The organism is Acinetobacter sp. 24-47-66, assembly GCF_056779755.1.
Map to the genome: position 1 here is coordinate 1 of NZ_JBWYIL010000008.1, position 57,671 is coordinate 57,671.

52 protein-coding genes, 1 tRNA gene and 1 pseudogene (1 of these 54 running past the window's edge) are annotated in these 57,671 nt (G+C 37.5%); 41 read left to right on the forward strand and 13 right to left on the reverse strand.

The features are described from left to right. The first annotated feature begins 218 nt into the window (after nucleotides 1-218). The 5 genes from AC1M84_RS08795 (at nucleotide 219) to AC1M84_RS08815 (ending at nucleotide 5,834) form a co-directional block, all read left to right on the forward strand. Nucleotides 219-1,109 (forward strand): LysR family transcriptional regulator, encoded by an 891-nt coding sequence (locus tag AC1M84_RS08795; protein ID WP_035266330.1) that lies wholly within the window; start codon nucleotides 219-221, stop codon nucleotides 1,107-1,109. Nucleotides 1,110-1,277: 168 nt separating this feature from the next. After that, the gene (locus AC1M84_RS08800) at nucleotides 1,278-2,624 is read left to right on the forward strand and encodes a spinster family MFS transporter (RefSeq protein ID WP_481594851.1); all 1,347 of its coding nucleotides are present in this window, start codon (nucleotides 1,278-1,280) and stop codon (nucleotides 2,622-2,624) included. A 78-nt stretch (nucleotides 2,625-2,702) separates the two neighbouring features. Beyond that, complete coding sequence (locus AC1M84_RS08805) at nucleotides 2,703-3,653, forward strand: helix-turn-helix transcriptional regulator (RefSeq protein WP_481594852.1); 951 nt, start codon at nucleotides 2,703-2,705, stop codon at nucleotides 3,651-3,653. A gap of 88 nt (nucleotides 3,654-3,741) precedes the next feature. Continuing rightward, nucleotides 3,742-4,857, forward strand: coding sequence for an NAD/NADP octopine/nopaline dehydrogenase family protein (locus tag AC1M84_RS08810; protein ID WP_481587687.1), 1,116 nt, complete (start codon nucleotides 3,742-3,744; stop codon nucleotides 4,855-4,857). Further along, a complete protein-coding gene (locus AC1M84_RS08815) occupies nucleotides 4,848-5,834 on the forward strand; it encodes a 3-hydroxybutyryl-CoA dehydrogenase (RefSeq protein WP_171260716.1) in 987 nt (328 codons plus the stop codon). The genes AC1M84_RS08810 and AC1M84_RS08815 overlap by 10 nt, the downstream gene beginning before the upstream one ends. A gap of 30 nt (nucleotides 5,835-5,864) precedes the next feature. Here the strand turns inward: AC1M84_RS08815 and AC1M84_RS08820 are convergent, their stop codons facing one another. After that, nucleotides 5,865-6,332, reverse strand: coding sequence for a MarR family winged helix-turn-helix transcriptional regulator (locus AC1M84_RS08820; protein ID WP_092767678.1), 468 nt, complete (start codon nucleotides 6,330-6,332; stop codon nucleotides 5,865-5,867). Nucleotides 6,333-6,470: 138 nt separating this feature from the next. Between AC1M84_RS08820 and AC1M84_RS08825 the strand changes: the two genes are divergently transcribed. The 17 genes from AC1M84_RS08825 (at nucleotide 6,471) to AC1M84_RS08905 (ending at nucleotide 23,341) form a co-directional block, all read left to right on the forward strand. After that, the gene (locus AC1M84_RS08825) at nucleotides 6,471-7,604 is read left to right on the forward strand and encodes an amidase (protein WP_481589336.1); all 1,134 of its coding nucleotides are present in this window, start codon (nucleotides 6,471-6,473) and stop codon (nucleotides 7,602-7,604) included. Beyond that, a complete protein-coding gene (locus tag AC1M84_RS08830; protein WP_481594853.1) occupies nucleotides 7,601-8,758 on the forward strand; it encodes an acyl-CoA dehydrogenase family protein in 1,158 nt (385 codons plus the stop codon). Before AC1M84_RS08825 ends, AC1M84_RS08830 begins: the two co-directional genes overlap by 4 nt. Nucleotides 8,759-8,782: 24 nt before the next feature. Further along, on the forward strand, nucleotides 8,783-9,142 hold the full coding sequence (locus AC1M84_RS08835; RefSeq protein WP_035266405.1) for a hypothetical protein: 360 nt from the start codon (nucleotides 8,783-8,785) through the stop codon (nucleotides 9,140-9,142). A gap of 10 nt (nucleotides 9,143-9,152) precedes the next feature. Continuing rightward, nucleotides 9,153-9,689: a nuclear transport factor 2 family protein gene (locus AC1M84_RS08840; RefSeq protein ID WP_481594854.1), complete on the forward strand. Its 537-nt coding sequence runs from the start codon at nucleotides 9,153-9,155 to the stop codon at nucleotides 9,687-9,689. A 27-nt stretch (nucleotides 9,690-9,716) separates the two neighbouring features. Beyond that, the gene (locus AC1M84_RS08845; protein WP_035266339.1) at nucleotides 9,717-10,994 is read left to right on the forward strand and encodes an aromatic ring-hydroxylating oxygenase subunit alpha; all 1,278 of its coding nucleotides are present in this window, start codon (nucleotides 9,717-9,719) and stop codon (nucleotides 10,992-10,994) included. 10 nt (nucleotides 10,995-11,004) lie between these two features. Continuing rightward, nucleotides 11,005-11,490 (forward strand): aromatic-ring-hydroxylating dioxygenase subunit beta, encoded by a 486-nt coding sequence (locus AC1M84_RS08850; RefSeq protein ID WP_092767687.1) that lies wholly within the window; start codon nucleotides 11,005-11,007, stop codon nucleotides 11,488-11,490. Between the two features lie 9 nt (nucleotides 11,491-11,499). Continuing rightward, complete coding sequence (locus tag AC1M84_RS08855; protein ID WP_481589334.1) at nucleotides 11,500-12,237, forward strand: SDR family NAD(P)-dependent oxidoreductase; 738 nt, start codon at nucleotides 11,500-11,502, stop codon at nucleotides 12,235-12,237. A 30-nt stretch (nucleotides 12,238-12,267) separates the two neighbouring features. Next, nucleotides 12,268-13,221 (forward strand): PDR/VanB family oxidoreductase, encoded by a 954-nt coding sequence (locus tag AC1M84_RS08860; protein WP_481594855.1) that lies wholly within the window; start codon nucleotides 12,268-12,270, stop codon nucleotides 13,219-13,221. 49 nt (nucleotides 13,222-13,270) lie between these two features. Further along, on the forward strand, nucleotides 13,271-14,233 hold the full coding sequence (locus AC1M84_RS08865; RefSeq protein WP_180028234.1) for a p-hydroxyphenylacetate 3-hydroxylase reductase component: 963 nt from the start codon (nucleotides 13,271-13,273) through the stop codon (nucleotides 14,231-14,233). 225 nt (nucleotides 14,234-14,458) lie between these two features. Beyond that, nucleotides 14,459-15,694: an OprD family outer membrane porin gene (locus AC1M84_RS08870; RefSeq protein WP_035266345.1), complete on the forward strand. Its 1,236-nt coding sequence runs from the start codon at nucleotides 14,459-14,461 to the stop codon at nucleotides 15,692-15,694. A gap of 38 nt (nucleotides 15,695-15,732) precedes the next feature. Next, a complete protein-coding gene (locus AC1M84_RS08875; RefSeq protein WP_481594856.1) occupies nucleotides 15,733-16,872 on the forward strand; it encodes an ABC transporter substrate-binding protein in 1,140 nt (379 codons plus the stop codon). A gap of 85 nt (nucleotides 16,873-16,957) precedes the next feature. After that, nucleotides 16,958-17,995 (forward strand): branched-chain amino acid ABC transporter permease, encoded by a 1,038-nt coding sequence (locus AC1M84_RS08880; RefSeq protein ID WP_035266350.1) that lies wholly within the window; start codon nucleotides 16,958-16,960, stop codon nucleotides 17,993-17,995. Beyond that, nucleotides 17,992-19,794: a branched-chain amino acid ABC transporter ATP-binding protein/permease gene (locus AC1M84_RS08885; RefSeq protein WP_481594857.1), complete on the forward strand. Its 1,803-nt coding sequence runs from the start codon at nucleotides 17,992-17,994 to the stop codon at nucleotides 19,792-19,794. Before AC1M84_RS08880 ends, AC1M84_RS08885 begins: the two co-directional genes overlap by 4 nt. Beyond that, complete coding sequence (locus AC1M84_RS08890) at nucleotides 19,791-20,564, forward strand: ABC transporter ATP-binding protein (RefSeq protein ID WP_481593657.1); 774 nt, start codon at nucleotides 19,791-19,793, stop codon at nucleotides 20,562-20,564. The genes AC1M84_RS08885 and AC1M84_RS08890 overlap by 4 nt, the downstream gene beginning before the upstream one ends. A 38-nt stretch (nucleotides 20,565-20,602) precedes the next feature. Then, nucleotides 20,603-21,604 (forward strand): ketopantoate reductase family protein, encoded by a 1,002-nt coding sequence (locus AC1M84_RS08895; RefSeq protein WP_481594858.1) that lies wholly within the window; start codon nucleotides 20,603-20,605, stop codon nucleotides 21,602-21,604. Beyond that, the gene (locus AC1M84_RS08900) at nucleotides 21,594-22,337 is read left to right on the forward strand and encodes a class II aldolase/adducin family protein (RefSeq protein ID WP_228143120.1); all 744 of its coding nucleotides are present in this window, start codon (nucleotides 21,594-21,596) and stop codon (nucleotides 22,335-22,337) included. The genes AC1M84_RS08895 and AC1M84_RS08900 overlap by 11 nt, the downstream gene beginning before the upstream one ends. Nucleotides 22,338-22,354: 17 nt before the next feature. Further along, the gene (locus AC1M84_RS08905; protein WP_481593659.1) at nucleotides 22,355-23,341 is read left to right on the forward strand and encodes a TauD/TfdA family dioxygenase; all 987 of its coding nucleotides are present in this window, start codon (nucleotides 22,355-22,357) and stop codon (nucleotides 23,339-23,341) included. 609 nt (nucleotides 23,342-23,950) lie between these two features. Here AC1M84_RS08905 and AC1M84_RS08910 read toward each other — a convergent pair. Then, nucleotides 23,951-25,324 (reverse strand): annotated as a pseudogene (locus AC1M84_RS08910) (spinster family MFS transporter). A 161-nt stretch (nucleotides 25,325-25,485) separates the two neighbouring features. On the opposite strand from AC1M84_RS08910, the gene AC1M84_RS08915 reads away from it, so the two are divergent. Continuing rightward, entirely contained in the window at nucleotides 25,486-25,935 is a 450-nt protein-coding gene (locus tag AC1M84_RS08915; protein ID WP_481593660.1) for a MarR family winged helix-turn-helix transcriptional regulator, read from the forward strand. Between the two features lie 98 nt (nucleotides 25,936-26,033). Further along, on the forward strand, nucleotides 26,034-27,110 hold the full coding sequence (locus AC1M84_RS08920) for a nitrilase-related carbon-nitrogen hydrolase (protein ID WP_180028226.1): 1,077 nt from the start codon (nucleotides 26,034-26,036) through the stop codon (nucleotides 27,108-27,110). Nucleotides 27,111-27,158: 48 nt separating this feature from the next. On the opposite strand, the gene AC1M84_RS08925 is transcribed toward AC1M84_RS08920, so the two are convergent. From AC1M84_RS08925 to cysS, 4 genes are all read right to left on the reverse strand, one after another. Next, nucleotides 27,159-27,818, reverse strand: coding sequence for a cupin domain-containing protein (locus tag AC1M84_RS08925; protein ID WP_481593661.1), 660 nt, complete (start codon nucleotides 27,816-27,818; stop codon nucleotides 27,159-27,161). Between the two features lie 230 nt (nucleotides 27,819-28,048). Then, complete coding sequence (locus tag AC1M84_RS08930) at nucleotides 28,049-28,540, reverse strand: hypothetical protein (protein ID WP_481593662.1); 492 nt, start codon at nucleotides 28,538-28,540, stop codon at nucleotides 28,049-28,051. A gap of 835 nt (nucleotides 28,541-29,375) precedes the next feature. Further along, a tRNA-Gly gene (locus AC1M84_RS08935) sits at nucleotides 29,376-29,451 on the reverse strand. Between the two features lie 64 nt (nucleotides 29,452-29,515). Continuing rightward, nucleotides 29,516-30,937 (reverse strand): cysteine--tRNA ligase, encoded by a 1,422-nt coding sequence (gene cysS / locus AC1M84_RS08940; protein WP_481593663.1) that lies wholly within the window; start codon nucleotides 30,935-30,937, stop codon nucleotides 29,516-29,518. 213 nt (nucleotides 30,938-31,150) lie between these two features. Between cysS and AC1M84_RS08945 the strand changes: the two genes are divergently transcribed. From AC1M84_RS08945 to AC1M84_RS08995, 11 genes are all read left to right on the forward strand, one after another. After that, nucleotides 31,151-32,125 (forward strand): KpsF/GutQ family sugar-phosphate isomerase, encoded by a 975-nt coding sequence (locus AC1M84_RS08945; RefSeq protein ID WP_179999591.1) that lies wholly within the window; start codon nucleotides 31,151-31,153, stop codon nucleotides 32,123-32,125. A gap of 3 nt (nucleotides 32,126-32,128) precedes the next feature. Beyond that, nucleotides 32,129-32,668: a KdsC family phosphatase gene (locus tag AC1M84_RS08950; protein ID WP_035266365.1), complete on the forward strand. Its 540-nt coding sequence runs from the start codon at nucleotides 32,129-32,131 to the stop codon at nucleotides 32,666-32,668. A 39-nt stretch (nucleotides 32,669-32,707) separates the two neighbouring features. Beyond that, nucleotides 32,708-33,253, forward strand: a complete 546-nt coding sequence (gene lptC / locus AC1M84_RS08955; protein ID WP_481593664.1) for an LPS export ABC transporter periplasmic protein LptC — start codon at nucleotides 32,708-32,710, stop codon at nucleotides 33,251-33,253. A gap of 25 nt (nucleotides 33,254-33,278) precedes the next feature. Then, nucleotides 33,279-33,809, forward strand: coding sequence for a lipopolysaccharide transport periplasmic protein LptA (gene lptA / locus AC1M84_RS08960; RefSeq protein WP_481593707.1), 531 nt, complete (start codon nucleotides 33,279-33,281; stop codon nucleotides 33,807-33,809). Then, complete coding sequence (gene lptB / locus AC1M84_RS08965) at nucleotides 33,809-34,555, forward strand: LPS export ABC transporter ATP-binding protein (protein WP_481587670.1); 747 nt, start codon at nucleotides 33,809-33,811, stop codon at nucleotides 34,553-34,555. The genes lptA and lptB overlap by 1 nt, the downstream gene beginning before the upstream one ends. A gap of 1,425 nt (nucleotides 34,556-35,980) precedes the next feature. Beyond that, a complete protein-coding gene (locus AC1M84_RS08970) occupies nucleotides 35,981-37,387 on the forward strand; it encodes a TolC family outer membrane protein (RefSeq protein WP_481594881.1) in 1,407 nt (468 codons plus the stop codon). Further along, complete coding sequence (locus tag AC1M84_RS08975) at nucleotides 37,384-39,519, forward strand: type I secretion system permease/ATPase (RefSeq protein ID WP_180028218.1); 2,136 nt, start codon at nucleotides 37,384-37,386, stop codon at nucleotides 39,517-39,519. The genes AC1M84_RS08970 and AC1M84_RS08975 overlap by 4 nt, the downstream gene beginning before the upstream one ends. Continuing rightward, entirely contained in the window at nucleotides 39,516-40,703 is a 1,188-nt protein-coding gene (locus tag AC1M84_RS08980) for an HlyD family type I secretion periplasmic adaptor subunit (RefSeq protein ID WP_035266373.1), read from the forward strand. Before AC1M84_RS08975 ends, AC1M84_RS08980 begins: the two co-directional genes overlap by 4 nt. 108 nt (nucleotides 40,704-40,811) lie before the next feature. Continuing rightward, a complete protein-coding gene (locus AC1M84_RS08985) occupies nucleotides 40,812-41,414 on the forward strand; it encodes an IMPACT family protein (RefSeq protein WP_481594859.1) in 603 nt (200 codons plus the stop codon). Further along, nucleotides 41,392-42,018 carry an acyltransferase gene (locus tag AC1M84_RS08990; RefSeq protein ID WP_481594860.1) on the forward strand — a complete coding sequence of 209 codons (627 nt, stop codon included), beginning with the start codon at nucleotides 41,392-41,394 and terminating at the stop codon, nucleotides 42,016-42,018. The genes AC1M84_RS08985 and AC1M84_RS08990 overlap by 23 nt, the downstream gene beginning before the upstream one ends. Before the next feature lie 110 nt (nucleotides 42,019-42,128). Then, entirely contained in the window at nucleotides 42,129-42,971 is an 843-nt protein-coding gene (locus tag AC1M84_RS08995; RefSeq protein WP_035266378.1) for a universal stress protein, read from the forward strand. 279 nt (nucleotides 42,972-43,250) lie between these two features. Here AC1M84_RS08995 and AC1M84_RS09000 read toward each other — a convergent pair whose 3' ends face one another. The 4 genes from AC1M84_RS09000 to mutS all read right to left on the reverse strand — a co-directional run bounded on the left by AC1M84_RS09000 (nucleotide 43,251) and on the right by mutS (nucleotide 48,114). Further along, complete coding sequence (locus tag AC1M84_RS09000) at nucleotides 43,251-43,916, reverse strand: O-methyltransferase (protein WP_481594861.1); 666 nt, start codon at nucleotides 43,914-43,916, stop codon at nucleotides 43,251-43,253. A gap of 136 nt (nucleotides 43,917-44,052) precedes the next feature. After that, complete coding sequence (locus AC1M84_RS09005; RefSeq protein WP_481593668.1) at nucleotides 44,053-44,772, reverse strand: peptidase M15; 720 nt, start codon at nucleotides 44,770-44,772, stop codon at nucleotides 44,053-44,055. Between the two features lie 131 nt (nucleotides 44,773-44,903). After that, the gene (fdxA, locus tag AC1M84_RS09010; protein WP_035266386.1) at nucleotides 44,904-45,227 is read right to left on the reverse strand and encodes a ferredoxin FdxA; all 324 of its coding nucleotides are present in this window, start codon (nucleotides 45,225-45,227) and stop codon (nucleotides 44,904-44,906) included. A 235-nt stretch (nucleotides 45,228-45,462) separates the two neighbouring features. After that, nucleotides 45,463-48,114, reverse strand: a complete 2,652-nt coding sequence (gene mutS, locus AC1M84_RS09015) for a DNA mismatch repair protein MutS (RefSeq protein WP_481594862.1) — start codon at nucleotides 48,112-48,114, stop codon at nucleotides 45,463-45,465. A 298-nt stretch (nucleotides 48,115-48,412) separates the two neighbouring features. Between mutS and AC1M84_RS09020 the strand changes: the two genes are divergently transcribed. The 5 genes from AC1M84_RS09020 to AC1M84_RS09040 are packed head-to-tail and all read left to right on the forward strand — an operon-like array spanning nucleotide 48,413 to nucleotide 53,273. Continuing rightward, the gene (locus tag AC1M84_RS09020; RefSeq protein WP_481593670.1) at nucleotides 48,413-49,663 is read left to right on the forward strand and encodes a dienelactone hydrolase family protein; all 1,251 of its coding nucleotides are present in this window, start codon (nucleotides 48,413-48,415) and stop codon (nucleotides 49,661-49,663) included. Nucleotides 49,664-49,684: 21 nt separating this feature from the next. Beyond that, entirely contained in the window at nucleotides 49,685-50,470 is a 786-nt protein-coding gene (locus AC1M84_RS09025; RefSeq protein ID WP_481590738.1) for an SDR family oxidoreductase, read from the forward strand. 21 nt (nucleotides 50,471-50,491) lie between these two features. Then, nucleotides 50,492-51,730, forward strand: a complete 1,239-nt coding sequence (locus AC1M84_RS09030; protein WP_092767736.1) for a styrene monooxygenase/indole monooxygenase family protein — start codon at nucleotides 50,492-50,494, stop codon at nucleotides 51,728-51,730. Nucleotides 51,731-51,749: 19 nt separating this feature from the next. After that, nucleotides 51,750-52,274, forward strand: a complete 525-nt coding sequence (locus AC1M84_RS09035; RefSeq protein WP_180028210.1) for a flavin reductase family protein — start codon at nucleotides 51,750-51,752, stop codon at nucleotides 52,272-52,274. A gap of 54 nt (nucleotides 52,275-52,328) precedes the next feature. Continuing rightward, entirely contained in the window at nucleotides 52,329-53,273 is a 945-nt protein-coding gene (locus tag AC1M84_RS09040; RefSeq protein WP_481593671.1) for a SphA family protein, read from the forward strand. A 48-nt stretch (nucleotides 53,274-53,321) separates the two neighbouring features. Here AC1M84_RS09040 and AC1M84_RS09045 read toward each other — a convergent pair whose 3' ends face one another. Beyond that, nucleotides 53,322-54,359 (reverse strand): AraC family transcriptional regulator, encoded by a 1,038-nt coding sequence (locus tag AC1M84_RS09045; RefSeq protein WP_481593672.1) that lies wholly within the window; start codon nucleotides 54,357-54,359, stop codon nucleotides 53,322-53,324. Between the two features lie 458 nt (nucleotides 54,360-54,817). On the opposite strand from AC1M84_RS09045, the gene AC1M84_RS09050 reads away from it, so the two are divergent. Beyond that, complete coding sequence (locus AC1M84_RS09050) at nucleotides 54,818-55,798, forward strand: AraC family transcriptional regulator (protein ID WP_481590736.1); 981 nt, start codon at nucleotides 54,818-54,820, stop codon at nucleotides 55,796-55,798. A 43-nt stretch (nucleotides 55,799-55,841) separates the two neighbouring features. On the opposite strand, the gene AC1M84_RS09055 is transcribed toward AC1M84_RS09050, so the two are convergent. Further along, a complete protein-coding gene (locus AC1M84_RS09055) occupies nucleotides 55,842-57,185 on the reverse strand; it encodes an MFS transporter (RefSeq protein ID WP_092767747.1) in 1,344 nt (447 codons plus the stop codon). 98 nt (nucleotides 57,186-57,283) lie between these two features. After that, nucleotides 57,284-57,671: the 3' end of an anthranilate 1,2-dioxygenase electron transfer component AntC gene (antC, locus tag AC1M84_RS09060; protein ID WP_481593674.1), read on the reverse strand. It continues 647 nt past the right edge of the window; only the last 388 of its 1,035 coding nucleotides appear in the window; its start codon lies off the right edge, out of view — the gene reads right to left on this strand; its stop codon occupies nucleotides 57,284-57,286.

Sequence of the window (57,671 nt, forward strand, 5' to 3'; positions counted from 1 at the left end):
ATTTTAATGAGGACTAAGGTTTGAGTTTGCATCGTTGCGACCGCCATCTTGTGTGGGCGGATCGTCGGGATTTCAACGAGCAAGGTTTCAATATTTTTGTACATGCAGCAATATATTCCATTAATATATGCTAAATACCTTATTTGAAATAAAGTATTGAAAATAGAGGTTAAGTAGTATATTAAAATACTAAAAAAGTATGGATTGAGGAAATTTCAATGGAATTAAGAACATTAAAGTATTTTGCTACTGTGGTCGAAGAAAAAAGTATTACAAAAGCTGCTGAAAAATTATGTATCGCACAACCACCACTTACACGACAAATCAAAAACTTAGAGTCAGAGTTAGGTGTCGTATTATTTGAAAGAGGCATGAGACCGATCAAAACAACTGAAGTTGGAGAATTTTTTTACCAATATGCTGTACAGATACTGACCTTAACAGCACATGCTAAATCGATGGTAAATCGATATAAAGTGACAGATACTACGGTACGAATTGGGTATGTTGGTTCGCTTTTTTATTGGAAATTACCTGAGATCATTGATTATTTAAGAAAGCATATTGCAAATATAAAAGTTGAATTAGTGGAATGCGGAACCAGGGACCAGGTAGAAGCTTTGAAATTGGGAAAAATTGATATTGGGTTTGGTCGATTAGGAATTAGTGATCCTTCAATAAAAAGAATAGTGATCGAAAGAGAGCAACTTTTTTTAGCAGTGCACAAAGATCATACATTAGTGACCCAAAATGTTAAGGAAGTACATTTATCACAATTGGTCAACGAACATATTTATATATATCCAAATACTCCTAAACCAAACTTCTCAACTTTTGTTCAAGGAATATTCTCTGAACTTGACTTAATTCCCCAAAATCTGATCGAGACGAGAGAAATCCATATGGCATTGGGGATGGTGTCATCTGGTGAGGGGGGGTGTATTATTCCAAAGAGTGCATGCTCTATAGGTATGAAAAATTTGAAATTTATACCAATTTTAGATAATGAGGCTGAAAGTCCAATTACAGTTGCCTATAGAAGTATCGATAATAATGAATATATCAAACAAATATTAGATTATTTAGACGAATTGAAGAGCATGAACTAATTTTTTTAGATTAGATTAATATAAAATATCTATTTATATGTAATATTTAATGGAAAAATAAATAGAATAATAGTGTTAAAAATGATATTTATTTTATAAATCAGCATAAATTGGCATGGATTTGTCATAGGGATAGCGCTGATCTATAAAATATTTAGGATGATTTCGATGGAAAAAATTTCCGAGTTAATGAGCAATGATGCAAAAAAAAAGGATATTTATGCTTGGTATGTTGTAATACTTTGCATGGTTGCATATATATTTTCTTTTATCGATCGTCAAATTTTGGCTTTGATGATTGAACCGATAAAAGCAGATTTGAATTTAACAGACACGCAATTCAGTCTACTCCATGGACTAGCTTTTTCTTTATTTTACGCATTCATGGGTCTGCCGCTGGCTTATATCGCAGATCGATTCTCAAGACCAAAATTAATTGCTGCTGGGATTGTATTTTGGAGCATTGCAACAGCTTTATGTGGTTTAAGTAAGAACTTTATCCAGTTGTTTTTGAGCAGAATGGGTGTAGGAATTGGTGAAGCTGCTTTGTCACCTGCAGCCTATTCAATGTTTAGTGATATGTTTGCAAAAGATAAATTGGGTCGAGCTGTCGCTATTTATTCGATTGGATCTTTTGTTGGTGGGGGAATCGCGTTTTTAGTAGGCGGTTTTGTCATTGGATTACTCAAGGACATGTCACTTATCGCTGTACCTTTGCTCGGGATGTTAAAGGCATGGCAAGTGGCGTTTATTTTAGTGGGTTTGCCAGGAGTCATTATTGGCATATTGGTACTTTTAACTGTTAAAGATCCTAAGCGTAAAGGGCAGATGGTCGATGCGCAGGGGAACGTGGTAAAAGTAAAGCTTAGTGATACTTTTAAATTCCTGAAAAAGCATAAAAAAACATTTACATGTCATTATTTAGGATTTACTTTTTATGCCATGGCATTGTTTTGCTTAATTAGCTGGACACCTGCATTTTACATACGACATTATAATATGACAGCCACTGAAGTGGGTTATATGTTGGGTGCCGTATTGCTGATTTCAAATACTTTGGGTGTATTTTCGGCTGGTTGGATGAATGATTATTTTATTCAAAAAGGCAGAAAAGATTCGCCTATGTTTGTGGGGGTGATTGGAATTGTAGGTCTTATTATTCCAATGATTTTGTTTTCACAAGTTAATGAATTATGGCTATCAGTTACATTGTTGGTTGTTGCAATGTTTTTTGCTTCTTTCCCAATGCCGATCTCAACAACAGCAATGCAAATGCTTTCGCCAAATCAATTACGTGCCCAAATCTCATCTATCTTTTTACTCATCAGTAATTTGATTGCTTTAGGTATTGGTACCACATTAGTGGCTTTAATTACGGATCGTATTTTTGAAAATCCTTTAATGGTCGGTTCATCGATATCTATTGTTGGTGCAATATCATGCGTATTGTGCTTTGTATTATTGAAAGTGGGTTGTAAAGCCTTCGAAAATAGCTTGCAAGTTGAGTCTAAATAAAACATGTCTGAATAAAATAATGAGGGTACACCTATCATGTATTTATCGAATCTGAAACTTTTAAAGAAATTCAACTTATTGTCTTCAAAAGATTATTTTCAGATTAAAGATGTGATAGGACAATACTTGTGCCCTCATCAATTTGAAGTATGTAATGATGAATCTTTAGAGGTAAAATTAAGTGGGTTTTCATTTGGTCAAGTTGCACTATTTGAATTAAGTTACAACGCTCCAGTTCAAATTAGTTTCGGTGCTGAGTGTCAAAGTTATCTGTTTAGATTTAATTTGGAAGGGGGATGTAAAGTCAAATATGATCATTCAATTTATCAACAACGTCCTGGATTACTTACAGTTTCTCATCCTCATTTTGAAAATAGAATTGAACTCCAAGCCAAATGTAGAAATATTATATTAAAAATTGATCATGAGTTGATCAATACTGTTTTATATCGCTTATTGGGATATATACCTCAAAAAAATCTTATTTTCGATAGTGGCATTTCCTATACATCTGAAGAAAGAATTTCAATTTTAGAAACACTGAACTACTTATGCTTTGCATATTCAAATATTGAAAACTGGTGGCAAATTTCTGATAGCTTTAGTTCATATTTGACTGAGTTATTATTGATCAAAATTCCACATAATTTCAGTGAAAGAATCGCAGATAAAAAAAATCAACTCATCCCAAGTTATATCAAAAATGCAGCTCACTTGATTGAGCAACATTATATGGAAGCAATCTCGATTGAGGAAGTTGCTAGGCTTGTAAAAGTCTCGGTAAGAACGCTTCAAAAGGGATTTAATACCTATTTGAACCAAACGCCTCTCAGTTTCATGACATCAATCAAATTGGACCGAGTTCATCAAGAACTTAAACACACTCAGGTTGATCAGCCTATAATTGATATCTTCAATGCGCATGGTGTAAGAAGCTTTGGACACTTTACTCGGCTTTATAAAAAATGTTATGGATGCACGCCTTCAGAAACCGTTAAACAAAACAAATTAATAGAAATAAATTCGTAATTCGAATAGCAGTACCGCTTTTTGACGCGAGCAAAAAGAAGAATCTTTCCTACTATCACAATACACAATAAATATGTAAGGGAAGAAAATGAAAATCACAGTTCTCGGCGGTGGACATGGATGTTATGCATCAGCAGTGGAAATGGCGGAAAAAAATCACGAAGTTAAATTATGGCGAAGAGATCGAGATTCACTAAAAGAATTAGCGAAATATGGTGAGCTTACTGTAAAAGACTTTCGTGGCACTAGAACAGTATCTGTTGGGGATGAACATCAAAAAATTCAACTTGAAACTGATTTATCCAAAGCTATTGAAAACGCTGAATTGATTATTATTCCTTTACCCGCAACAAGCCATGAAGATTTATCGATTGAAATAGCACCCTACTTAACATCTGGTCAAGTCGTATTTTTACCCCCAGGTACTTTTGGAACATACCTATTTGCTCAAGCAATGCTTAAAGTTGGGAATAAGTCTGACGTGGCTTTTGCAGAAACAGGTACGTTGCCATATTTAGTAAGAAAACATAGTCCGAATTCTATCGTGATTAGTGTATATGCGACGAGATTGCCTACTGGGGTCTATCCAGCAAAATTAAAAGATCATGCTATTAGAGTATTAAAGCAAGCTTATGACAGCATCGAGCCTATAGAGGATGCTTTGAGTGGAGCTTTAATGAATGCAGGACCCATTATTCATCCTCCATTAATTATGCTCAATGCTGCACCTTTAGAACATTTTGATGTATGGGATATTCATAATGAAGGTACTCAACCTTCAGTGAGGAGAGTAACGAGCTTATTAGATCAAGAGCGAATGAATATTCGTGAAGCATTGGGATACTCGAAACAGCATTTCCCACTCGCAGATCACTACAATAAAGAGGGTGAAGGAGATGAGTGGATGTATGGTAGGGGGGCACATGGTAAGTTGACTGACAGTGGCGATTGGCGTGAGAAAATAGATTTACATTCACATCGGTATATGCTCGAAGACACACGATTAGGCCTGTCATTTATTGTATCGGTTGGTAAGTATGTTGGAGTCAAAACGCCGATTGCTGAAGGGCTTCTGAATATCGCATCATCAATTACTGGTAGGGATTTGTATAGTGAGGGTCGCACTCTTGAAAATTTAGGGTTATTTGATTTAACACAGCAACAATTAAAACACCTGTTGAACTCCGGAGAGCAATCTGCATGATTAAAAATATTATTATTGTAGGTGCAGGCAGAATGGGTAATGCGATTGCGATCGCATTCGCATATGCAGGAATTGAGATTGCACTTGTAGACGTAAAAGATCGAAACCCAGCAGAAAAAAATGAATTTCTGCAAAAATGGAATGACAGCCTCGAACAAGAGTTGCATCTCTTAGAACATATCGGGATGTTAGTGAATGATCAATGTAAAGTATTAAAAGAAAGAATTCATTTCTATTTCAAAGATAATCAAACTATTGATTGGAAAAATTGTGAATTAATTATTGAAGGTGTACCTGAAATAATGACTCATAAACAACACTGTTTTCGGTGGTTGGAACCCTTAATTTCTAAAAACTGTATTGTGGCATCAACGACTTCGACCTTTTTGGTCACTGATATAGCAAAATTAATTTCTCATCCAGAACGTATTGTTAATGCGCATTGGCTTAATCCTGGATATTTAATGCCTTTAGTTGAGCTAAGCCGATCTGAGCATACTGCTGATATAGTAGTAGAAAAACTAAAAACATTACTTGAGGCAATTGGTAAAGTCCCTGTGATTTGTAATGCAGTTGCTGGATACATTGTTCCAAGAATTCAAGCATTGGCAATGAATGAAGCAGCGAGAATGGTTGAAGAAAACGTAGCAAGTGCTGAGGATATTGATAAAGCGATTCGTACAGGTTTTGGTTTGCGTTTTTCAGTGTTAGGTATGCTAGAGTTTATCGATTGGGGTGGAGGAGATATTTTGTATCATGCTTCTGAGTATTTGAGAGAAGAACTTGGTGAGCGTTACAAAGCCCCTGATATTATCAAAAAAAATATGAGGGAAAATAGAAATGGTATTAGAGAACTATCAGGTTTTTACAAATATGAAAGCATGGATATTTATCAATATAAACTAAATGTCATATCAAAATTCGCTGAAAATTTGCGATTTAATCAGCTTATTCCACAATATGAAATTATGAAATAAGCGTTAGTAGGTAAAAAGATTTTAGTCTTTTTACCTATTTGGCATTAAATTGAATATTTTCTTTAATTGTAAATTTAGTGACTCAAGTTCTTGTTCATCAAAAGAATTTAATATACCAGCTAAAGTAACACGATTGATCTGATTAATTTCATCCACAAGACCATATCCTTTTTCAGTGAGCTTCACCATAGAAATCCTTTCATCATGAGGGGATGAGAAAACTTCAACTATACCTTCTTCGACTAATCTATAGATTGCCTTAGTTGCAGTTGTTAATTTGATTGTTGCTAAATTTGCTATTTCAGTGATATTGGCTTCACCGAGAGCATTTGTACTCAAAATGATTTTTCTTTTTGTATTATCGAGACCTATTTTTTTTAAAGATTTATCAATCAATTGGGAATACTTACCATTAACTTGAGATATCCAAAAAAATGGGAAATTTTCCAAACTTTTGGGATCGTTATTTGGCAAATAATTTTCAAAATTTTTTAACATGAGCAGCAATTAAACTTAAAAAAATATAATTGATTATACAAGAAAAAAGACAAAGATTATTTTATTTCAAAATAACTTGACAAATACAGTAATTTTTCAGATATTGATGTTGAGTATAAAAATACATGGAAAAGTGAATTGAATATTATATCTAGAAGTCTCTCTTTAGGAGATGGAAAAATTAGAGTCGTGGTTAAAGACTCAATTGATATACAAAATGAAGTGACGACACTTGGAACTCAGGCGCGCAGTGGAGCATGCCCTGCAATTTCACATGCTGAAATTATAAAAAATATACTCAGCAGTGATTGCAAAATTATTGGAAAAACTCATCTTCATGAACTTGCATTCGGTATAACTGGAATAAACAAAAACTTCGGAACACCATTAAATGTTAAATATCCGCAACTTATTCCAGGAGGCTCTTCCAGTGGTTCGGCTGCAGCTATTGCGGCAGGTCTAGCAGACTTCAGTATTGGTACGGATACTGGTGGCTCAATTCGTATGCCAGCCGCTTGCTGTGGAGTGTATGGATTAAAACCTTCATTTGGTCGTGTAAGTCGTGATGGTGTTTGGCCAAAAGATACCACTTTAGACTGCGTCGGACCATTCGCATCAGATATCAACAATCTGATTCTTGCTATGCAGATCATTGATCCTACATTTAACGAAATCCAAATCGATCTACAGCAGATTCAATTAGGAATATTACGTGTCGAAGCGGAATCTGAAATTTGGCGTGTCTTAGATGCTGAGTTAACAAAAATTGATTTACCTCAAAAAAATCTATTCATAGACAATATTGATGAGGCATATCAAGCAGGTATGTCGATCATTAATTACGAAACTTGGGGTGCATATCATGATCTTACTCAAACTGGACTTCTAGCCAATGATGTTCAGCAGCGTTTATTAAAAGCATCTGAAACCACTCAACAAGATGTAGAAAATGCTGAATTAATAAGAACTCAATTCACAGAGCAGATCAATGATTTACTCAACAATGTTGATGTTTTGATACTGCCGACACTACCTCAATTTCCACCTAAATTAGACGAAGCTGAAAATACTGTTGCTTTCCTCAATTTAACTAAGCTCGTGCGACCATTCAATCTATCGGGCCATCCAGCGCTTACGATTCCATATGAAACATCAAATGGCTTACCTGTCGGTATGCAATTAATTGCTAAGCATGGTGAAGATGAAAAATTGTGTGCTATTGCACAACACATTGTCGATATTACGAAGCATTCACAAGGAGGTGGCAAATGAGCAATTTAGCCAAAGATCAAACAGAGAGCTTGATTGATCTTGAAGAATTATGTCAAGAGATTAGACAGCGAGCGTGTTCAGGTGAATTTGACGAACAAGCATACGTGAGTCAAGACATTATTCAAAAACTGAAATCAATTGGGGTATATCGTGCTTTAGTTCCTAAACGTTTCGGTGGTGATGAGGTTTCACCGCGTACGTTTTGTGAACTTATTGAAAGGCTCTCTAAAGCAGATGGATCAGTAGGTTGGGTTGCAAGTTTTGGTATGAGCCCAGCTTATCTTGGGAGTTTACCTGAAGAGACACTTTCTGAACTTTATAAAAAAGGTCCAGATATCGTTTTTGCTGGTGGAATTTTTCCACCGCAAGCTGCTCAAGTGACCGATGAGGGTTTAGTTGTAAAAGGTCGTTGGAAATTCTCAAGTGGTTGTAAAGGTGCAGATATCGTTGGTGTAGGCATTGCCCCGATCAAAGATAATGAATCTCATGGCTTACCACGTATGGCTGTTTTACCAGCGCATAAAGCTAAAATTGAAATGACGTGGGATACAGTAGGTTTAAAAGGCACAGGTAGTCACGATCTCATTGTCGATAATGTACTTGTACCTGAGCATTGGACTTTTGTTCGGGGTGAGCCATCTAAACTCAGCGAACCATTTTTCAAATATCCATCCCTCTCTTTGGCGACTCAAGTCCTTACCGTAGTCGGAATTGGCGTAGCCTCGGCGTCATTGGAAGAATTTAGAAAATTAGCTCCAGGTAAGTCGTCGATTACTGGAGGTGCAGAAATTGCTAATCGACCTATCACTCAGTACGAATTTGCGAAAGCTGAAGCTGAGTTCCTAGCTGCAAGAACATGGTTCTACAACACCATGGATATTGTATGGGAAGAAGTACTCAACGGACGAAAACCTGAACCACATTTAATTAGTGATATGCGTCTATCTTGTACACATGCGGCAAGAGTCTGTTCAAAGGTCACCCGCAAAATGCAAATGTTAGCTGGCATGACTGCCATTTATACCAACCATCCATTTAGTCGCTTTGTGAATGACACGAATGTCGTGACACAGCATGCATTTATGGGTGATGCAACTTTACAAAATGCTGGTGCGATGAGCTTTGGGCTTAATCCGACACCTGGATATTTATAAATGACCGAAAAGAAGGAAATCGAAATGGAAGCTAAAAAATCATTACGCGTATTGTTCTGTATGGGGATTAACCAAAACTTTTTTGATGCAGAGCCAGCAGAAGCAAAAGCAGTGTGGGCAGCATTTGGTGAAATGTGGAATGGTATCCATGATTTACCTGGCGTGCATGTATACGGCAACTTAGATGATGATCAAAGCATGGTAGGTGCAAGTACGGGTTGGCCTTGGACAACCTATTTATTGGCTGATGTACCTGATATTGAAACAGTTCATGCTGCATGTAACTTATTCCGTACGACTGTGGTCGGAGAAGGTCCATATAAACTTTGGAAGTATTGCAAAGTTGAAGCAAGAGTTGGTCGTGAATTAATTATTCAACGATAAGGATATCGATATGGTCGACTCTAATGAACTCAAAAGCATTCTTCAACGTCTTCAACAGTTGGAAGCGCAGAATCAAATTCGTAATTGCCTAAATCGCTATATGGAAATTTGTGATGAACTTAATCAAAACACAAATTTAGAAGCGCTGATGGATTTATTTGATCCTGAGTGTATTTGGGAGGGGGTAGGGAAAAAATACGCCCAGTCATTTGGTCGGCTTGAGTCTTGGCTGGCGGTATATGACATGTTTAAAGCATACACGCTGAAGGACTCGCATTTTGTTATGAATGCACATTTTGTGAATTCTGAACAAATTTATATTGATGGTGATGTGGCTATTGGGCATTGGTTGATGTTGCAAACATCTACTTTCAAAACGGGTGCAAGCCACTTGAATGCAGCCAAACTGACAATCCGTTTTAAGCAACAAAATAATGGCATTTGGAAAATCAAACACTTCCAAACAGAAAATATTTTCAGTCGACCAGTAACGCATTGGACCAGTGATGATGAGTTACCAGTACCGCAATCAAATTTAGTCGGTTGAGTTGCATAAGTTATAAGGGAATACATGATGAATAGTGCAATACCAGTTCAAAATATTGAAATTGATTACAATGAATTAGTTCAAAGTGACCGAGTGCATACCTCTTTATATAAAGATGCACAAATCTTTGAAGATGAAATGGAAAAAATTTTTTACAGCACTTGGGTTTGGGTTGCTCATGCAAGTGAAATTCCAGATGCTGGTAGTTATAAAACGATTAATATTGGTAAACAACCTGTAGTTGCTGTACGGGATCGTAAGAAAAAAGTCCACGTTTTACTCAACCGCTGTCGCCATCGTGCTGCTACAGTTTGTGAGCATAAAAAAGGCAAAACAAATAGCTTTGTATGTCCATATCATGGTTGGAGTTACGCTTTGGATGGTACATTGCGTGGCGTTCCTTCACCTGAAAGTTATGGCGAATGTTTAGATAAATCTGAATTTCCACTGATCAGCCTACGTGTAGAAGAATATAACGGTATGATCTTTGCAACCTTCAAAGACGATATCGAGCCATTAGAAGACTTTTTAGGTGCTGCGAAAAAGTGGATTGATCTATTCATGAAGCAAGGCGCAGGTTATCCAGTCAAAGTATTAGGTGAACATCGTTTTACATTCCCAGGTAACTGGAAGATTCAGTTGGAAAATACAACTGACGCGTATCATTTCCCATTAGTTCATAAATCATTCTTAAGTTCTGTAGACGAAAAAACAGAAGAGCTTTTCAACTTTGAAAATCAACCAGGCTATGTTGAAGATCTAGGAAATGGTCACAGCGTGATGGTGATGATTCCAGAACTGGTAGATCTTGATGAAGAGTTGATGGAGCGACCAATCCAAGAGCGTTTTGAAGAACTTGCCCAAGCGCTGCGTGAAGAAGGTCATGAGGAACTTGAAGTTCGTCGAATTTGCCGTGCTGTCGGTGGTTCGGGCTTTAACTTAAATATTTTCCCTAACATTGCATGTTCTATGGCCTTCTTCCGTGTAATGCAACCATTAGCGGTAGATAAAACTGAAATTCACCACTCAGTGATTACGATGGATGGTGGACCACAAATTGCCAACCAATATCGCCTACGTCTACATGAACATTTCCAAGGTCCTTTCGGTTTTGGTACGCCAGATGATGCGGAAGCTTGGGAGCGTGTACAGCATGGTGCAAATGCGGGCAATGATCTTTGGATCATGTTGAACCGTGGTTTACCAGGAGAAGTCAAAACTGAAGATGGTCTGAAGAGTGACGTGAGTGCTGAAACAGGCATGCGTGGCGCTTACCAACAATGGAAAAAGTTGATGACGGCTTAAGGGGAAGAGCATGAAAATTAATTTAAATCTTTTGAACGAAGTAACAGCATTCATTTGGGCTGAAGCTGACATGTTAGATCATTCAGAGTATCAAGCATGGTTAAATTTATGGAATGAAAATGGCAAATACATCATTCCAATTGATCCATCATTGACAGATTACGAAAACCATTTGAACTATGCATATGACAATCACCACATGCGTCAATTACGTGTAGAGCGTTTAGAAAATGGTGAAGCAATCTCGACAGCTCCCAAGGCCAATACTGTTCGCAGCCTGTCACGTGTGCGAATTATTGAAGAAACTGATCACAAGATAATTTTACGCTGTGCACAAAATTTAAGAGAGTTCCGCAAAGAAAATTTGCGTCATTACACTGCTGATGTGATTTATGAGCTAATACGTCAAGAGAATGGCGAACTCAAAATAGACCGTAAAATTATCAATCTAGTCAATTCGACAGATACCTTAGCTGGTATCAGTTACATTCTATAGGAGGTGACCATGTCACAAGTTGTTTTGGTTACTGGTGCTGCCTCTGGTTTAGGTAATGTGATTGCTGAATATTTTGCTGAACAAGGGCATCAAGTTATTTTAACTGCAAGTACCTTAGAAAAAGCGGAAAGCGCTAAAGCTGCGAGTCAGTATCCATCGCAGATGTATCCCTTAAAACTGGATATATCAGTAGAGCAGGACTTTAGAGATGCAGTGAGTTGGATTGAAACTCATTTCAACAAGTTGGATGTTTTAATCAATAACGCCACAGTAACTAAAGCAACTCCTGTCCTTGAAATCACTGCGAGAGATTTTGATTGGGTGACACAAGTCAACCAACGAGGAACCTTTCAGTCATGTCAAATTATTGGTCAATATATGGCATCTAAAGGCTTTGGTCGAATTATCAACATGGCTTCGTTGGCTGGTCAGAATGGTGGTACTGCAACAGGAGCACATTATGCAGCTTCAAAAGGTGCAATCGTAACTTTGACTAAAATTTTTGCAAAAGAATTTGCCGCTAAAGGTGTGACGGTAAATGCCGTAGCACCAGGACCAATGGAGTCTCCAATAGTACACAGCGTTGTTTCAGATGAAAAAATGGAAGCGTTTATCAATAATATTCCTGTTAAGGCTTTAGGCAGTATGAGTTTTATCGCTGAAACTTGTGCTTTGTTAGCATCCCCACAAGCAGCTTTTGTGACAGGAGCAACATGGGATATTAACGGAGGACTATTTATGCGCTAAGCATTGGCTTAGTCATAAAGGGGGAAAACTATGAACGAAAAATACTCCGTAATAGTAAATAAAAGATCAGTAGAAGCGGAAAATGTTGTTGTCTTAGATTTAATTTCAGCAACTGAGTCTCCATTACCTGAAATCGAAGCTGGATCACATATCGATCTATTCCTGCCTAATGGTTTAATCCGTCAGTATTCTCTATGTCAAGATCCTAGTTTAAAAGGTGTTTTTCGATTAGGGATCTTAAAAGATGAAGCATCAAGAGGGGGATCACTGTCGGCGTTTAATGACATCACTGAAGGGATGCAACTACAAGTCAGCCATCCTAAAAATTTGTTCCCATTGTTAGATGCATCTCACAGCGTTTTAGTTGGTGGTGGTATTGGGATTACACCGTTAATTACCATGGCTTATGATTTATTGAATAACAATAAGTCATTTGAATTGCATTATTGTGCAGCTTCTAAACAAACCGCTGCATTTGTAGATGAAATCAAGCAAGGTCCCTTAGCGAGTTATACAACTTTCCATTTTAAAGATGATGGTGCAAATCATCGTGAATTTTTTGATCACGCAATGAAAGATATTGCCAAAGATTCACATTTATATACCTGTGGTCCTAATGGATTTATGGATTGGATTATTAATCTTGCTGAGTCTAAGGGTTTTAGTTCCGATCAATTACATAAAGAATATTTTCAGGTAGATATTGATTTAGGTGGCGCTAGTTTTGAAGTTGTTGCACAACAAAGTGGTAAAACGATTCAAGTAGCTCCAGAGGAAACTATTCTGCAAGCTTTAGCGCGAGAAGGGATTAAAGTCGAGTTATCGTGCGAACAGGGCGTTTGTGGAACGTGTATGTGTGATGTGCTTGAAGGCGAACCCGATCATCGAGACGTCTACTTTACTGACGAAGAAAAAGAAAGTAATGAGCAGATTTTAGTGTGTTGTTCTCGATCAAAAACACCGAGATTAGTTTTAGATATTTAATAGTTGAATTGCCATCATGGAAGGTCATTTTGGGATTCAGGAGAAGGGAATGAATAGTTATCAAAAATCGGAAGAACAAGCTATTGATCCGATGAAATTCCGCAGAGCACTCGGTAATTTTGCAACTGGGGTTACCATTATTACAGCGCAAAATGCGCAAGGTGAAAAAGTGGGTGTAACTGCCAATAGTTTTAACTCAGTTTCATTAGACCCACCTTTAATCTTGTGGAGTATTGATAAAAAATCGACCAGTTTTGAAGTTTTTAAAAACTCTAGTCATTTTGCAGTCAATATTTTATCTGGATCTCAAATCGAAGTATCGAATAAATTTGCTAAACGCAATATTGATAAATTCGAAGGAGCAAACTACCGTTTGGGTGTAGGTAATGCTCCAGTTCTGGAAAATTGCTCTGCTGTTTTTGAATGTGAATTATTTCAAATTGTAGAAGGCGGGGATCACTGGATTATTATTGGAAAGGTCGTTAATTTTCAAGATGAAGGTCGTAGTCCATTAGTATATCACCAGGGTGCGTACTCAGCAGTAACACCACACCCAATGTTAAGAATTAAAGATTCAAATCCGGTCCAAACTGATGATTTGGGTCAACTATATCAAGGTAACTTATATAATAATGTTGCCTATCTCATGAGTCGAGCATTCAAGTTTTATCAAAATGATTACATCCCAAAGCAATTAGTCACAGGTTTTAGAACGAGTGAAGCTCGAATGCTTTTAGTGCTAGGCAGTGGTGCAAGTTCATGCAAAGATGATTTACCACGTGATATAGCAATGCCTATGCGAGAAATAGAAAGAGCAGCGGAAATCCTTAAGAAGGATGAGCTACTAGTCGAAACAGAAGAATTCTACCAATTAACGGATAAAGGTAAAAAAACCGCACATTATTTATTTGATATAGCTGATGAGCATCAAAATGAAGTATTTGCAAAATACAGTGACCAAGAAAAGAATACCTTTATCACCATTCTAAAAGATATTGCGGGTATTCATTAAATCAAATTGGGCTAAATGTTAGATCATTTGGCCTTTTTTCAATCTATGAAGATTTAAAAGGGATTTAATTATTAATTAAGGTATATAAATATACTTAAAAGAAAATTGAATTTTCTATGGAATTGGAAAAGAATTGGGTTGAATATATGAAATTTCATATAGCTGAATAGAAAAAATTAAACAGGGTTGAGTGAGAAAATCAGTAAAAAACTAAGGGGAAGTTGAGTGAAAAAGTTACCTACATTTGCAATACTAGCAATTTGCTGTAATACAGCAGTTTATGCGGACTTGGTAAAAGATAGTCAAACGACAATAAATTTAAGAAATTTCTTTATTGATCGAAATAACACAACACAGCCTGATGTTGGTAGTTGGTCACAAGCATTAGGTCTAAAGTTTAGTTCAGGTTATACCAATACACCCGTTCAGGTGGGTTTTGACGTGACTTCAAGTTACGCACTAAGATTATCAAATCATAATGCTGAAAGGTCTGATTCGATCTTACCATTTGATCCCATAAAAAATGAGCAAGAACGTAGTTATAATAAATTTGGTGCAACCTTAAAGCTGAAATATAAAGATTCTGAGCTATTAGTTGGGGAACTTTCGCCAAGAACACCTGTTGCATTTATTGATGATTCACGTCAGTTGGTGACAACATATGCTGGTGCGGCATTTGAAACGAAAGCGATTCAAAATTTAAAATTTTCAGCTGGAAGAATCACTCATATAAACGCGCGTAATGATGATGAGTTTGAAAAACTAAGCTTGTTTGCACCAGGTAAAGCAAGAATAGAAAGTAATGGTTTAAGTTATGTTGGTTTAGACTATAATTTTAGCCCTAAAATTTCAGGCTCTTACTGGTTTGGTCAGCTGGAAGATATTTATAACCAACATTATTTAAATGCAGCATATAACACTCAAATTGGCGACTCTAAAATTAAATTAGATGCACGTTATTTCCATAACAGTGAAGCTGGTGACAAATACTATGGAAACATAGATAGCAAAACATTTGGCGTTCAGGCCAACATTCAAAATGGCTCACATAGTTTTGCTGCAGGTGTTCAAAAAAATTCCGGGGATACCAATTTTCCAACATTTGATGGATTCGCTCCTCAACCTTTCCTACATACTTGGTCAACTTTAGGTTTCATCAAACCTGAAGAACTTACTTATCATGCACTTTATTCTTATGACTTTAAAAATGTTGGTTTGCCGGGTTTAAGAACGACTTTGCGTTATTTATATGGCACGAACATAGAGCGTAATGGCCTACCAGATAATAAAGAGACTGAAGCTAATTTCATTGTCGGCTATACCGTTCCAGAAGGGTCTTTTAAAGGGTTGGGTATAGAGTGGAGGTATATCGACACGACTACTAAATATGGTGCAGGAACAACCAATGGTAATGATTTTGTTGAAAATCGAATCATTACTACATATAGCTATAAATTCTAATTACATAAACAGTTAATGGACAAACTGGAGATTATATGATGTTTAAAAAATTATTATTATCAACAAGCTTAATCGCAATTGCCACTTATGCTCAAGCTGATATCACGATTGGAGTTGTGACATCATCATCCGGACCTGTAGCAATGGTAGGTATACCACAAAAAAATACAGTTGCTTTATTACCTAAAAAAATTGGTAATGAAAACGTTCGATATATTTCTCTTGATGATGCGAGTGATCCTACAGCATCTGTCAAAGCTGTCGAGAAACTAATAAAAGAAAACAAAGTTGATGCAATTATTGGTCCTTCTGGTTCACCAAATGCTTCTGCAGTGATAGGGACAATTGCTAAAGCGAAAGTACCTCTTCTTGCACCGGTTGGAACTTCTACGATAGTCATGCCAATGAATGACCAAAAAAAATGGGTGTTTAAAACCACCCAGAATGATGAAATCATCGCAGAAGCGCTTGTGCAAGATATGGTGAAGCGAAAAATTACAACTCTAGGATTTATCGGTACTGCTGATCCGTATGGAGAAAACTGGGGAAAAGTCTTAGCGAATTTAGCAAAGAAAAATGGGATTAAAATCGTTGCTCAAGAATCATTTCAACGTCAAGATACCTCTCTAACTGGTCAAGCGTTAAAACTCATAAGTAAAAAACCACAGGCAATTCTAGTTGCAGCACCAGGTAGTTCAGCAGTGCCTCCACAAACTGCTTTATATGATCGAGGCTATCGAGGGCAAATTTATCAAACGCATGGTGCGGCTTTAGATCAATATTTAAAAATGGGTGGCAAGAAAGTAGAAAATACGATTTTAGCTGCCAGTTTAATGCTTGTTTTAAATGAAGTATCTAATACACATCCTTCTAAGAAAATTGCTACTAAATATATCAATGATTATAAAGCAAAATATAAACAAACACCTGCAACCTTCGGGGCAAATGTGTATGACGCAGGTATTTTGCTTGAAAAAGCTGTACCGACTGCTTTGAAAAAAGCAAAGCCTGGCACCGTGCAATTCCGTGAAGCTCTACGTGATGCATTGGAATCTACAAAAGAAGTCGCAGGAACTCAAGGCGTGTATAACATGAGCCCATCTGATCATAGTGGATTTGACAAGCGTGGGCGTGAAATGATCATTGTTAAAAATGGTCAGTGGAAACTACTGAAGTAAATTTAGCTTTTCATAAATGAACTCAGAGCGATATGCATATATCGCTCTAGGTAAATTCATCCTCAAAAAAGGGTAGGAAGATGTTATGGATTTAAATATCGCGTTAATTTTGGGGCAGGATGGTATTACCAGTGGTGCTATTTATGCATTATTAGCGCTATGTATCATTTTAGTTTTTACTGTCACTCGGATATTACTTATTCCATTGGGTGAATTTGCTGTATTTGGTGCATTGACTTTGGCATCCATTCAAGCAGGTATTCCAAGCTTAATAGTTTGGCTGGTAGTTGCATTTTTTATTGTCAATACAAGTCTGGATTTATACGCTAAATTTTTTAAAAATCAAATATTTAATATCAAAATTTTTATTGCGTCATTGATTTATATTTCTTTGATCGTTATCGCGATGTACACACTACCTTTAGCGACGCTTCCAATGCCAATTCAAGTTTTATTGACTTTGGCTGTGATTACACCGCTTGGTCCTCAAATGTATCGCACTTTTTTTCAACCTTTAGTGGCAGCCAAACCTTTAGTTTTATTGATCGTGTCGATAGCGGTTCATGTGGCATTAGTCGGTTTAGGACTCGTGATATTCGGTCCAAATGGTGCTCAAACACAACCGTTTAGTGACAAAAGCTTTGAGATTGGGACTCTTGTTTTAAGCAGTCAAACTTTGATCATTATCGTTTCATTCTTTGTGATGATTTTAGTGCTTTGGTATTTCTTTGAAAAAACACTCTATGGCAAGGCATTGCATGCAACCGCTGTCAATCGAGTCGGTGCACAGCTCATGGGTATTTCTCCAATCTTTGCGGGCAAACTGACTTTTGTTTTAGCTACATTTATCGGAACGTTATCAGGCATTTTAATTGCACCGATCACAACCCTGTATTACGACTCAGGATTTATTTTAAGTCTGAAGGGATTTGTAGGGGCAATCATTGGAGGACTAATCAGCTTCCCAGTCGCAGCAATTGGTGCCGTGATTGTTGGTGTTATTGAGTCTTTCTCCATGTTTTGGGCAAGTGATTACAAAGAAATCATCGTCTTTACATTAATTATTCCTTTCTTACTTTGGAAATCACTCACAACTCGTCATGTTGAGGAGGATGAAGAATGAAATCAAAAACTTATTTCTTTATATTTGCGCTAATTGTATTCATCAGCCCATTTTTTTTACCGACCTATCAAGTCACTTTATTGAACTATATTGGTCTAAATGCATTAGTCGTGTTAGGTCTTGTATTGGTGACAGGCGTTGGAGGCATGACTACATTTGGTCAAGCAGCCTTAGTGGGAATTGGCGCATACGCAACTGCTTACTTAACTGTGACTGAACAATTACCAAGTTTCCTCGCATGGACAGGTGGCAATCCTTGGTTTGGACTTCTGCTCGGAATAGTCATTACAGTCGCATCTGCGATTTTGGTGGGTGGCTTAACACTTAAACTTTCAGGGCATTATCTGCCTTTAGGTACGATCGCTTGGGGCATTTCACTTTATTATTTCTTTTCGACCATTGAAACTTTAGGTGGGCATTCTGGAATTTCGAATATTCCCTCTATTTCTATCGCAGGATTTGCCTTTGATAACGGCAACAAAATGTTCTACCTCATTTGGCTCATTGTATTTATTGCCATTATTTTGACAAAAAATCTTTTAAATTCTCGAGAGGGTCGAGCAATCCGTGCTTTGAAAGGCGGACAAGTAATGGCTGAGTCTATGGGCGTAAATACGTTTAGAGCAAAAATGATCATCTTTGTGATTGCTGCAATTTTTGCATCAATTTCAGGGTGGCTTTATGCACACACGCAAACTTTTATTAACCCGACACCTTTTGGACTCCAAATGGGTATCGACTACTTGTTTATGGCGTTGTTAGGCGGTGTCGGTAGTATTTGGGGGGCAATATTAGGTGCAGGCATATTCACCATGGTACGCCAATGGTTGCAAGATGCTTTGCCTATTATTTTTGGCGGACAAGGTCATTATGAAACAATCGTATTTGGATTAATCATTGTTGTATTGATGCAAAAAGCACCATCAGGGATTTGGTCATTTATTACTAAGTTGATCCCAAATAAATATAAGCCTGTAGATTTATATCCTTCAATCCACCCCATTCCTCAAATGGACAAAGTAGAAAATCAAATCAACAAGGGTGAATTGATATTAGATGCGAAGAACATCACGAAAAAATTTGGTGGCTTAGTTGCGAACAATGAAATGAATATGAAAATTCACGCTGGAGAGGTTCTCGCTTTAATTGGTCCGAATGGTGCTGGTAAAAGTACCATGTTCAATCAAATATCAGGTGTAGATGTTCCAACAAGTGGTGAAGTTTTATTTAAAGGTAAAAAAATAAATGGCATACCATCCAGAGAAATTGCCAAATTAGGATTAAGTCGCACATTCCAACACGTAAAAATATTGCCTGAAATGACTGTATTAGAAAATACAGCCATAGGTGCACATTTGCGCGGAGAAAAAAGTGTCATCTCATCCATGTTACTTCTTGATCGAGTTGAAGAAAATGAACTTCTCAATGAGGCTAAATATCAACTAGAACGTGTAGGGCTTGGAGAATATTTGTATGTCGAAGCTGGCAGTTTAGCACTCGGGCAGCAACGTATTTTAGAAATTGCACGTGCTTTATGTGCGAACCCAAGCTTATTACTACTTGATGAGCCCGCAGCAGGATTAAGATTTAAAGAGAAACAAGCCTTAGCTGAACTTCTAGCCAAATTACGTGCTGAAGGTATGGCGATTCTCTTGGTCGAGCATGATATGGACTTTGTCATGAATCTCGCAGACCGAATTGTGGTCATGGAGTTCGGTCAAAAAATTGCTGAAGGATTACCAGAAGAAATTCAAAAAAATGAAGCTGTATTGGAAGCTTATTTAGGAGGTGCTGCATGATCACAATGCTTGGAAATCAAGAGGGCACGCCTCTGCTAGAAGTAAATAATTTGAGTGTTGCTTACGGAAAAGTCGAAGCGCTTTCAAATTTTAATATGCGTGTTAATCAAGGCCAAATTGTTTCTGTTGTTGGTCCAAATGGTGCGGGTAAAACAACTTTATTGTCTGCAATTATGGGGGTGCTGGGTTCTAAAGGACACGTCGATTTCGATGGGCATGTGGAGCAATGTCCACAGGTTGAGCAAATGGTCATTCATGGGCTCGGATTAGTGCCTGAAAAACGGGAGTTATTTGGAACAATGTCTATTGAAGACAATCTTATGCTTGGCGCTTTTCAACGCTATCGCCAAAGAGACAAAGAAATTTTCAGCACTTTAGATGAAGTGTATGACATTTTTCCTCGTTTGAAAGAAAGACGATCTCAGCAAGCAGGAACACTTTCTGGTGGTGAACGACAAATGCTTGCAGTGGGTCGTGCACTCATGGCTAAACCTAAATTGTTGATGCTTGATGAGCCGAGTTTGGGATTAGCACCACTCATCACTCGAGAAATTTTTAAGGTCATTGACCAATTAAGAGGACATGGCGTGTCTATCTTGTTAGTTGAGCAGAATGCCAGAGCTGCTTTAAAACTTGCAGATTATGCTTATGTCCTTGAAATGGGAGAACTATCAATGGAAGGAAGGGGCTCTGATTTAGTTGAAGATCCAAGAATCATCGAAAGTTACTTAGGAATTAATAGTAAGCATCAAGACGTATTAGCTATATAGAACATAACAAATCATACGATTTTCAGGGATTTGAATGGATGTCAAAAAAAATTTTGGTATATGGTGCTGGAGCCATAGGCTGTGTAGTTGCTGCTAGATTAACGCTAGCAGGACACCAAGTCACTGTTCTAGCGCGAGGGGAAAAAGTCGAAACGCTAAAGCAAAAAGGGATTCATTTAAAAGATGTACTGGGTGAATTTCAAGTACATCCATCTCGAATTGTGGATACTGAAGAATGCATTGAAAAACAGGATTTTATCTTTATAGCAACGAAGTTTAACGCTTTATATGAAATTTCAACTCAGCTGAAGCGTTATATGCATAACGCGACAGTCATCGTGCCGTTAATGAATGGAATACCCTTTTGGTATTTTTACGGTTTAGAGAATAACTCTAAAAAATCAAGGATAAATTGTTTAGATCAACAGGGCGTTTTAAATGACCATTTTCCATTAGAACATTTAATTGGCGCTGTCGTATTTATTACAGCGCAAAGTGTCAATGGAAATGAGGTTAAATCAGACAATCCATATTTGTTGATCTTTGGTGAGCCGACTCATCAAATGACTGAACGATTAGATGCGCTTGTTGAATTGTTTGAAAATACAAGTATCGAAGCACGACGCGTAGAGAACATCCGAGATCAAATTTGGACCAAGGTTATGGCTAACTTGAGCTCCAATCCATTATCGGTTGTGGCTGATGCTCCGCTAAGTAAAATTTATGCTGATCACAATTTAACTCGAATTACGCAACAAATTTTATATGAAGTTCGAGCTGTTGCGGCTTGCTATGGCGCTCGTATCAATATCGACCCAAACACATTTTTAAAATTGGGTTCAGAGATGGGGGAAACATATACATCAATGTGGCATGACTACAAAAATCATCGCCCTTTAGAGTTAGCACCCATTGCAGAAGCTGTATTTGAATTGGCAGATGCTTATGAATGTCCGATGCCGACATCCAAACTTATATATGAATTAACGGTCTATTTAAGCGAACAAGCCAGAACAAGGAATAATGAAGATGAAAAATAATGTATTGAATGTCTCTGAAGCTGAATGGGCGCTCAGAGTTAAATTAGCGAATTGTTATCACCTTATTGATTATTTTGGTTGGACGGAAACAATTTTTAATCATGTCTCAGCGCGTTTACCAGGAGCTGAACACTATTATTTAGTAAATCCTTTCGGCTTGAACTATACGGAAATCACACCCGAAAATTTATTAAAAGTAGATTTAAACGGTAATAAAGTGATTCATTCTGAATATGATGCCAATCCTGCAGGATTTGCTTTACATAGTGCTGTTCATGGTGCTCGTGATGATATTCGATGTTTAATACATACACATACCACACCAATCAGTGCCATTGCACAAAAGAAAGATGGCTTTAAAAATGACAATTTTTATGGTGCGCAGTTATATGGGCGGGTAGGTTATCACGCCTTTGAAGGCATTACTCTATTCGAAGAAGAAAAACAAAGAATGATCAAAAGTTTAGGTGATCATCACATTCTGGTACTTAGAAATCATGGTGTAGCTGTGGGAGAGAGTACGATTGAAAAAGCTTTTTTCCTACTCTGGACAGTTCAACGAGCCGCAGAAATACAATGCCAAGCGGATTCAATGCGTGGTGACGATGTTGAATTAGATCATATCGTAAAACAGAAGTGTGCAGACTTAACTCAAATGTTAATTCAAGAAAGTGCTTTTGCAGATAAATTTTTTAATGCAATGGTTCGAAAAATGCAGGAAAATAAACACTAGTTCAGGGATAGATTGCGATGAATACGATATTAAAAGAAAAAATCAGTCATAAGTCGGCATGGGTGGGCAAAGACCTAAAAAATCAGACAGATTGGATTTATTATTTAAGCGAAGAAATGCTTCATGAATTAAGCCAAAATTTGCGATTGATAGAACAACAAGATCTAGAAATTGATCAATTGAATAACACGCATTTAACGATTAATAATTCACAAGTTTTATCTGAATTTAAAAAATATGCCGATGAGCTTGAGAATGGATATGGTTTCTTTCTATTAAAAGGTTTAGATGTCTCTAAATTTAGTGAACGCCAATTGGCGATTATTTACTATTTAATTGGCATGTATATGGGTCAACCCGTTACCCAAAATCCTAAAGGCGATTTATTGGGTAAAGTAGAAAACGTTGGTGATCTTAACAACAAATCAACGCGAGTTTATGAAACAAACGCATATCTCCCTTACCACACTGACTTATCTGACGTAGTTGGATTGCTATCAATTAGAAAAGCAAAGAGTGGAGGATTGAGTAGTCTCGTCAGTGCTGCCACAGTCTACAATAGAATTTTAGAAAATTATCCTGAATATCTTGGTTATTATTATCATCCAACATATTGTGATCATTTGGGAGATCTAGAACCTACCTTGACACCAATTTTTAGTTATTATGAAAACAAATTAAGCTGTCGCTATTTAAGAGCTTATATTGAACTTGGGCATGAGCGAAAAGGAATCCCTTTATCCAGAGTTCAAGTCGATGCACTTGATATTTTCGATCAGTACATACAAGATCCTGATCTCAGACTAGATATGATGCTTGAACCGGGTGATATGCAGTTCTGTAATAACTATTGTGTAATGCATTCACGATCGTCATTTGTAGATGATGAAGACATCTCAAAGCGAAGAAAATTATTAAGATTATGGTTAAAAATGCCTAATGCCCGATCTTTAGCCAAGGATTTCCCAGGTAGAAATGGTATTCAAAAAGTAAATCTTTCTTAAAAAATGTTCAATATTTGACTACAACCTGACTCGGACTTTTAAGGCCGAGTCTTTTTTTTGCGATTACTCAAAAGTTGTAAGACTGAATCTGATTCAGAGATGAGTATAAATAATAATTACGCACTCATCTGATTGATCACCTAAACAATATTCTTTTTTTGTTAGCGCTATATGGTTCGGCATCATATCTTCAAACAATAATCACACTTTGAATGAGTTAAGTTAAATCAGCTTCTGGAAGTGAGTTTTCCTTATTCAGCAGTCCTGAACGCATTTTAGTAAATTTGAGAGTGATTTTTATTCAAGTTGTTGAGGGAGAATAATCTGCTCTTCAAACGAAAAATGTTGAAAGCCTTGACCTGACACGGGGTACGTCATTTATTTTTATTTAATCGGGCATCGGACATGGGTAATCATCATAATGCGGCTTTGGCTTGCAAGAAGTAGACGTTGATTATTTTTTCTCGCCTTCTAATTAGTTTAATCATTACTGGCTTTCAGTTGTGAAAAAAGAACTCGAACAGATGTTCGAGTTCTTTTTCCAAAATAAACCAAATTTGAGCTTAGATTTAAGAAAATGGTTTTATGCTATTTTGCTCAAATCACGTCTTATCTGACCATTTCATCTTTTTCTACATCTAGACTTTTCACAAAATGTTTACATCCTGTTTTAAGTAAAATAATCGTCAATAGCGCTGAGAACCCACCTACGATTGAAATTGAATAACCCACCATGTTGGTATCTCCGAATACTTTATCGGTAATTAATGCGACTAAAGTTGTTCCAATACCTAAACCGATTAAGCTGCTGATTAACAAGAAAATTGCAGAAATTTGAGCTCGTAATTGATTTGGAGCTAAAATTTGCATAGCTGCTGTTGAGGTTGGCATTGGGAAAGATGCAAAGAACATAGCCACTGTAAAAATAGCAACAGATAACCACAGTGAGTCTACTAATGTATAGCTAATAATCGGTAAGATAATTCCTAAACCACCTAAATAACCAGCATACATTGCAGCATCACGTCGACCTTTACTTGTCAGATAATCAGTTAACCAGCCTGCAAAGAAAACGCCAGATGTGTTTGCGATAAGTAGAATCGTTCCTAACATATAACCTGTTTCAACAGGACTTAGACCAAAGTTACGCATATAAAATGCAGGTGACCAGCTCATGACACAAAACAATGCCATTGCATAGAATGTGAAGCCCATATAGTGACAAGTAAATGTCTTACTGTGCTTTTATAAGAATTTAAACGAATCCGTAAATTTAACTTTTACGACATTGCCTGAGGCATCGAGTTTTTGTCCTGTTCGTTGCGGATCTCTTACTGTCAAAATAAATAAAAGACCAATAAAAATACCTGGCAATCCAACAAGAATAAAGGCAACTTGCCAAGCCTTCATCATGCCGAGTAGAGGAACATCAATAAACGCTGCATCTTTTAATAAGCTGATCACATAGCCGCCAACGAGAAAAGCCATCCCTCCACCGATAAAAGAACCAATGGAGTAAATACCAACGGCTTTACCTAATTTATCTTTACTGAACATATCACTAAACATGGAATATGCTGCGGGTGATAATGCTGCTTCACCAATGCCGATCCCCATTCTTGAAAGAAAAAGTTGAATGAAGTTTTTACTTAGACCACAAGCCGCTGTTGCTAAGCTCCAAAAAATAATGCCAATTGCAATAATTTTTGGTCGGGAAAATCGGTCTGCTAAATAAGCGATAGGCAATCCCATAAATGCGTAAAATAGGGAAAAAGCTAAACCGTGCAATAGACTAAACTGAGTATCAGTTAAATTTAAATCTGCTTTGATCGGTTCAATCATCAAGACTAAAATTTGTCGATCAATATAAGAAAATATATAAGCCAACATACATAGTGTGACTACGTACCAAGCGTATCTCGTATTTTTTTTGACCGAAGCGGGTTCTTCAGCATTAGAGTATTCTGCATTTTCGTATCCTATATCCTTAAGGGTTTGATTTTTATTCCATTATTTTTTTAGCTAAACTGTGACTAGGTATTCAAATTTCAGCAGCATTAGTCATATATAATGCAAAGTTAAACTCAAATACTTTTTTATCAGCATGCTGATAATATTTATGATTTTATAAAAGGGCAATAGGTATGTTTAAAAAAAATACGAATTCACCTGAAATATTTGATAATGAATCGGGTTACCTTGGATTTTTATTAAGAAAGACATCCCATGTATATCGTTTAAAAATGGAGCGTGTACTTGCTGAATATTCAATCACTCCACCACAGTTCACAATTTTGAAAATTATTTTGACTTACCCAGGTTTCACAAATGCGGAAATAGCACGTTTTGCTTCATTAACACCGCAAACAGTAAATTTGATGATCTCAAAATTAGAAAAACAAAATATTCTCTACAAAACTTCTCATTCTACGAATAAGAAAATTCAATTAATTGAGATAACAGATTTAGGGAAAAAACTTATGGAAGATTGTGGTGATGCTATTGATCGTTTAGAAGATTCTTTAGTCGATGGTTTTAGTGAAAGTGAAATAAGAATTGTAAGGAAATGGATGAAAAAAATTAATGAAGAATAATTTTCTAAATTATTTGGTTTTTGAACTTGCATAATTATCAGCACACTGATAATTTTTAAGTACATTAAAAAAACTGAATGGATTTAGAGGAAAACAAAATGATCAAACCTTATGGTGTAGTAGGATTAGTTCCAACAATATGGGGCACAAGTTGTAGAGCAGATATTATGAAAAATATCTCTCATTTAGAGGAACTTACATCCGGTGCATTATGGTTGAGTTCTTTAGATATTCCAGTAAGACTGTTGGTTCTCCCAGAGGGAGCATTACAGGGCTTCAACGATGAAGCACTCGATGTTGATATTCAAGAATTCTTGGATGATGGTGCGATCGATATACCAGGCCCTGAAACAGATCGTTTAGGTGAATTAGCTAAAAAGCATAATGTTTTTATCATGGCGCAAGCCAAAGCTAAAAATGAGGATTGGCCAGGCATTATGTTCAATGTCGGATTTATTATAAATCCTCAAGGCGAAATTATTTTAAAACACCACAAAATGTCTGCTTTATTGCCATGCGAGCGTTCAGCATCACCTCATGATTTGTATGATGAGTGGGTAAAAAAATATGGCGAAGAGCTTCAATCATTTTGGCCAGTAGTTGATACGGAAATTGGTCGATTGGGCATCATGATGGCAATGGAAGGTAATTTTCCAGAAAATGGTCGAGGCCTAGCGATGAATGGTGCTGAAGTGGTCTATCGTGCATCTTTACCAGCTTCATTTACTGAAAATGATGTATTTGAAATCTCCAATCGTGCTCGTGCTTTAGAAAATAATATGTATGTAGTAGCACCTAATATTGGTGGGATGTATCTTGATGAAAATACATTAGCACCGATCGATTGTGGTGGTGGTCTTTCTATGATTGTGGACCATAAGGGTAAAATTGTGGGTAAACAGCATGATACCAATGGATCTACCTATGTGACTGGTGTAGTCGATATTGAGGCACTTCGTTATCATCGTACACACGCTCAGGTGACCAATTGGATGAAAGATATACGTGCAGAATGCGCACAATTAATTTATAAAAATAATATATATCCTAAAAATTTGTATTTACAGCAAAAACAGGGACATCACGACGAATATAAAGCGGAAGTGATTGATAAGCAAATTCAGAAGCTTATTGATATGGGTGTCTGGAAAAAAAGCGCATATGATGAGTCTTAATCAATGCACTAGCTTAAAAACCCAATAATGTATTGGGTTTTTTTGGGTTTATATATTTTTTAAATGATCTTTTTTTACATAAATCAAAGCGCCAGAACCACCTGCTTTGATTTCAATACGATGTTGAATCGGAAACCTCATCCACGAACCGGCTGAATAATTTCGTTCATTCATCACCAATTTACCTTTGATAATGAAAATTTCAATACCGTTATGATATGTTGATTCGAAAAATTGTTGGCTTTCGAGTTTTTCGAGAAAGGTGTGTTCATGCTCAGATTGAAACAGTTGGCAAATCTTTCTGTTGTTAAAATAGGTCCAGTTTCGCTCGTCACGAGTATCAATTCGGGTAGCTACTTTTTCTTCTTCAGACATTTGCATGAGTTTCACCAAGATCAGACATCCATCTAAGCTCGAGACAATATGTTTAGAAAGGTGAGGATTTCGCATATACCATCCAGATGGATAGTGCTGATGATCATCTTCAGTAAAAGTCCCGTTTAACACTAGAACTTCTTCACCGAAGGGGTGTTGATGCTCTGGGAACTGAGAATTTGAAGGGAACTCAACTAGGCTGGTTGCTCTTGCTTGTTCTAAGCCAACACGATCAAACATCATTCGTTTAACTTCGCCTCTTGGGGATTGAATCCATTGATAATCCTCTGGAGTAATTATTACAGGTTGAGAGAAGTCAGCATTTAATCTCATGCTTTTAGCCTAAAAAAGAGCATTAAAGTAATTAATATTATCAAAAAAAGCGTGAATGTAAGATGAAAACCTGTTCAAGTTCGAGAGTGATTGCGCGTGGAGCAACTTTGACTTTGGTCGGCTAGCTTCTCTTTTCTCCTTCCAATAATTTAATCTAGGTCGACTTTATTTGAGAATCTAAGTCAATAAAAAAGCACTTTATAAGTGCTTAATTGCAACATAAGAATGAACTAGTTCGGGATATTTGATTGTTTTACGATACATGGATATTCAAACGTTCCAGCGGTAGTATCTTTTAATAAATTTGACCAAAGTTTATTTTTGGTATTAATCCAACCATAAATATCTTCATAGAACTCCGAGTTTAAATTAGCTTTTTCAATATAAGATTTATTGAGTAGAAATTTAGTCATTAAGCACATAGAGTTAAGCTCAACAGGATTACGATCTTTTTCTAGACTGAAGTTATTTTTGGCTTCTTTTTCATACTTACGAAGCAGAGTTGCTTTTAGAAGAGTAGATTCGAATAACTCCATTGTTAAATTATTTGGGGAGGTTTGATTAGCTAAAGCAAAAATATTTCCATCAATACGTAACATTGTAGGTAAAAAACTTGCTTGAATATCCACTTCTTGTTGAAGTGAAGGCGATGAATTACATCCAGTAGCAAACAATGCAGCAGTTAAAATAGTAACTATTAATAAATGTGAATTTTTAAGCATCAGGATAAATTCCTTGTTCAGCTAAAACCTTGAGCATTTTTGAATTATAATCTTGGTTGAAGAGTAATTTACACATTGCTCGGTTGATTTTTTCACCACTATTTTTTATCTATAATACTGCCGCACTAGCCATTACAACACTAATATTAAGATCATCTAAAGTCCCTTTGAGTCCAATCAGATCTTGAATAGCGAAAGTTTTCCAAACCTGGTTTTAAACTCATGACTTTTAAATTCTGCAAAGATTAATGTTGCTTCTTTCACAACACTTTTTTTAAATATTTCTGAAAGAGAACGTAAATTCTTGTGTGGTAGCTTATTGCAGATAATAGATTCTCATGTGGTGAACATCATGTTCTAATCCAAAACGAATTGCTAATGTGTATTCTAGCTTATTTGTATTTGCTACGTGTTTCCATATATGAGTAAGTATCACGGTTGAACTATTTAGTTGGTGATTAGACTTTAAAAAGAAAATGCTTGACTGACAGAACATTTCAGTTTCATTAGCGTAGCCCTCCCATGCATTAGCATTACTAAGAACTGATTCCGTGTTTGGACCTAATTTTTCAGTGCCTTAAAATTAATATGTGCAAGACTATTACTAACTATAATAGCTGAAACTATTGTTTTGCATTAATACAGTAATCGATTTCTAAATTTTTGGTTTCTAACCTTTCATTTAAATCTCATTTTTTAAAATAATTTGTCTGTTACCTGTATTGTTGAAGTGTTCAATTGACTCATTCAAATAATTTAATCTAGGTCGACTTTATTTGAGAATTTAAGTCAATAAAAAAAAGCCTCAATCTTTCGATTGAGGCTTTTAAAATTTTGGAGCGGGAAACGAGACTCGAACTCGCGACCCCAACCTTGGCAAGGTTGTGCTCTACCAACTGAGCTATTCCCGCAATATGGTGTGAATTATAGTGATTTTGCACACCCTGTCAACACTTCCAAAACTTAATTGATGAATTAATCAGCACGTCGCCATAAAGTTCCTTGACGCGTATCTTCAAGTACAATGCCTTGATCAAGAAGATTTTGGCGAATCTCATCTGCACGTGCAAAGTTTTTCTCTTTCTTGGCATCTTTGCGTTGTTGGATGAGATCTTCAATTTCATCATTACTCAAAGATGAGCTTTCTTGACCAATATCTGATTTTAGGAATTCATCAACATTATGTTGAACAAGACCTAAGATATTGGTCAGATGGCGCAAGGTGGCATAATATATGGCCGCCTGTTCAGCAAGTTCGTCTTTTACGGCACGATTTAATTCTTTATTGATTTCAAACAGTACCGCAATCGCTTCTGATGTGTTGAAATCATCCCGCATTGCTGCATTAAACTTTTCAACGAGTGCTTCATCGTATTGCGAATTAATTTCGGCACCATATATCTGTTGATATGCTTTAAATGAATGATAAAAACGACTTAATGTGTTTTTAGCTTCTTTAAGCGCAGTATCAGAAAAATTCACAGGGCTACGATAGTGTGATGAAACGATAAAGTAACGAATAACTTCAGGATGGAATTTTTCCATGACATCGCGAATCGTGAAAAAATTGCCTAAAGATTTAGACATTTTTTCACCATCGACATTGATAAAGCCTACGTGCATCCAATAGTTTACATATTGTTCGCCAGTTGCAGCTTCACTTTGTGCGATTTCATTTTCGTGATGGGGGAAGGTTAAGTCAGAACCACCACCATGGATATCAAAATGATTACCAAGGCAACATGTAGACATTGCTGAACATTCGATATGCCAACCTGGACGACCATTCCCCCAAGGAGATTTCCAAGAAGGTTCATTTTCTTTTGCATGCTTCCATAGCACAAAATCGAAAGGATGTTTCTTTTCAACTTCAACATCGACTCGTTCGGAAGCACCTGCTTGCATGTCTTCGAGTTTACGACCAGACAGACGCCCGTATTTTTTAAATTTTTCAACTTCGAAGTACACATCGCCGTTTGACGCAGGATATGCAGTGCCATTATTGACCAAAGTACCAATCATATTTTGCATTTGATCGATGTACTCTGTCGCACGTGGTGCTTCATCAGGTGCCAAGCATCCTAAATTGGCAGCATCTTCATTCATTGCCTGAATAAAGCGATCAGTGAGTGCTGTAATGCTTTCACCATTTTCATTTGCACGTGCAATGATTTTGTCATCAATGTCAGTAATATTGCGAATATATTTAACTTTCCAACCTTGGCTACGAAGAAAACGAATAATATAGTCAAATGCAACCATAACCCGAGCATGACCGATATGACAGTAGTCGTAAACTGTCATCCCACAGACATACATATCAATATGTCCTTCTTTGCGTGGTACAAACTCAACTTTTTTTCGTTGCTCTGAGTTATATAGAACAAATGGTTGCATAGGTCTTCAAAAAGCTAAAAAAATGGTGGTTCATCTTAACCTAAGGCTTATCTTTCACAAAGTTTTATGCGTAAAAAATCTATGCAAATGAAATTTATACATTTAAGAAAAAGATACTTGCATGCTTATGTTAATATATGAAGAATAATTTAATGATTGAAATTGTGGCTGAATCCAGCCTCAAGGTGCCCAGATTTGAATTCTGAAAATACTATATATCCAATTGATTTTCAAAAGGTTGCAAAAGAAACCTTGGAGATTGAGCGTCAAGCTTTATCGGTACTATCCAATCAGATTGATGATCGTTTTTCCCAAGCATGTCAAATTATCCTACAGTGTCAAGGTCGTTTAGTGGTCACTGGTATGGGGAAATCTGGTCATATCGGTCGAAAAATGGCTGCAACATTTGCATCAACAGGAACGCCGTCTTTCTTTATGCATCCAGGTGAAGCTGGCCATGGTGATCTAGGGATGTTAGTGCGTGGAGATGTACTGATCGCGATTTCGAACTCTGGTAAAAGTGACGAAATCATGATGTTAATGCCACTCATCAAACATTTGGGTGTGCCACTGATTACAATTTCAGGTGATGACCGTGGACCAATGCCACAGAACGCTGATGTTGCGCTCACACTTGGTCATATTCAAGAGGCATGCCCATTAGGTTTGGCACCAACTTCAAGCACGACAGCGACTTTAGCTTTAGGTGATGCTTTAGCGGTTGCTTTACTTGAAGCACGTGGATTTACTGCAAATGATTTTGCGATGTCGCATCCAGCTGGTGCACTCGGTAAACGATTACTGTTGCATGTTAAACATCTGATGCACGTGGGTGAATCTCTACCAAAAGTTTCACCAGATACACCAATGAATAAAGTTCTATACGAAATATCTAACAAACGTCTCGGATTAACCACAATTGTGGATGAAAATGATGTTTTGTTAGGTATATTTACGGATGGTGACTTGCGACGTCTCATTGATAAGCAACAAGGTTTTGATGTTAATCTTGCTGTATCAAAGGTTATGATTGAAAATCCTCTAACCATTTCACAAGAAGCAAGAGCGGTTGAAGCGCTAGAGCAAATGAATGCTAAAAAAATCAATCAATTTGTAGTAGTCAATGATGCCAAACAAGTGATTGGTGTGATTAGCATGCACGATTTAATTCAAGCTGGGGTAAATTAATTCATGGCATCTTATGTATTGTTAGAACAAGCACGACATATCGAAGCGTTGGTTTTGGATGTGGATGGTATTCTAAGTGATGGTTTTGTAACGTTGACGAACTCAGGTGATGAAATTAAGTCATTTGATATTCGTGATGGACTTGGGATGAAACTTGTTCAGCAAGCTGGAATTAAAGTTGTCATTATTACCGGTCGCCAAAGCAATATTGTGACAAAGCGTATGAATGATTTAGGTGTAGACTTAGTTTATCAGGGGCGTGAAGACAAAGGGACTGCCTTACAGCAAGCTTGTACGCAACTGGGTTTAAAACCAGAAGATTGCTTGTATATGGGGGATGATTGGCCAGATTTATCAGCTTTTGCGATTGCGGGAATGAAAGTAACAGTGCCAAATGGTCATGTTGAAGTTCGTCGTCGTGCAGACCTTGTAACCCAAGCTTATGGTGGTCGTGGCGCTGTGCGTGAAATTTGTGACATGTTATTGTTGTCAAAAGGGGTTTACCATGAACTTCTTGAAAAATATTTGGCTGTAACGCATTAATACACAGTTGATATGAACGCTGAATATAGTTGATGATTTATGGATACTAAAGTTTTATACATTACTGCTGTTATTGTCGCTGCTATAAGTGGTGGCTATTATTATTACAGCGGTAAAGGGAAAAAATTAGAGGGTTCATCCGCTCAATCGATGACATATTCAGCAAAGAATATTAATCTTTTGCAAACTGATGAAAAAGGCATGCTTTATGTTAAGGCTACAGTGGATGAGCTGAACCAAGATATGAAACAGAAAACATCAAGTTTGCAGAATTTAAATGCCAGCATGTTTACTGATAATGTAGAAGACGCTACGTTTTATGCTAAACAAGCACATGGTTTCAATGACAATGAGAAGATTGTGTTATCTGGAGATGTTGTTGCAACCAAGCAAGGAGAAATGGGCAAAATGGTTTTTCGAACCGATGCGCTTACAGGATATCCAAAAACAAGAAAGCTTGAAACATCTGAGCAAGTTACTGTACAAACACCAAATGCAGATTTTGTCAGCCAAGGCTTAGAAGCAGATTTGAATGAAGGTCAGTACGATTTTAAAAATATTCGAGGAAAGTATGCACCAAACTAAACCTTCTTATTTATCAGGTTCGAAAATGCTTAAAGCAATAGCAATGGTGGCACTCAGTTCTATTTCTGTTATGGCATTTGCATTGCCAAGTGATCGTAATCAACCCATCATGCTTTTAGCTGATCGTGCGACCTATAATGACAAAACAGGTATAACGACCTATGTGGGGAATGTTTCTGTTGAACAAGGTACTTTCAAGTTAAATGCAGCCTCTATAGTTGCTAATCTCAATGCCAATCGCCAAATTAGCTCGGTAAATGCGTCAGGTTCTCCTGCAAAGTTCCAACAACAATTAGAGTCTAAACGTGGCATTGCACGTGGTGAAGCCTCTAAAATTGTATATAACGCTGATACAGGCATTATTACTTTGTCGGGCAATGCATATTTGTATCAAGATGGCGCAAGTATTCGTGGGAACACTTTGCGTTACAGTATGAATAAGGGGGATATCGAAGTTGTAGGCGGTGGCAGTAGTGAAACGGGTAGTTCAAAAGGTCGCGTACAAATTATAATTCCTCCTTCTGCCTCAAAATCATTCTCTGGAGTACGTGATTAATGAGCGTCGATGAATCACCAATCCAAACATTAAAAATTAAACATCTTGCCAAAGTTTATAGTAAACGCTGGGTGGTGAAAGATGTTTCATTTAGTATGCAGAGTGGTCAAATTGTTGGTTTGCTTGGACCGAACGGGGCGGGAAAAACGACAAGCTTTTACATGGTAGTCGGACTGGTTCGAATGGACAAAGGTGAAATTCATTTAGATAATCTTGATCTTTCGGATCTTGCAATGCATGAGCGTGCTCGTCATGGAATTGGTTATTTGCCACAAGAGGCTTCAATTTTTCGTAAATTGAGTATTTCAGATAATATTATGGCGATTCTTGAAACGCGCAAGGATCTTAATAAGCAACAACGTAAAGAGAGACTTCAAGAGTTATTAGAAGACTTTAAAATTACACATATTAAAGATTCTTTGGGGATGAGTGTGTCAGGGGGGGAACGTCGCCGTGCTGAAATCGCTCGAGCATTAGCCGCCGATCCTAAGTTTATGCTCCTTGATGAGCCTTTTGCTGGGGTAGATCCAATTTCTGTAGGTGATATCAAAGATATCATTCGCAATTTAAAAGAACGAGGAATAGGTGTGCTTATTACAGATCATAACGTTCGCGAAACGCTCGCGATTTGTGAGCATGCTTATATTGTCAGCGAAGGATCTGTCATTGCGGAAGGAACACCAGATCAAGTACTTATGGATGAAACTGTCCGTAAAGTTTATTTAGGTGATGATTTCACAGTTTAAAAAAATAGTGTGATATCTATAAAATAATGTTGTTTTATAGATATTTAGACTGTAAATTAACTCAAACAAATCGTAAGTTTACAATTGACGCAGAAATAATATAAAAATCATTGTAGAATACGATTGATTTTATGTGACGTAGTTCACACTTTTTAATAGAGATTACAAGTGGCTAAACATCAATTAAGTCAGAAGGATATGGGGTATATCACGCTGTTTGCGATCAGTTTATGTGCGACACAAGTACATGCTGAAGATGCAATCGCTCCTCTAGCAATTGACGATACCCAACGTGCACTAACAGCAGAATTACAAAAACCCAAAATCAATTTTAGTTTGGAAAAAAAGACTGTTGAAGATATACCTGAACAGCTTGAAAAGCCACGTTTTAAATTATTCCAATCGAAATCCAAAATCTCGAAAGAGCAAGTGAAAGAACAGGTTCTTGTTCCTAAAGTTATTGAACAAGTTCCTGATTTAGACGACATAGTCGAAAATGAAATTGCTCAAGTTAACACTACACCTTTATCTAATTCGCAGTCTCAGAATGAGTCGAAGGAAAAGACTCAAAAGAAATCTTTTTTTGCATTTGTTAAGCGTGAAAAAGCGGCATCTGAACCAAAAGTATTGCTGCTAAAGGTAAAGCAGGATATTGAAGAGGCTTCAGCGCCAAATGTTCTAAAACCTACTATTTCATCTACTGTACAACCCGCTACTAAAGACACTCGTCAGGTTTTAAAACCGCTTAAACCAAAGATCCAAAATCAACTAACAGAATCTTTAATTGAGGCGCAACACGCAAAATTACTAAATAATGAAACATCGGTTTCAGAAGACAAAACAGAAAAACCAAAAAGTAAACTCTTTTCATTTATTGGGAATATAGGCAAAGATAAAACTAAGCTGGATAAGGGTCATCACCAAGCTGCTGGCAATGTTTCAAATACAAAAGTTTTGACACCGTCTTTACAAAAATCGGTGAGTGAATCTTCATTGAAAGTGTCTAGTACACCAAAACCGAAGATTGTTAATGATCAACAAATTAACAGCCAAAACAACTTGCGACAAGCTCCACCTTCAACAGTAGCACAAGTTGAACATCGTCAAAGTCTTGTATCTAAAGCCAAAGCTTTTTGGCCTTTTAAATCAGGTTCTCATAATAAGTTAGAAACACAGAATGTAATTGAGCGTCCAAACTTGATCGTTCAACAACAGACTAGTGCTTTGGCTGTAAATAAACCTACAATTGTTTATTCAAAACCAATAGAGCAGAAAGCGAAAATATCTGAACAATCGCAGTCGATTAAGCCAGTTGTAAATATTAAGCCTAAAGCTGATAAAGTCGTATCCGAACAAAAATACAATACGGTGAATGCTGAACCGCAAGAAAAGAAAAAATTCAGTTTAACTGCATTAAAATCAAATATGGATCAGTTTTTTAAACCTAAAGCTGATGATGACTTTAGACAAGTTAAGTTAAATGAACTGAGTGATTTTAGCTTTGATCCTAAACAGGTTGAGCAATTGCCTGTGATCACGACACAAGCTTCGCCAAGTGCTCCAATATCTATGATGCCACTTGTGAATGGTACGGCTGATAAACAAACGTTAAGTTTATACGATGCGATCAAGATCGCAGTAGCTAGACATCCTGAAGTGACACAAAGTGTTTCTTCACTCGCATCACAAAATGCATTTATTGATGTTGCTAAAGCAGGTTATTACCCACAGTTGAGTGCAGGTGTTTCAACTGGAGATATGACTTCAGGAGAAAGAGGGCGTCAATTATTTAATGTCAATGCGACACAACTACTTTTTGACTTTGGTAAACAAAAATCACTAGTGAGTACAGAAGAAGCCAAGTTACAGTTGAGCCAAGCTCAAGTTCTTGTCACAATTGACCAAATTGCTCTTGAAGTGGCTTCTGCCATTGTGAATATTAAGCGATATGAAGAAATTACACGTATTGCACGTGAGCAAATTGCTGGTATATCACGAATCCGAGAAATTGCTAACTTACGTGCAGAGGCAGGTATCAGCAGTCAGGCCGATCCAATTCAAGCGCAATCATATTATGAATCTGCACAATCAAATTTAATTCTGCAAGAAACACAGCTCAATGTATTTAAACAACGACTTAGAACTTTGATGGGAACAGATATATCAAAATATAACTGGGAGATACCTGAGAGTTTAATTAAGGCTTCAGAGATTTATTCAGAGCCAAAGTTTAACGAAATTCCGAAAATGATGGCTGCCAAAGCTGAAGTTGATGTTGCAGAATTAGAAAAAAAACAAACTCAATTGAGTCGTTATCCTACGTTAAATGTTAAAGGTACATTGAGTCAAGCAGTCAACGGACGTAATCCGAATAACAATCAAGACGATGGAACAGATAGTTCTATTATGCTTGAAGCAAATAGTACTTTCTTCCAAGGTGGTGCAATTAGTTCACGCAGTCGTGCGGCATCGTTTGCAGAAGAAGCTGCCAAAGCAAAAGTAAATGCAGTTTATTTAGAAACAATAGATGAAATTCGTCGTGCTCAAGAACAAGTTGAAAATAAACAGCGACAAATGAAAGTATTAATTGATCAACAAGCGACATCAGTCAGAACGAAAGAGTTATATCAAGAACAATATAAACTTGGCACTCGTACAGCTGTTGATCTTTTAAATGCTGAGCAAGCGATTCACCGTTCGAATTCAGATATTGAAACTGCACGTTATGATATTTATGAAAACTTAGTTCAATATATTGCCGCTTCTGGTAAGAGCCGCGATGTATATCAACTTAATAATTTGACCATTCAAGGGGTAGAATTGAAACCATGAATACAAGAATAAATTATCAACCATGGTTACAAGGTGTCCTGACGGTTGCACGTCATTATCGAATTGAAACCTCTGCTGAACGTATTCGCTTAGAACTAAATTGGAATCAGAACCAGTCAGTCGATGACATCTTGGCAATTATGACACGCCAAGTAGGTTTACATGTCCGTAAAGTGGATTTTAGCCCTGATATTTTAAATCCGTGGCGTTTACCGGTATTGGTCGGATTTAAAGATGGGCAAGTTGGCGTCATTGATCGTGCAGATGCACAAGGTAACGCAAGTGTTCAACTGAGCGGTGATGAAGGGTTAGCGCAGACATTTTCAGTAGATACATTATTAGATGTCATCGACTCAGTCTATATTTTAAGACCAGAAACCTCAGTACCTGATGCGCGTATTGACGAATACATTAAACCATATGAAAAAAACTGGTTTTGGGAAATTGTATTACGCGATTGGAAACGCTATATCGATATTATGTTTGCATCATTGCTTGCAAACGTATTAGCACTCGCGACAATCGTCTTCTCGATGAATGTGTATGACCGAGTTATTCCAGCACAATCTATTCCAACCTTGTGGGTGCTGGCAGGTGGTGTATTACTTGCTGCAATCTTTGAATTCGCATTGAAATACTCACGATTAATTCTTTCAGATATGATTGGTAAGCGTGCGGATTTAAGAGTCTCGGATCGGGTCTTTGGTCATGCTTTACGTATTAAAAATAGTGAACGATCTAAATCCACGGGAACGTTTATTTCACAAATTCGTGAACTAGAAGGTGTGCGTGAGCTTGTAACATCTACAACAATTACCGCCTTTGCTGATTTACCATTCTTCTTCCTGTTCCTTGGTATTTTTTGGCTTATTGGTGGCAATCTTTTCTGGGTAATTTTGGTGGTTGTACCGCTGATGATTATTCCAGGGCTTTTGGCGCAAAAAAAATTAGCGCAATTGGCTAAAGAGGGTATGCGTGAGTCATCAATACGAAATGCGATTCTCGTTGAAGCTGTTCAAGGTATTGAAGATATTAAACTGCTACGTGCAGAGTCCCGCTTTCAAAATCAGTGGAATCACATGAATGATGTTTCAGCTTCTATCAGCATGAAACAACGTAAAATTGTAGGCGTATTGAATCTTTGGACTCAAAAATTACAGGGATTGACCTTTGCAATTGTAGTATTGGTGGGTTGTTTTGCGGTAATGGATGGAGAAATGACCACTGGTGCGTTAGTGGCATGTTCGATTCTATCATCACGTATGTTAGCGCCAATTGCACAGGTAACTGGTGTTCTTGGTCGTTATCAGCAAGCCAAAACGGCGAAAGAAAGTCTTGATGAATTAATGAGTAAACAGGTTGACCATCCTGAGCGTTCACAATTGATTCAGCGATCAGTGCTCAATGGTCATTATGAATTAAATGGTGTGGTCTTTAAATACGGCGAAGAAGATCCTAAACCAAGTGTTGTGATTCCTAAACTTGAAATTAAACCAGGTGAAAAAATTGCGATTCTTGGGCGTAACGGTGCAGGTAAATCGACCATTCTTCAATTACTTTCAGGTATGCAAACCGCAGTTCAAGGTAAAGTTCAATTAGATAATATTGATATTACCTTGTTGGACCCATCGGACGTTCGTCGTGACGTAGGTTTGTTGAATCAAAATGCGCACCTATTCTTTGGTACAGTCAGAGAAAATTTAACGTTAGGTGCACCATTAGCTACCGATGATGATTTATTAAAAGCACTTGCTGTAACAGGTGCACTCAACTTCATTCAAGAAAAGAAAGAAGGACTAGATCATATTATTTTAGAAGGTGGTGTAGGCTTCTCAGGTGGACAACGTCAGGCACTTTTATTGTCAAGACTCCTCATTTGTCAGCCAAATATTCTGTTGTTAGATGAGCCTACAGCTGCGATTGATGATGTATCTGAAAAACAATTAATTGATCATATGAAGAACTGGCTTGGACATCGCACATTGGTTGTGGCAACCCACCGCCGTGCAGTATTAGAGTTAGTGGATCGTATTATTGTGGTGAATGATGGTCGTATCGTTATGGATGGCCCACGTGATCAAATTTTAAATAATTCTGGCCAGCAACAAGCAAATTCAGGGGCTAAATCATGAGCGAAGAATTAAAACAACAACGTTCATTAAAAGTGTCTCAGTTAGAGCCACCATTACCGAAGGTCAGTATTACGATTTGGATTATTGGTCTGGGTTTGCTTGCACTCATTATTTGGGCAGCTATTTTCAAACTTGAAGAAGTTTCTAATGGTACAGGTAAAGTGGTTCCAACTTCTAAAGAACAAGTGATTCAATCTTTAGAGGGCGGGATTCTAACCAAACTTGAAGTTAAAGAAGGTGATATTGTTGAAAAAGGGCAAACCCTTGCTCAACTTGATCCGACACGATTTGCTTCAAATGTGGGTGAATCAGAATCGTTACTACTGTCATCGCAAGCAACAGCTGCGCGTTTACGTGCGGAAGTGAATGGTGGTCCACTGGTATTTCCAGAATCAGTTCAAAAAATTCCAAAATTGGTTGCTGAAGAAACTCAGCTTTATCGTTCTAGACGTGCCAATATGGAAGAATCTATTGCTGGCCTAACGCAAGCACTTACGTTAGTTCAGCAAGAATTGAGAATGACAGAACCGCTTGTTGCCAAAGGTGCTGCGAGTGAAGTTGAAGTTTTACGTTTAAAACGTCAAGCAAATGAATTGACCAACCAAATTAACGATATTCGTAACCAGTACTATGTGCAGGCACGCGAAGAGTTATCTAAGGCGAGCACTGATGTCGAAACTCAACAACAAGTAATCAAAGGTAAATCTGATAGTCTGAATCGTACAATCTTTAAAGCACCAGTCCGCGGTGTAGTGAAAGAAATTGATGTGATGACTTTGGGTGGTGTTATTCCTCAGAATGGTAAGTTAATGACCATTGTCCCTTTGGATGAACAACTTTTAATTGAGGCGCGAATTTCACCGCGTGATATTGCATTTATTCATCCTGGACAGGAAGCTTTAGTTAAAATCACTGCGTACGATTATTCAATTTACGGTGGCTTAAAAGGAGAGGTAACAGTCATTTCTCCTGATACGCTACGTGATGAAGTTAAACAAGATCAGTTTTATTATCGTGTGTATATTCGTACTGATTCAGACAAGCTTTATAACAAAGCTGGGCAAGCTTTCCCAATCACGCCGGGTATGGTATCAACGGTTGATATTAAGACAGGTCAAAAAACGATTCTTGAATACCTGTTGAAACCATTCAATAAGGCGAAGGAAGCGTTACGCGAACGATAATCTTTATTTTTCAGTCTGTTTAAAACCCAATCAATGATCTTTTGATTGGGTTTTTTAATATGATTGAATCACGCATAATGTATTTGAGTTCAATTGTTGTAATTTACCATGCCATTTACTCTTGCTCAGACTTATATCTATGAAGAAGATATTAAGAAAAGCCGTTTTCAGGCGATCACCGCACCTGTGGAAAATGAACAGGATGTAAAAGAATTTTTAAACCAGTATTTTGATGCCTCGACGACCCATCAATGCTGGGCATGGAAAATTGGGCATCAAGTCCGTTTTAATGATGATGGAGAACCTTCAGGAACAGCTGGAAGACCCATACTTGCAACGATTGAAGGGAATGAGCTCACTAATATTATTGTATTGGTAAACCGCTGGTATGGTGGTATCAAACTCGGAACTGGAGGCTTAGTACGAGCATACGGAGGTGTAGCAGGGAAATGCTTATTACAGGTCGAAAAAATTGAACTCATCGATAAGAAAACTGTAAATTTTAAATGCCAATTTAATGAGTGGTCTATTTTTCAATATGAGTTAAATCAACAAAAAATTGAATATATTGAAGAATATGTTGATTCTGGAGTATTGATTACTGCACGTATGCAAATTCATGAAATTGAGCCGTTTAAACTGAAAATCCAAGATGTGACTCGTGGACGTGAGCAATTGAATATAGAGGATGTCGAACGTGACGGAACATGATCCTTTACTCAAGTACCGAGAACAGCATAAACATCGTTTGAATTACATGCCTTGGTTATATTGGTCACTCAAGGCAAAGCATCGTGAATGGGCAGAAGCTTGGCAAAAAGATTATCAAGCCTATTTAATGGATATGGAGACTGTTGAAATTGGGAAAAATTGTTTCATTTCCCCTTTAGCCCATATTTTTGCTGAGCGTGGTCGGAAGATTATTATTGGGGATAATACTTTTATTGCCGCGGATTGTACCTTGCATGGTCCTTTAGAAATTGGGTCTGAAGTCGCCATTAATCATCATTGTATTTTAGATGGTGGACGCGTTGGGATTAAGATTCATGACCAAGTACGGATCGCAGCTTATTGTCATCTTTATGCCTTTGATCATGGCATGAGTTTAGATCAACCTATTTACCAGCAAGCAGTACGCTCAAAAGGCATTGAGATTCATCGTGATGTTTGGTTAGGGGCGCATGTGGGTATAAAAGATGGCGTGACCATACATGAACAGGTGATTGTAGGTATGAATAGTATGGTTACTAAGGATATTCAGGCAAGAGAAGTTGTTGCAGGGAATCCAGCTCAATTTATACGAATGCGTGAATAATTCGTAACGCGAAAGATTGAATTAAATTACATAAACCATGTTCATTTGCCCGAAAGCTATGATAGTTTAAAGAAAAGAACAATCAGACATCATGTCAAAGTGAGGCAATCATGAACCGTGTAATTGCGTGTATTGATTCATCCCCATGTATTCATGCCTTAGCTGAAGCAGCAGCCTGGATTGCGGATCGAACTAAACGTGAGTTAGTCCTTTTACAGGTTTTAGATTACTATCCTGCAAGTTATCATCTGGGTGAAATTAGTGGTGTGATTGGATTTGAAAGTAATGCGATGCTCTTAAAAGAACTCGCGGAATTAGAACAAAAACAAAGTGAATTAGCTTTAGATTATAGTAATAATCTTCTTTCACATATTTCAGAAGTGATTGAAGAAAAATATGGTATTACGCCGATAAAAATTCAAGAAAAAGGCGATTTCCTCGAACAGAGTTTCAATGTTTTAAATGAAAATGATATTGCAATTATTGGTCGAGTAGGTGAGCGCTCCGCGGAAAAACACAAAAGCTTAGGGAGTAATGTAGAGAATTTTATTCGTGGTGCTCGTTGTACGGTTTTAACTGTTGGTGAAACCTTTAAGCCACCAACACGTTTTATTTTCGCCTATGAAGATTCTCAGACTTGTAAAGAAATGATGCATCGTGTTGCTAAAAGTGATTTATTAAGAACACTTCAGTGTCATTTGCTTTATGTGGGTGATCATCCTGAAATTCTTGATATCCCAGCTCAGTATTTACGTGAAGCTGGATTGGATGTGGTTGTTGAATATCGTTTTGGAGATGTCGCTGAGAATATTTTAGATTATCAGCAACAACATCAAATTCAATTAATTGTGCTAGGCGCTTATAGTCGCAGTAAAGTAAAACAATTTTTCTTGGGCAGTATTACGACCAATATATTTAGAAATTCAGTCGTTCCATTGTTGGTTGCTAAATGATCAATCAGTTTTGATTAATTTTACTTGATAAATATTCGGTCAACTTAACTGATAGAAGGTGGATAAATTTTTAGAATAATAGGGTTTTATGGTTTGATTATTTTATAATCTTTTTATTAAAACGTATGAAAATCAGGTGTTTGCCATAATATTTTATTTTTATCCACAGGAATACAAACAGGAATCGGGGATAACTTTTTCAGGGCTTTAGTGCAAGAAAAAGGAGTATTCAAATTGATGAATACTCCTTTAAGTGATACTAATGATTAGTATTAAGATTTATTTGACAATCGCCAGTGCAAAACCATCATGTCCTTTACTGCCGACGGTTTGTAAGGCTGTACTCGACAGTAGTCGAGGATGATTCTGCATGATGCGGTACATTTCACGAATACCTTCGATGCTTGGTTTGACATTTTTTTCATCCAGAATATCACCAGCGCGAATTACATTATCTAAAAAAATAATGGTACCTGAGCGTGAAAATTTAAGTGATAGTTCTAAATACTCTGGGTAACTTTGTTTATCAGCATCAATAAATATAAAGTCAAATGGTTCAAAATTTTCAGGTAAAGATTTGAGAATATCCGCAGCGCGACCGACTTTTAATTCAACCGTTTGCTTTAATTTCGCATTGTCGATATTTTCTTGACCGAGTGCTGCATGTGTATCACGACCCTCGATCGTGAGAATATATCCATCCTCAGGAAGGGCTCTTGCTAGCCACATGGTGCTATAAGCCGCAAAGGTTCCAAGCTCTAACACACGCTTACACTGATTCATTTGAATCAACATTTGTAATAACATGCCTTGGTTAGCAGCAACTGCTAGATGGTCAGGAAAACCCTTATCAGCTGTATTTTGTAGAGTCTGAGTTAAAATTGGATCTTCTGGCATCAGATGAGATTCAATATAAGCATCAATATCTGACCATTGTTGTTGCATAACTGAGTACCTGTAGGGAGTTCAGTGCATTGTAATCGTTTCGAGTGAATGTGCAAATTTCTGATGCTTTGATGCTGAAAAATCAGTCAAAAAAAAAGAGGTCAAAGACCTCTTAATTAAATGTGATCATCTAAAATTAGTAATGGCATAAAGATGTATTTCGAGTCAGATCGGGTCCCCAAGTTCGGTAACCTTGAGTATCAATATGTATTTGACCAGTCGCATACAAACCTAAGCCCATATTTAAGCTTTGACCATAATTTTGCCAAAATTGGCACAATTTAAATTTAGAATTTTCGATGAATGCATAATCTTCAGCCTGAGGAAATTCAGGACCGATTCTGAAATCAATGGCTGAGTTATACAAGTGTCGAGACGAACCTGCGCCACCAGCACACTGATTTAATGGAAGGTCACGATATACAGATGTAACCTCAAAATCAGTTAAAATCCTTGCTGCAACGAGATATTTAAATACTTTCAGTGTTGGTAACTGATTCGACCATAGCTCACGGTTTGGAACCATATATTCAGATTTACCACATTTCTGCCAAGCACGTGCTGATTTAAATAATTCAAAACTTGGGATAATATTGCCAACATTATTACGTTCTAAGTATTGTTCATATTCTCGTGCTTGAGCTTGGTTATTACCTTGTATCAGCCAAACACGATAAGAATTCGGCATGACTTTTGGTCGCGCTGGACGTTCATAGGTTATTTTTTCTTGTGGAATATATATGCGTTGACCATCATTGGTGACGATTGTTCGTCCTTTTTGAGGGGAGGACGTACATCCAATCAATATCAACGATATTGCACTGATTGAGCACAAGCCCTTCAAAATTAATTTCATTATAAATAAATTTTACTAAAGCAAATAAGTTTCTATTTTATGCTAATTGATTATCAAGAATGCGTATAAATTGCAAATAAATGTACCAATTGGGTATAAAAAAGATCAGCCGAAGCTGATCTCTCATTGGATTATTTTTCTAAATATTGCAATTTGTTTGGTTTGCCATTCCATTCTTCACGGTCAGCTGGTTGATCACCAATCTGAGTAATATTTGGCCATTTTTCTGCAAGTTCAGCATTGAGTTCGATAAAGACTTCTTGACCTTCAGGTAGTTCATCTTCCGAGAAAATGGCATTAGCAGGGCATTCAGGCTCACATAACGCGCAGTCAATACACTCATCTGGATTAATGACTAGAAAGTTTGGACCTTCATAGAAACAGTCAACTGGGCAAACTTCTACGCAGTCTTGATACTTACATTTAATACAATTTTCAGTGACAACAAAGGTCATGGCGTCAGCTACCTAAAAAATATGGTTCTAATAACGAATGCTGTATTTTAGGCAAATTGAACGAAACTAACAATTCCTTTTCTTGATATTTAATATAGGGGATGCTACTAAATCAGTAATATTTATGATGAGATCGTACTAATTTGCAAATTCTCAGGCATTCTGCCTCTGATTTCAAAAATCATGATTAAAAAAAGCCAGCAGATCGCTGGCTTATTGATTGAGTGTGCTTGAACTAAGATTTTTGGAGTAATTGTTTGAGTTGGTAGAGTTGGTCTAAAGCCTGTCTTGGACTTAAGTCATCTACAATAATTTCTGAAAGAAGTTGTTCAACTTGAGAAGGTTGATGAATTTCAACCACTTTTTCAACTTCAATAATTTTTTCTACAGGTTCACTATTTGAAAATAAATCTTGAGAGAACAAATCTTTTTGCACAGGTTGAGTTTGCAGTTGGAGTTTCTCCAGTTTTTTAAGTTTAGCTTGAGCCTCTTTAATCACGTTTTGAGGAATACCTGCTAGTTTAGCGACCTGTAAACCATGACTTTGACTTGCAGGACCTTTTTGAACCTTATGTAATAAGATGAGATGACCATTCACTTCTTGCGCAGTGACATGATAATTATCAATACACGGATCCATGCCTAATTCTGTTAATTCAAAATAGTGCGTTGCAAAAAGACATAAACATTTAATGCGATGCGTCAAATCAAGAACACAAGCCCAAGCTAATGACAAACCATCATAAGTACTTGTACCACGACCTACTTCGTCCATCAATACCAAAGATTGTTGAGTGGCATGATGTAAAATTTGAGAAGTTTCCGTCATTTCCACCATAAATGTAGATTTGCCAGAAGAAAGATCGTCTGCTGAACCGATACGCGTAAAGATCCGATCAATAGGTCCCAATTTGGCAGATTTCGCTGGAACGAAACTACCGCAATATGCCAAGAGCGTAATTAACGCCGTCTGACGCATGAATGTCGATTTACCACCCATATTTGGGCCTGTGATAATCGACATACGATGCTGTGCATCTAAATAAGTATCATTTGGGGTGTAAGGGGTTTTAATCAGTGATTCAACAACGGGATGGCGTCCCGCTTGAATGTGTATTCCAATTTCAGGGCTAAATTCCGGACGATTCCAATTATATAATCTTGATAGATGTGCGAAGTTTGTCAGTACATCCAGTTGAGCAATAGCGCTCGCCATCATTTGAAGATTGGCAATATCTTGACGCAATTCATCCAATAACATTTCAAACAAAAGTTTTTCACGAGCCAATGCACGTGATTCGCTTGAAAGCACTTTATCTTCGAAAGACTTCAACTCAGGGGTGATATAACGTTCAGCATTTTTTAATGTTTGACGACGAATATAATGGGCAGGAGCTTGTTCTGCTTGCGCTCTGGTTAATTCAATATAATACCCACTCACTCGGTTATAACCGATTTTTAGTGTGTTTATACCTGTTGTTTCTCTTTCTTTGATCTCTAAATCAATTAAAAATTGTCCTGCATGATCGCGTATTTGACGGAGTTCATCTAACTCATGATCGAAACCATTTGCAATGACATTGCCATCTCTGAGTAGAACAGGTGGGTTTTCCACAATGGCTGACATGAGGCGATGATGTAAACCATTAAAGTCACCCAATTCCTCATTCAGTTGATTGATTAAAGCGGATTGCTGTGTTGAGGTCATTGGTGCTAATGCATGGCGTAAATATGGGATCTGAGCACATGCTTGACGTAGTTGCACTAAATCACGTGGTCGCGCACTTCCTAATGCCACACGGCTGAGTACGCGTTCGATATCACTGATTTCTTTTAATACCAGACGAATTGGAGCTTCATGATAGCCAGATAATATGGTTTGTATCGCATCTAGACGCTGATCCAACAACGCAGTATCACGAATCGGTTGCATTAACGTTCGACTAAGCAGTCGGCTACCCATAGCCGTTTGGCATTGGTTGGTTAAATCAAATAATGAAGTGCCATGCTCAAACAAAGGATCAATAATCTCTAGATTTCGTCGCGTCACAGGATCAAGTGCAATAAAGTCGGAGCTTTGTTCAAGTCGAATTGAACGAATATGTGGCAATGCCGTCTTTTGGGTATCTTTGGCATAATGAATTAAAGCTGCCGCAGCTGCTTTCGCCAACTCAAGATGTTCAATTCCAAAACCAGATAATGTACTTACGGCGAATTGATCACATAAAGTTTTTTGCGCATTATTCAGATTGAAGTCTACATTTGGGCGTTTTGTAACGGGACAATCAAGAATTTGCTTAATCTGTTCAACCACTTCTGGATGCTTGAAATCCTCATCAATCAAAACTTCACTTGGCATAAGACGCGCAAGTTCTAGAGGAAGTTGTTCAGCTTGAAAACTTTGTTGTTGGACTTTAAAAATACCTGCACTGAGATCTAATAGGGCGATACCAATTTCATCAGATTTTATACAGATGGATACTAAATTTGAACTCTGATGGGCATTCAGCAATGCGTCGTCTGTCAATGTACCCGGTGTAATAATTCTGACTACACCACGTTCGACAGGTCCTTTACCAGTGACTTCCCCAAGTTGTTCACAAATAACAACGGTTTCACCTTTTTTAACTAAACGCGCTAAGTATCCTTCTGCTGCATGATACGGAACTCCAGCCATTGGTATCGGTTGTCCATTCGCTTTACCACGGTGGGTTAAGGTAATCCCTAAAATTTTGGCGGCTTTATGCGCATCGTCAAAAAATAACTCGTAGAAATCACCCATACGATAGAACATTAACGAATGCGGGTGCTGTAATTTCACCGTCATGTATTGCTGCATCATTGGCGTCAATGTTGAAAGATCGATATTGGATTGATCTAAAGTCATCTTTGAAAAAAACCTGTAGTTAAATTTTGAAACGAAGAAGTACTGCTCAAGCTTAGCATGAGAAAAAATGCGTAAATCGATTATAAGATCTATTTTTAGCAAAAAATAAATGAGTCGAACCAATATTATAACCAACGACTCAATTTCGTTCATTGAATAATTAAATTCGATATCCATTTATGCAAATTCTTTGTGTAAAGAATCAGCAGTCTCTGGATAGTCTCCGCATCTTTTGGACAGTTTGTTATCGCATTTCATTTCATGATCAGATCATATTCGATGTCTTAGGGAAGAAAAAATGACAGGTCAAACGATTGAGATCACTACCAAATCGGGGAATCGCTATTCAGGGTATTTGGCAGTCCCAGAAGCTAAGAAAGGTCCAGGGATTGTATTGTGTCATGAAATATTTGGTATCAATGCAGCGATGCGAGCAAAAGCTGACTTTCTCGCAGAGGAAGGCTATACCGTTTTAGTCCCTGATCTATTTTGGCGTACTGCACCAAACATTGATTTAGGTTATACACCTGAGGATTTTGAAAAAGCTTTTCAACTTTATCAGCAATATGATGAAGATCAGGGTGTAAATGATATTCGTGAAAGTTTAGATTTTTTAACGACTTTAGATGCGTGTGACACGACTACGGGTCAGTCAGTGGTTGGATATTGTCTTGGTGGAAAACTTGCATATTTGGCTGCATGCCGTATTGATAACTTAGCGTGTTCGGTTGCTTACTACGGTGTAGGCATTGAAAAAGCGCTCGATGAACTCTCGAATGTGAAGGGTAAGCTTGTGCTACACATGGCTGAACTTGATCAATTCTGTCCAGCTGAAGCGCGAAATCAAATTACTGAAGCATGCGCACAATTTAAACATATTCATGCTTATGTTTATGAAGGTGTTGATCACGCATTTGCACGACCGAACAGCGATCATTATCACAAACCATCGGCGCGATTTGCCCATGAACGTACCGTAACAGCATTACATGAAACGGTTGGCCCTCACTATGACTTAGTTGCATTGTGGGAAGAGCATATCAGACATGAGTTCGACACGCGCGATGTACCAGCAACCATGGCAACGATGGTCGCTCAACCATATGTGAATCACATTCCAACATTGACAGGTGGTGTGGGATATAGCCAGTTAGCGCGATTCTATCGATATCATTTTGTACATCAAAACCCTCAAGATATGAAAATCACCTCAATTTCTAGAACTGTGGGATCTACTCAGGTTGTGGATGAATTCATCATGAGTTTCACTCACGACACTGAAATTGATTGGTTATTACCAGGTGTAAAACCGACTGGAAAATATGTCGAAATTCCAATGTTGGGGGTCATTCAGTTTAGAGGTCCAAAACTTTGTCACGAACATATTTATTGGGATCAAGCTTCTGTACTTGTCCAAATCGGATTACTTAATCCAGAAGGATTGCCTGTTGCAGGTGTAGAAACAGCGAAAAAACTTTTAGATGAAGATATTCCTTCAAATGGCTTGATGCCAAGTTGGGAGTCGAGTGCTGGTAAGCCAATCGAATAATCAAAATATATGGGGCAAAAAATGGAATTAAATATTAAAGATAAAGTTGCCATTGTCAGTGGTGGATCAACGTTGATTGGACAGGCTGTGGTTCAAAGTCTCGTGAATTTAGGGGCTAAAGTTGCCATTTTAGACATTGATGACTACGGAAAAACCATAGCTGCGCAACATCCTTATGAAGTGATGTTTATACAAACTGATCTAACTTCAGACATCGCAATTCATGAAGCGGTGAACAGCATTAGAAATCATCTAGGTGAAGTCAGTTATTTAGTGAACTTGGCATGTACCTATCTTGATGATGGTTTCAAATCACCACGATCAGATTGGTTAAAAGCATTAGATATCAATTTGGTGTCTATTGTTGAGCTAACGCGTGCCGTATATGAAGATTTGCAAAAAAATAAAGGGTCAGTGGTGAATTTCACCTCGATTTCAGCGCAATGCGCTCAAACGGGACGTTGGTTATATCCAGTTTCTAAAGCGGCAATTTTACAACTGACCAAATCGATGGCAATGGATTTTGCGCCAGATGGTATCCGTGTCAACTCAGTTTCACCAGGTTGGACTTGGTCGAGAGTGATTTCTGAAGTGAGTGGACAAAATCGTGCGAAAGCTGATGCTGTAGCAAGTGATTATCATCTCTTGGGACGTTTGGGTAATCCGGCAGAAGTGGCAAATGTAGTGACATTCTTATTGTCGGATGCTGCAAGTTTTGTGACTGGCGCAGACTATGCGGTAGATGGTGGGTATTCAGTCATGGGGCCTGAAACGAATCAACCCGCAATACCACGTTTAGCAGAATAAATTAAATATTGGAGAATAAAGATGAGAAAAATTGCAATTGTTGGTGCAGGTCAGTCAGGACTTCAACTTGGATTAGGACTGCTTGATAAGGGATATGACATCACGATTTTGTCGAATAAAACTCCTGATGAGATTCGTCAAGGTAAAGTCATGTCTAGTCAATGTATGTTCCATACTGCGTTACAGACTGAACGTGATTTAGGATTAAATTTTTGGGAAGAGCATTGTCCAGCGGTAGAAGGTATTAGTTTTGCTTTGGTTGATCCAGCAAGTGGTGAAAGAGCATTTAAATGGAGTGCGCGATTAGAGCGTTATGCTCAATCTGTTGATCAACGTGTCAAGATGCCTTATTGGCTTGAAGAGTTTCAGCGCCGTGGAGGCAAGTTTGTTCTCCAAGACGTCGGTCTAAACGAATTAGAACATTTGGCTGACGAGTATGAATTAGTGCTCTTGGCTGCGGGTAAAGGTGAAGTGGTTAAAGAGTTTGTACGTGACGCAGAACGTAGCACTTTTGACAAACCTCAGCGTGCATTGGCTTTGACTTATGTGAATGGAATGAAGCCAATTTCGCCATACTCGAGAGTGAGCTTTAATATTATTCCTGGGGTGGGTGAGTATTTTTGTTTTCCTGCGCTTACAGTAAATGGTCCATGTGACATTATGGTTTTTGAAGGGATTCCTAATGGTCCTATGGATTGCTGGGCTGAAGTTAAAACACCAGAAGAACATTTAAATAAAAGCTTAGAAATTCTGAAACAACATTTGCCGTGGGAATATGAGCGTTGTCAAGACGTGACGCTGACAGATCATGGAGGATATTTAGCAGGACGATTCCCGCCAACAGTACGTAAACCTGTCATGACATTGGCTTCTGGTAAAAAAATATTTGGTATGGCAGATGCATTGGTGGTGAATGATCCAATCACAGGTCAAGGATCAAATAATGCAGCTAAGTGTAGCAAGGTTTATTTCGATGCGATCTTAGCACACGGTAATCAAGCGTTTACTGAAGATTGGATGGAGTCAACGTTTGAGAAATATTGGTCATATGCTGAAAAAGTCGTGAGCTGGACAAATAGTTTATTGGTTCCACCTCGACCTCATGTTGTTGAGCTACTAGGTGCAGCCTCTCAAAATCACAATTTAGCTTCTCAGATCGTTAATAATTTTGATGATCCACGTAACTTTTCACCGTGGTGGTTTGACGAAAACGCAGCGAAAGAATTATTAGAAACAGATCAAGTTTCTCAAGTGGCTTGATGGAACTGAGGTGTTAAAAATGGATGTATTAGATAAAATTAATCTGCAAGAGATTGACATCAGTAATCCTCGCGAGATTCGTAATCTTCTTGGTCAGTTTGCCACAGGTGTTACCGTAATCACCACACGTGGAACGGATGGACGAAAAGTGGGTATGACAGCCAATTCATTTTCTTCGTTGTCATTAGATCCACCGCTTGTGTTGTGGAGCTTGTCGAAAACAGCACCAAGTTTGCCCGATTTTGTTGCAGCTGAGCACTTTGCAGTTCATATGTTAACGAAGGAGCAGCATCAGCTTTCTACCCATTTTGCCCGTGGTGCACAAGATAAGTTTGCCACAGTTGATCATGGTGAATGTGATACAGGTGTTCCATTACTGAACGAAGCACTTGCTACACTTGTCTGTAAAAATGTACAGCAATACGAAGGTGGCGATCACTTGATTTTTATCGGTGAAATTCAAAAATATCAACAAACTGCTGGTGAGCCCTTAGTGTTTCATGCTGGTCGTTACCAAATTGCAGCGAGCCATCCAGACCTTTAATCATTGCTTTAAAAACCACGATGAACAATCGTGGTTTTTTTATGGGAAATACACATGAAAAATAAAATTATATTAAGTACTTTAACCTTGTTTACTACAGCAAATTCATCACATGTTTTTGCTTATGATTTACCGACTGTGAATTTGGGTATGACCAGCTTTCTAGATGGTGGACTACCAGCTGGACCTGGTTGGTATTCGCAAACGTATTTTCAACATTATGACAGTGATAAGTTGAGAGATACGAGTGGACAAAAGCTTCCGCTGCCCAAAACAGATTTAAATTATCAAGTGATTGTCGAGCAATTAAGTTACATGTCGACCTATAAACCGACTGCTCATTCAAGTCTAGGTCTGAATTTACTTATCCCTTATTTAAGTAAAATAAGTGTTGACGATGGTTTAAATAATCAAGCCTTAAAAGCTAAAAGTGGATTTGGAGATTTGATGATTGGTCCATTTCTCCAGTTTGATCCAGTCATGGGTGAACAGGGACCAAAATTTGTCCATCGAATAGAATTACAGATAAATTTGCCAACAGGGGAATATCAGCAAAACCGTGATATTAATCCGGGTAATAATGCATTTTCCTTCAATCCATATTGGGCTGCAACGTATTGGTTTAATCCGAAATGGACAGCTTCGACACGCGCTCATTATTTGTATAATTTTAAAAATGATGATCCAACTTATGGTTTTGGTGCTGCTGATGACATCCAAGCGGGGCAAGCAGTACACATTAACCTAGCATCTGAATATGCTGTACATGATCAGATTCGATTGGGTTTAAGTGGGTACTATTTAAAACAGCTTACCGATACTAAAGTTGATGGTGTAAAAGTCGATGGTCGCAAAGAAAGTGTGTGGGCAGTTGGACCTGGACTTATGTATAGTCACTCGCCAAAAAATCATGTCATCGCAAATGCATATTTCGAGCATGATGCAAAAAATAGAACTGAAGGCGATCGATTTCAAATTCGATACATTCATCATTTCTAATCAAAAAAGCCTGTGATTTCACAGGCTTTTTTATTGACAGACATAAAATTAAGAGAAGAGTGAATTTTGTGTAATCTTACGCGTTGATGATGGCAGCTCGCCATAACGACGTTTGTACTCTTGTGAAAAACGACCTAAATGAGTAAAGCCCCACTTAAATGCAACATCAGTGACCGTGGCATGTTCATTATTCATCAGTTCAAGATGAGCTTGTTCAAAACGAAGCTCACGTAAATATGCCATAGGGGTAATGCCAAAATGGTTTTTGAATCCTGCAAAGAGTGTTCGTGCACTTACACCTGATTGTTCAGCCAAGACTTCTATGTTGAGTGGTTCATGTAAGTGGTGGTGAATGTATGCTTCAGCACGTTTGATAAAGTAGGGCGCTAATTTTTTCTCATGATGAGCATTTGCTTTAAAAAAAGCATTATTTGGTTGTCCATAAATAAGCGCATTAAATAGATTTGATTCAAACTGCTTAAATGCAAGTGGGTGGTGGAGAGGATGATGCTCACATTTAAGTGCATCCATCATGGTTCTCAAAAGTTGCAGAAAATAACCACCAGATTGGGTGGTAAAATCAAGTCGAGGATTAAAAATTACATTTTTTTGTTCAGATTTCACGATATGTTGCTGACAATGATGTGCAAAATCATCTTTTGAAATTTTGAGAATGAGTTGAGGGGAGTGAGCACGCCAGCGCATTCTGAGTGACTGGTCAGGTGAGATAATTGACGCTACTTCTGAGTATGAAATAAATTTATCTTGACCAAATTCAATTTCAGCATAGCCTCGAGTAGGAATCTGAATAAGATAAAACTTTTCAAGTTGATCTGGTTCGATCAATACATCTGCGCCATATTCCAAGCGGCTGATAGAAAGAGCCCCAGTTTGAACATGATGCATGCTTGCACTAAAATTTTTAGCTGATTTTAACACTTTTAGAGCATGAGGCTTAAAAATTTGCCCTACATTTTTACAAGTTTCGCTCAAATCTGCTTGATTGAAGACCAAGTTTTGACTGTTGAAAATTGATTCATTACTAAAATTTTGCCCAGTTAGCTGAGAGGAATGAAGCTGGTTCATTGTGAATCCTTTTGGCTCATTAGTAGTCCGTACCATGACAGTAGTGTTAAATTGATATCATGGAATGAGATTTACGATATAAATAAATGAAGCAATATTCAGACCAGAAATAATAATTTTAAAATTTAATAGCTATAGTGGTAATTGAAAAAAATTACATTTATTTATATCAGTCCTATCCTTAGGACGTTATTTAAAAATCTATCTCTATAATCGCTGAATGTCAAATAAAACCGAATTTTTTATCATTGTAATTTTATATAAGTTAATGAAAAATAATAAAAAATTAAAATACCTATTAAGTAATATAAGATACCAAATTAGTATTTTTTAATTTACTAATCTGTGTTCAAAAATATATTTAAATATTTAGTCGAAGCGAAGAGACTTTATTTCGACATTATTATTAAAAATGTTTTATAGTATTTATCATGATTCAAAATAGCTAGGTGAACAGGATGATCACACTCAGCCAACATAAGGATCTTAGTCACGCATCGCGTGAATTGAATGTTGCTCAACGATTAATGAGCCTTATTTGTGGTTCACATCAATTAGAAACTGCTCGTAAAGATCAGCTTGATTTTCATTATTCAGGTATACGCTTGCCGAGTAAAAAAATGGCAATTGGCTGTATCAGTTATGGCACAGATGTATCTATTCAAATTCAGCAGCTAGGTGCATACAGTATCAGTTTGCCTATTCATGGACAGCAAACATTGCGTATGAATGGAGAAACTCATTTATCACATAGTAATAATGGAATCATTGTTTCTAGTCAGGATCAGCAAGAACTCATCATTCACCGTAATTGTAAAAAATTTCAAGTGGTGATTCCTGAAGAAAGTGTCAAATCTGTACTTTCCAATTTGCTTTCTAAACCTGTTAAAGAGCGGGTGATTTTTGAGCCAGATATGCCATTTAGTGAAGATAACTTCCTAAGATTGTGGTGGAATAATATTCAACAATGTTTATCGCTCAGGCAAGATTATTCTCGTTTTGATGGTTTAAATCTGCTTTCTCAAGATTATGAAAGTTTTTTGATTAAGGCTTTGCTTTTAACCCAGCACAATAATTATTCCAATGAATTAAGATCGCTCCAAGAGTATCAGCTTCCGAAGCCAGTCATGGTGGTCAGAGAGTTTATCCATCGTTTTGCTGATCAAGAGTTGGATGCATCAGATTTAGTCATGATATCGGGAACTTCAAAATCGACTTTATACCGTGAGTTTCAACAAGCGCTGCATATGAGTCCTATGGATTATTTAAAAAACTATAGACTTGAACAGATTCATCATGCTTTGCTGCAGAACAATGCAAATATTTCCATTTCGAGATTGGCTTATGACTGGGGATTCAGACATTTAGGACGATTTTCTCAAGAATACAAAGCCAAATATGGGGTTCTCCCGAGTGAAACACTTAAAATAATGGTTTAAAAAAAAGCCCCTTGATTGGGGCTTTTTAATGACTGAGTTGAGATTACTGCGTTACCTCTGCAGTTGCAGTATTGGCTGATTCAGGTTGTTTTAGTCCTTTTAATGCGAGCGCAATAAACGAAATAAATGTCGGAATTGCTAGGACATAGAAAATACCTGCAAGAGATAATTCAAAAGTAAAAATCAGTGATCCGTAGAACGCACCTAAGATCGCACCGATACGACCAATACCATGCATCCATGAAACACCTACACCGCGGCACACTGAAGGGTAGAACAGTGCTGTTAATGGAAGTAGTGATGATTGAGCACCCACTAATAATGCGCCAATTAAGAAAATTGCAATACCGAGTAAAACAATACTTTGGCTTACGAATGCTGCAACGAAGAACAATACAAATGCTGCGAGATAAGAATATTTAATCACAGTATTTGGATTAACTTTATCCATATACCACCCCATAAAGCATGCACCTATTACACCGCCGAATGGGAAAATCGCTGCAATTAAACTAAACTGCTCTGTTGTAAATCCAGCGGTTTTAAGAATAGTTGGCATCCAGCTGGTTAACAGATAAAACACCATTAGGCTGGTAAAGCAACACAGCCAAAGCATTGCCGAACCCCAAAAGTATTTGCTAAACAAAATTTTAACAGGGCTTTGTTTAGGATCTAATACTTCTGCTTCAGGTAGAACAAATACAGTACTTTGATCGAATGTTTGACCGTGAATCTTCTCAAGAATTGGTTTTGCTTTTTCTTGACGATTTTGTTTGATGAGGTATTGAGGTGATTCAGGTAACTTGGTAATCAAAAATACCAATACAATCAGTGGGATTACACCGCCGATAATAATGACATTTGCCCATCCTTGATTCTCTAATAAGAACGCAGATAAGACACCGCCACTTGAGATCCCTAACATAAATCCGCAACCTGCTAATCCGGTCAGGAATGCTTTACGTTTTAGAGGCATGTATTCGGATACCATTGTGCTGATATTCGGCATAGCCGCACCAAGTCCGACCCCTGTAATAAAACGATAGATCATAAGTTCTTGTGTGTTAGAAGCAAATCCACACATGATGGTGAAAATTGAAAACAACAAAGTCGTCATTACGATGACACCCTTGCGTCCAAATTTATCTGATAATGGTCCTGAGATAATAGCGCCGATCGACATGCCTACTAAGGCCGCACTGAGCACAGGTGCTAGATCTGGTTTTGAAATCCCCCAATCATCTAACAATGCTGGTGCAATAAAGCCTAAGATGCCAGTGTCTAATCCATCACAGAAAAAAACCAAAAACCCCAGAAAGAAAACTGTCCATTGTAAAGGGGACATTTTTTCCCGATCAATAACGTCATTTACAATTATTTTTTGCATTTAAAATTTCCATATATTCAAACGTTAGAACAAAAAAGGACTATCGTTTGCAAAGAATATTAACGATAGTCCTTAGTGATTGTCATCAGCTCATTTAATTATCTTGAGCTATGACTTTGAATAAACTTCTCACTGTAAACACGTCCCTTGTCTATCTGGTGATCAGCTAACCAATTTTTGACAGCATCGATCATTGGTGGCGGACCACACAAATACATATCGAATGCTGATTCGCTTAATTGCGATTGATCTAAATGTTCGTGGATAAATCCTTTTTTTCCAGTCCAATCATTAGAAGGTTGTCCGATTACGGGATGATACTCAAAGTGTGGAATCTTAGCTGAGTATGCTTTTAACCTTTCTTGTTCACACAAATCTTGCTCTTTGTTTACACCATAATACAGATGTACTGGTGGAATTTGAGGTTGTTTCACAATTTGATCTAGCATTCCTAAAAATGCTGACAATCCAGTACCTCCTGCGACA

Coding starts and splice junctions, on each gene's coding strand:
- AC1M84_RS09055 (WP_092767747.1), bottom strand. CDS start 57,185: ATGCAAAAAATAATTGTAAATGACGTTATTGATCGGGAAAAAATGTCC.
- AC1M84_RS09045 (WP_481593672.1), bottom strand. CDS start 54,359: ATGAACCAGCTTCATTCCTCTCAGCTAACTGGGCAAAATTTTAGTAAT.
- lptA (WP_481593707.1), top strand. CDS start 33,279: ATGCTTAAAGCAATAGCAATGGTGGCACTCAGTTCTATTTCTGTTATG.
- AC1M84_RS09000 (WP_481594861.1), bottom strand. CDS start 43,916: ATGCAACAACAATGGTCAGATATTGATGCTTATATTGAATCTCATCTG.
- AC1M84_RS09030 (WP_092767736.1), top strand. CDS start 50,492: ATGAGAAAAATTGCAATTGTTGGTGCAGGTCAGTCAGGACTTCAACTT.
- AC1M84_RS08920 (WP_180028226.1), top strand. CDS start 26,034: ATGATCAAACCTTATGGTGTAGTAGGATTAGTTCCAACAATATGGGGC.
- AC1M84_RS08820 (WP_092767678.1), bottom strand. CDS start 6,332: ATGTTAAAAAATTTTGAAAATTATTTGCCAAATAACGATCCCAAAAGT.
- AC1M84_RS08810 (WP_481587687.1), top strand. CDS start 3,742: ATGAAAATCACAGTTCTCGGCGGTGGACATGGATGTTATGCATCAGCA.
- AC1M84_RS08860 (WP_481594855.1), top strand. CDS start 12,268: ATGAACGAAAAATACTCCGTAATAGTAAATAAAAGATCAGTAGAAGCG.
- cysS (WP_481593663.1), bottom strand. CDS start 30,937: ATGCAACCATTTGTTCTATATAACTCAGAGCAACGAAAAAAAGTTGAG.
- AC1M84_RS08970 (WP_481594881.1), top strand. CDS start 35,981: ATGGATCAGTTTTTTAAACCTAAAGCTGATGATGACTTTAGACAAGTT.
- AC1M84_RS09005 (WP_481593668.1), bottom strand. CDS start 44,772: ATGAAATTAATTTTGAAGGGCTTGTGCTCAATCAGTGCAATATCGTTG.
- AC1M84_RS09025 (WP_481590738.1), top strand. CDS start 49,685: ATGGAATTAAATATTAAAGATAAAGTTGCCATTGTCAGTGGTGGATCA.
- AC1M84_RS08930 (WP_481593662.1), bottom strand. CDS start 28,540: ATGCTTAAAAATTCACATTTATTAATAGTTACTATTTTAACTGCTGCA.
- AC1M84_RS08900 (WP_228143120.1), top strand. CDS start 21,594: ATGAAAAATAATGTATTGAATGTCTCTGAAGCTGAATGGGCGCTCAGA.
- AC1M84_RS08995 (WP_035266378.1), top strand. CDS start 42,129: ATGAACCGTGTAATTGCGTGTATTGATTCATCCCCATGTATTCATGCC.
- AC1M84_RS08980 (WP_035266373.1), top strand. CDS start 39,516: ATGAGCGAAGAATTAAAACAACAACGTTCATTAAAAGTGTCTCAGTTA.
- AC1M84_RS08840 (WP_481594854.1), top strand. CDS start 9,153: ATGGTCGACTCTAATGAACTCAAAAGCATTCTTCAACGTCTTCAACAG.
- AC1M84_RS09050 (WP_481590736.1), top strand. CDS start 54,818: ATGATCACACTCAGCCAACATAAGGATCTTAGTCACGCATCGCGTGAA.
- AC1M84_RS09035 (WP_180028210.1), top strand. CDS start 51,750: ATGGATGTATTAGATAAAATTAATCTGCAAGAGATTGACATCAGTAAT.
- AC1M84_RS08925 (WP_481593661.1), bottom strand. CDS start 27,818: ATGAGATTAAATGCTGACTTCTCTCAACCTGTAATAATTACTCCAGAG.
- AC1M84_RS08880 (WP_035266350.1), top strand. CDS start 16,958: ATGGATTTAAATATCGCGTTAATTTTGGGGCAGGATGGTATTACCAGT.
- AC1M84_RS08865 (WP_180028234.1), top strand. CDS start 13,271: ATGAATAGTTATCAAAAATCGGAAGAACAAGCTATTGATCCGATGAAA.
- AC1M84_RS09040 (WP_481593671.1), top strand. CDS start 52,329: ATGAAAAATAAAATTATATTAAGTACTTTAACCTTGTTTACTACAGCA.
- fdxA (WP_035266386.1), bottom strand. CDS start 45,227: ATGACCTTTGTTGTCACTGAAAATTGTATTAAATGTAAGTATCAAGAC.
- AC1M84_RS08915 (WP_481593660.1), top strand. CDS start 25,486: ATGTTTAAAAAAAATACGAATTCACCTGAAATATTTGATAATGAATCG.
- AC1M84_RS08990 (WP_481594860.1), top strand. CDS start 41,392: ATGTCGAACGTGACGGAACATGATCCTTTACTCAAGTACCGAGAACAG.
- AC1M84_RS08800 (WP_481594851.1), top strand. CDS start 1,278: ATGGAAAAAATTTCCGAGTTAATGAGCAATGATGCAAAAAAAAAGGAT.
- AC1M84_RS08950 (WP_035266365.1), top strand. CDS start 32,129: ATGGCATCTTATGTATTGTTAGAACAAGCACGACATATCGAAGCGTTG.
- lptC (WP_481593664.1), top strand. CDS start 32,708: ATGGATACTAAAGTTTTATACATTACTGCTGTTATTGTCGCTGCTATA.
- AC1M84_RS08830 (WP_481594853.1), top strand. CDS start 7,601: ATGAGCAATTTAGCCAAAGATCAAACAGAGAGCTTGATTGATCTTGAA.
- AC1M84_RS08885 (WP_481594857.1), top strand. CDS start 17,992: ATGAAATCAAAAACTTATTTCTTTATATTTGCGCTAATTGTATTCATC.
- AC1M84_RS08905 (WP_481593659.1), top strand. CDS start 22,355: ATGAATACGATATTAAAAGAAAAAATCAGTCATAAGTCGGCATGGGTG.
- mutS (WP_481594862.1), bottom strand. CDS start 48,114: ATGACTTTAGATCAATCCAATATCGATCTTTCAACATTGACGCCAATG.
- AC1M84_RS08875 (WP_481594856.1), top strand. CDS start 15,733: ATGTTTAAAAAATTATTATTATCAACAAGCTTAATCGCAATTGCCACT.
- lptB (WP_481587670.1), top strand. CDS start 33,809: ATGAGCGTCGATGAATCACCAATCCAAACATTAAAAATTAAACATCTT.
- AC1M84_RS08845 (WP_035266339.1), top strand. CDS start 9,717: ATGAATAGTGCAATACCAGTTCAAAATATTGAAATTGATTACAATGAA.
- AC1M84_RS08835 (WP_035266405.1), top strand. CDS start 8,783: ATGGAAGCTAAAAAATCATTACGCGTATTGTTCTGTATGGGGATTAAC.
- AC1M84_RS08855 (WP_481589334.1), top strand. CDS start 11,500: ATGTCACAAGTTGTTTTGGTTACTGGTGCTGCCTCTGGTTTAGGTAAT.
- AC1M84_RS08795 (WP_035266330.1), top strand. CDS start 219: ATGGAATTAAGAACATTAAAGTATTTTGCTACTGTGGTCGAAGAAAAA.
- AC1M84_RS08895 (WP_481594858.1), top strand. CDS start 20,603: ATGTCAAAAAAAATTTTGGTATATGGTGCTGGAGCCATAGGCTGTGTA.
- AC1M84_RS08890 (WP_481593657.1), top strand. CDS start 19,791: ATGATCACAATGCTTGGAAATCAAGAGGGCACGCCTCTGCTAGAAGTA.
- AC1M84_RS09020 (WP_481593670.1), top strand. CDS start 48,413: ATGACAGGTCAAACGATTGAGATCACTACCAAATCGGGGAATCGCTAT.
- AC1M84_RS08975 (WP_180028218.1), top strand. CDS start 37,384: ATGAATACAAGAATAAATTATCAACCATGGTTACAAGGTGTCCTGACG.
- AC1M84_RS08850 (WP_092767687.1), top strand. CDS start 11,005: ATGAAAATTAATTTAAATCTTTTGAACGAAGTAACAGCATTCATTTGG.
- AC1M84_RS08985 (WP_481594859.1), top strand. CDS start 40,812: ATGCCATTTACTCTTGCTCAGACTTATATCTATGAAGAAGATATTAAG.